Origin of the sequence: Pseudomonas reactans (assembly GCF_013385825.1) — a bacterium.
GTDB lineage: Bacteria > Pseudomonadota > Gammaproteobacteria > Pseudomonadales > Pseudomonadaceae > Aquipseudomonas > Aquipseudomonas reactans.
The window spans coordinates 124,293-168,076 of record NZ_JACAPG010000011.1 but is presented as its reverse complement, the minus strand read 5'-3'; the positions used below and the strand labels follow the sequence as shown (position 1 = coordinate 168,076).

28 protein-coding genes, 2 tRNA genes and 1 pseudogene (1 of these 31 only partly in view) are annotated in these 43,784 nt (G+C 59.7%); 13 read left to right on the top strand and 18 right to left on the bottom strand.

Translation table 11 applies throughout. The annotated features are described in order from the left end of the window. Positions 1 to 360: 360 nt before the first annotated feature. Positions 361 to 1,155, bottom strand: a complete 795-nt coding sequence (locus tag HX868_RS12160; RefSeq protein WP_177003021.1) for a DNA/RNA non-specific endonuclease — start codon at positions 1,153 to 1,155, stop codon at positions 361 to 363. 94 nt (positions 1,156 to 1,249) lie between these two features. Then, positions 1,250 to 2,461 (bottom strand): MFS transporter, encoded by a 1,212-nt coding sequence (locus HX868_RS12155; protein WP_177003020.1) that lies wholly within the window; start codon positions 2,459 to 2,461, stop codon positions 1,250 to 1,252. Between the two features lie 121 nt (positions 2,462 to 2,582). Between HX868_RS12155 and HX868_RS12150 the strand changes: the two genes are divergently transcribed. After that, the gene (locus HX868_RS12150) at positions 2,583 to 3,287 is read left to right on the top strand and encodes a TetR/AcrR family transcriptional regulator (protein ID WP_177003019.1); all 705 of its coding nucleotides are present in this window, start codon (positions 2,583 to 2,585) and stop codon (positions 3,285 to 3,287) included. Here HX868_RS12150 and HX868_RS12145 read toward each other — a convergent pair. The 3 genes from HX868_RS12145 to HX868_RS12135 form a co-directional block, all read right to left on the bottom strand. Next, positions 3,190 to 4,113, bottom strand: a complete 924-nt coding sequence (locus tag HX868_RS12145; RefSeq protein ID WP_177003018.1) for a LysR family transcriptional regulator — start codon at positions 4,111 to 4,113, stop codon at positions 3,190 to 3,192. The genes HX868_RS12150 and HX868_RS12145 overlap by 98 nt on opposite strands. A gap of 66 nt (positions 4,114 to 4,179) precedes the next feature. Next, positions 4,180 to 5,505, bottom strand: coding sequence for an MFS transporter (locus HX868_RS12140; protein ID WP_177003017.1), 1,326 nt, complete (start codon positions 5,503 to 5,505; stop codon positions 4,180 to 4,182). A 187-nt stretch (positions 5,506 to 5,692) separates the two neighbouring features. After that, a complete protein-coding gene (locus tag HX868_RS12135) occupies positions 5,693 to 6,346 on the bottom strand; it encodes a GntR family transcriptional regulator (RefSeq protein WP_038844318.1) in 654 nt (217 codons plus the stop codon). 172 nt (positions 6,347 to 6,518) lie between these two features. On the opposite strand from HX868_RS12135, the gene HX868_RS12130 reads away from it, so the two are divergent. From HX868_RS12130 to HX868_RS12120, 3 genes are all read left to right on the top strand, one after another. Further along, entirely contained in the window at positions 6,519 to 7,388 is an 870-nt protein-coding gene (locus HX868_RS12130; RefSeq protein WP_177003016.1) for an NAD(P)-dependent oxidoreductase, read from the top strand. A gap of 28 nt (positions 7,389 to 7,416) precedes the next feature. Beyond that, positions 7,417 to 8,058: a 4-carboxy-4-hydroxy-2-oxoadipate aldolase/oxaloacetate decarboxylase gene (locus HX868_RS12125; protein WP_177003015.1), complete on the top strand. Its 642-nt coding sequence runs from the start codon at positions 7,417 to 7,419 to the stop codon at positions 8,056 to 8,058. 186 nt (positions 8,059 to 8,244) lie between these two features. Further along, a complete protein-coding gene (locus HX868_RS12120) occupies positions 8,245 to 9,063 on the top strand; it encodes a DUF3800 domain-containing protein (protein ID WP_246355521.1) in 819 nt (272 codons plus the stop codon). On the opposite strand, the gene cuyB is transcribed toward HX868_RS12120, so the two are convergent. Together cuyB and HX868_RS12110 are read right to left on the bottom strand one after the other, a co-directional pair. Then, positions 9,064 to 10,536 (bottom strand): cysteate racemase, encoded by a 1,473-nt coding sequence (gene cuyB / locus HX868_RS12115; RefSeq protein WP_177003014.1) that lies wholly within the window; start codon positions 10,534 to 10,536, stop codon positions 9,064 to 9,066. Then, positions 10,533 to 11,795: a cation:dicarboxylate symporter family transporter gene (locus HX868_RS12110; RefSeq protein ID WP_177003013.1), complete on the bottom strand. Its 1,263-nt coding sequence runs from the start codon at positions 11,793 to 11,795 to the stop codon at positions 10,533 to 10,535. The genes cuyB and HX868_RS12110 overlap by 4 nt, the downstream gene beginning before the upstream one ends. Positions 11,796 to 11,968: 173 nt before the next feature. Between HX868_RS12110 and HX868_RS12105 the strand changes: the two genes are divergently transcribed. The 4 genes from HX868_RS12105 (at position 11,969) to HX868_RS12090 (ending at position 14,586) form a co-directional block, all read left to right on the top strand. Then, entirely contained in the window at positions 11,969 to 12,880 is a 912-nt protein-coding gene (locus tag HX868_RS12105) for a LysR substrate-binding domain-containing protein (protein ID WP_177003012.1), read from the top strand. 65 nt (positions 12,881 to 12,945) lie between these two features. Next, positions 12,946 to 13,248: an ArsR/SmtB family transcription factor gene (locus HX868_RS12100; RefSeq protein WP_016976414.1), complete on the top strand. Its 303-nt coding sequence runs from the start codon at positions 12,946 to 12,948 to the stop codon at positions 13,246 to 13,248. Between the two features lie 61 nt (positions 13,249 to 13,309). Continuing rightward, complete coding sequence (locus HX868_RS12095; protein WP_095016978.1) at positions 13,310 to 14,290, top strand: zinc-dependent alcohol dehydrogenase family protein; 981 nt, start codon at positions 13,310 to 13,312, stop codon at positions 14,288 to 14,290. Beyond that, on the top strand, positions 14,287 to 14,586 hold the full coding sequence (locus tag HX868_RS12090) for an antibiotic biosynthesis monooxygenase family protein (protein ID WP_095016979.1): 300 nt from the start codon (positions 14,287 to 14,289) through the stop codon (positions 14,584 to 14,586). Before HX868_RS12095 ends, HX868_RS12090 begins: the two co-directional genes overlap by 4 nt. A 57-nt stretch (positions 14,587 to 14,643) precedes the next feature. Here the strand turns inward: HX868_RS12090 and HX868_RS12085 are convergent. The 8 genes and pseudogenes from HX868_RS12085 to HX868_RS12050 all read right to left on the bottom strand — a co-directional run bounded on the left by HX868_RS12085 (position 14,644) and on the right by HX868_RS12050 (position 34,252). After that, positions 14,644 to 14,716: transfer RNA gene (locus HX868_RS12085), tRNA-Asn, on the bottom strand. Between the two features lie 122 nt (positions 14,717 to 14,838). Continuing rightward, entirely contained in the window at positions 14,839 to 15,390 is a 552-nt protein-coding gene (locus HX868_RS12080; protein ID WP_218168647.1) for a hypothetical protein, read from the bottom strand. Between the two features lie 203 nt (positions 15,391 to 15,593). Then, positions 15,594 to 16,184: pseudogene (locus tag HX868_RS12075) on the bottom strand (transposase); the annotation flags it as partial. Positions 16,185 to 16,216: 32 nt separating this feature from the next. Beyond that, positions 16,217 to 16,771, bottom strand: coding sequence for a hypothetical protein (locus HX868_RS12070; protein WP_177003010.1), 555 nt, complete (start codon positions 16,769 to 16,771; stop codon positions 16,217 to 16,219). A 2-nt stretch (positions 16,772 to 16,773) separates the two neighbouring features. Continuing rightward, on the bottom strand, positions 16,774 to 31,221 hold the full coding sequence (locus tag HX868_RS12065; protein WP_177003009.1) for a two-partner secretion domain-containing protein: 14,448 nt from the start codon (positions 31,219 to 31,221) through the stop codon (positions 16,774 to 16,776). Between the two features lie 33 nt (positions 31,222 to 31,254). Then, positions 31,255 to 32,976 carry a ShlB/FhaC/HecB family hemolysin secretion/activation protein gene (locus HX868_RS12060; protein WP_246355520.1) on the bottom strand — a complete coding sequence of 574 codons (1,722 nt, stop codon included), beginning with the start codon at positions 32,974 to 32,976 and terminating at the stop codon, positions 31,255 to 31,257. A gap of 243 nt (positions 32,977 to 33,219) precedes the next feature. Beyond that, positions 33,220 to 33,295 (bottom strand) — tRNA-Asn (locus HX868_RS12055). A 33-nt stretch (positions 33,296 to 33,328) separates the two neighbouring features. Then, on the bottom strand, positions 33,329 to 34,252 hold the full coding sequence (locus HX868_RS12050) for a LysR family transcriptional regulator (RefSeq protein WP_177003008.1): 924 nt from the start codon (positions 34,250 to 34,252) through the stop codon (positions 33,329 to 33,331). Positions 34,253 to 34,354: 102 nt separating this feature from the next. Between HX868_RS12050 and lldD the strand changes: the two genes are divergently transcribed. Next, on the top strand, positions 34,355 to 35,485 hold the full coding sequence (gene lldD / locus HX868_RS12045) for an FMN-dependent L-lactate dehydrogenase LldD (RefSeq protein WP_177003007.1): 1,131 nt from the start codon (positions 34,355 to 34,357) through the stop codon (positions 35,483 to 35,485). Here lldD and HX868_RS12040 read toward each other — a convergent pair. The 3 genes from HX868_RS12040 to HX868_RS12030 are packed head-to-tail and all read right to left on the bottom strand — an operon-like array spanning position 35,482 to position 39,058. Continuing rightward, positions 35,482 to 36,714 (bottom strand): CaiB/BaiF CoA transferase family protein, encoded by a 1,233-nt coding sequence (locus HX868_RS12040; RefSeq protein WP_095017032.1) that lies wholly within the window; start codon positions 36,712 to 36,714, stop codon positions 35,482 to 35,484. The genes lldD and HX868_RS12040 overlap by 4 nt on opposite strands. 26 nt (positions 36,715 to 36,740) lie before the next feature. Beyond that, positions 36,741 to 38,270 (bottom strand): 3-hydroxyacyl-CoA dehydrogenase, encoded by a 1,530-nt coding sequence (locus tag HX868_RS12035; protein ID WP_177003006.1) that lies wholly within the window; start codon positions 38,268 to 38,270, stop codon positions 36,741 to 36,743. 2 nt (positions 38,271 to 38,272) lie between these two features. Further along, positions 38,273 to 39,058 carry an enoyl-CoA hydratase-related protein gene (locus HX868_RS12030; RefSeq protein ID WP_177003005.1) on the bottom strand — a complete coding sequence of 262 codons (786 nt, stop codon included), beginning with the start codon at positions 39,056 to 39,058 and terminating at the stop codon, positions 38,273 to 38,275. Between the two features lie 262 nt (positions 39,059 to 39,320). Between HX868_RS12030 and HX868_RS12025 the strand changes: the two genes are divergently transcribed. The 4 genes from HX868_RS12025 to HX868_RS12010 form a co-directional block, all read left to right on the top strand. Beyond that, positions 39,321 to 40,166, top strand: coding sequence for an IclR family transcriptional regulator (locus tag HX868_RS12025; protein ID WP_156487837.1), 846 nt, complete (start codon positions 39,321 to 39,323; stop codon positions 40,164 to 40,166). Positions 40,167 to 40,235: 69 nt separating this feature from the next. Next, positions 40,236 to 41,390, top strand: coding sequence for an acyl-CoA dehydrogenase family protein (locus HX868_RS12020; RefSeq protein ID WP_177003004.1), 1,155 nt, complete (start codon positions 40,236 to 40,238; stop codon positions 41,388 to 41,390). A 54-nt stretch (positions 41,391 to 41,444) separates the two neighbouring features. Beyond that, entirely contained in the window at positions 41,445 to 42,719 is a 1,275-nt protein-coding gene (locus tag HX868_RS12015; protein WP_033900945.1) for an MFS transporter, read from the top strand. A gap of 307 nt (positions 42,720 to 43,026) precedes the next feature. After that, positions 43,027 to 43,784 carry the 5' portion of a GGDEF domain-containing protein gene (locus HX868_RS12010; RefSeq protein ID WP_016976404.1) on the top strand. It continues 169 nt past the right edge of the window, so 758 of the gene's 927 nt are visible here — the first part of the coding sequence; its start codon is at positions 43,027 to 43,029; its stop codon lies beyond the right edge, outside the window.

Here is a 43,784-nt window from a genome sequence, read left to right as displayed (position 1 = left end):
CAGGGATGCCGGTTTAGCCGCCGTAAGGGCCAGCCCTTTCATGGTCTTTAAAAAACCGGCGATATCTGGCTGATACCATCCCATTAAGGACGAACACTGCAACTGTGGCGAGCGGGCTTGTCCCGCGTTGGGTTGCGAAGCGACCCTAGAAGGATGAATGCGGCGAGTCAGGCACTCTTCGGCCGCTGGTCCTGGGGCTGCTTCGCAGCCCAACGCGGGACAAGCCCGCTCGCCACAGGGTACTTATCACCATCTCTACCTAAAGACCTTGAAAGGGCTGGCCGTAAGGGCGGAACCCATATCAGCCGTTACCCAAATAACGGATATGTACTCGGTCCACCCCAACATCCACGTCGGCTGTCAGGTCCGCCCCACCGACCCCGACACCGGAAGATCCCCCAACAACCTGAGCCCGGTGCTCTTCACAAACGTCTCATAATCCATCGGTTTTTGAATGCGCGTCTCGGCATTGGGCAGCACATACGCCCAGGCACGTTTGCTGGAGGCGTCGTACACCAGCTTGAACAAGCGCGTCGGCACCCAGACCTTGTTCTCCCCGATGGTGCCGTAGCCAGCATCAAACAGTGGGCCGGTGAACACGTACACATCGCCGCCAGCACGCTTGGCGAACTTGCGCACGTCGGCCTCGACCTTGCTCCAGATCTTGCGGTTGTTGGTAGGGTCCTGGGGCACCATGTTCGACAGCGCGAACGACTGCGCCATGGCGTTGGCATTCGGGGCGTCGGCGGCTGGGGATTGGTGGCCACGGTCCACGGCGGGATGCTGGGCGCGGTAGTCGCTCAACTCTGCACGGCCACCTTTGGGAATGCGCGGATCGGCGTAGAACTGGTTGGTGCGCTCCTCGCCCTTGGCGTCTTTCAGGAGTGCGGCATTCAGCCGTTCTACCACCACCAGGGGCGTCTTGCTGGTTTGCGAATAGAGCACTGCAAAATGGTCGGAGCACAGGGCCAGGGGTTTCATCGCGGCCGGCACGGTGGCGGTCTTGATCGGTGCGGCGGGGAACAGGTCGGCGCAACTGTCGAAGCTGAGCTGTTTTTCCTGTTTGGAATAGAGGTCCGGCAAGCTTCGGGCGTTGGCCCCAGAGGAAAGCAAAACAAGGGCGGTCAGCCCAACGGCAATTTTGCGTAGGTACATGCATTAAATCTTCGAAAGGAAGTGAAGCGGCTGGCTCCGCCGAGCGGAGCCAAGTGGATGATATTGCGAGGATTATTGACTAACGAATGTCAGATTAGTGCCCGACGACTGTAGGTTTTCCCACATCCCGCGCACCCGGCTTGAAGCCATGGGCACTGGCTCCCCAGGCGATCACCAGCGAGACGCCGATCAACACCAGCATGGCCCACGGAAACGACGCCACGCCCCAGGTGTCCAGCAACACCCCGCCGACCACACCGCTGCCGGCAATCGCGCTGTTCCATGCCACCACATTCAGCGACAGCGCGACGTCAGCGCCATCCCCCGCCGCATCGGCCAGGGCGGTTTGCAGCAAGGTCGCGGCGCCGCCGAAACTCAGGCCCCACACCGCTACGCCGACGTAGATCACCTCAGGTACATTCCCCAGGAAGCCGAACACCAGGCTTATCGCCGCAAAGGTCGCCAGGCTCACCAGCACGGTCTGGCGCAGCAGCGGCTCGACCAACTTGGCCGTGAGCCAGATCCCCGCCAGCGCGGCCACCCCGAACACCAACAGCACCAGGTCAACCCGCTCCGCCAAGCCAGCCGGCGCCACGAAAGGCGCGATGTAGGTGTAGAGAATGTTGTGCGCCAGCATCCAACTAATCACCACCGCCAACACCGGCCGCACGCCCGGCGTGGTCAACACCTTGCCCAAGGACAGGCGCTGATGCGCAGGTTGAGGCGCGTAGTCCGGGACTTTCACCAGCACCCACGCAATCAGCACCAGGCTCACCGCCGACATCAGGCCAAAGGTCGTGCGCCAGCCCACCAGCCCACCCAGCCACGTACCCAACGGCACACCCAACGACAACGCAATCGGCGTTCCCACCATCGCCAGTGCCTTCCCCTGTTGATGCGGCGCTACCATGCGCCGGGCGTAACCGGCCAGCAGGCTCCAGGCCAACCCGGCCGCCACACCGGCAAAGAACCGCGCCACCAGGGTCACGCCGTAGTGAGACGACAACGCGGTGATCGAGTTGAACAGCAGAAAGCCGACGATGGTCAGCAGCAACACATTACGTCGCCGCCAGCCACGGGTGGCGATGGTCATGGGGATCACTGCCAGCACCGAACCCAAGGCATAGGCGGTGACCATCTGCCCGGCCATCGACGGCGAAATCGCCAAGCCCTCGCTGATCAACGGTAACAGGCCCGCCGGTAGCGTTTCGGTGACGATGCAGATGAAGCCGGTCATGGCCAGGGCAAGCAAAGCACCGATGGGCAAACGGTCGGATGACACCGGTAATGTAAGTGAGGGGGTCACGGGAAACTCCTTGAGCGGGACTTAGATACTGATCGATATAAATGTTGCAGGCGCACACATCACATTGTCAATGACTTATGTATCGACTAGTATTTATCTCGCTATCCACCGGAGACCAGACATGGCACAGATGGGCCGCCCCCGCACTTTCGACCGCGAACACGCCGTAGACCAGGCGCTGCACCTGTTCTGGCAACACGGCTACGACGCCACCTCCCTCGCCCAGCTCAAGGCCGGCCTGGGTGGCGGCATCTCCGCACCGAGTTTTTACGCGGCCTTCGGCTCCAAAGAGGCGCTGTTCGACGAATGCGTGCAGCGCTACCTGGCGACCTACGCCCAAGTCACCGAGTGCCTGTGGGACGAAAGCCTGTTACCGCGTCAGGCAGTTGAAACGGCGCTGCGCCAGTCGGCACGCATGCAGTGCGAAGACGGCCACCCCAAGGGCTGCATGGTGGCGCTGGGGGTGATGAGCGCGCCGAGCCCGGAGAATGCGCGGGTGGCAGATGGGTTGACGCAGTCGCGGCGGCGCACAAGCGCGGGGCTTATGGCGTGTGTGGAGCGGGCGATGCGCCTGGGTCAGTTGCCACAAACGCTCAACCCAGACGTGATGGCGACGGTGTTTGACAGCTTTCTGCAGGGCATTTCGATCCTGGCGCGGGACAATGTGCCCCATGCAACTATCGACGCAGCGATCAGCCAACTGCTGTTGACCTGGGATATCGCCGCCTCTACGGCGCCGCCCATTCGTCCCGACACTGCATCAGGAAATCCACAAACGCCCGCACCCGATGCGGCACATAGCGCCCATGGGGATACAACAAGGTAAACGGCCGCGAGCGCCCGCCAAACGGTTGCAACACCTCCACCAGGCTGCCGTTGGCCAACTCCTGCTCGACAATGAACTTGTAGGTCTGGAACAACCCCGCGCCATGCTTGGCCAGGGTCACACCGCCGAGTACATCGTCGGAGCAGCTGTACCCCGCCTCCCCCGCATATTCCTGCGCCTTGCCGTCCACCTGGAATAACCATGAGATGCGCCGGCCATTGCTCGGCAATTCATACTGGATGCATTCATGGGCAGGCAAATCTTCCAACGTCTGCGGGATGCCTGCGCGCTTCAGGTAGGAAGGAGATGCCACTACCACCAGTTCGCCATCTTCCAGCAGGCGGGCAATCAGCGACGAATCCGGCTGGGCGCGCACGCGTATGGCCAGGTCGTACCCTTCGGCGACAAAGTCGATATTGCGGTTGCTGATGTGGATATCCACCGTGACTTGCGGGTACAGCGCGCGAAACCTGGGCAGCAGCGGCAACAAGCGGTGATGGGCGTAGGTGGTAGGAATGCTGATGCGCAGCAGGCCCGACGGCACGGCCTGTGCGCCCATCACTTCCTGTTGGGCTTCCACCAGTTGGGTCAGGGCTTGGCGGCATTGCTCGAAGAACGTTCGGCCGCTGTCGGTGAGACGAATGCTGCGGGTGGTGCGCACAAACAGGCGTGAACCCAGGCGTTCTTCCAGGCGCGAGATGCTGCGGCTCACGGCCGCCGGGGTGACACCCGCCACCTGCGCGGCGGCGGTGAAGCTGCTGGCTTCGGCGGCAAGGCAAAACAACTCGATACTGCCTAGCTGCAAATCTTCGAAATGGCGCTTCATAGGGGGATACCGGGGATTTCGCTCAAGGCTGCCACGCTAGCGTCACCGGCCCTGAGCACGCAAGCGCTAGCGTAAAACCGGCACCGGCTCGGCAATGGTCAGCAGCACCAGGAAACTGGCAAAGGAGCCGATCGCCATGAACAGGAACACCTGGGACCAGCCGTAACTGTCGAGCAGCAACCCCACCAGAAACGGCGCCGCCGCGCCACCCAACTGCCCGCCCATGTTGACGATGGAACTGGCAATCGGAAAGGTCTTCTTGGTGGCCAGGCCCATCGGGTAAACCATGTAGGACGAGTAACCGATGCTGATCAAGGTGCCGGTGAGGAACAGCAGCGCGGCGTACAACGTCGGGTCATTCGGTGAGTTGATCAGCGCGTACATGGTGCCGACCGTGGCCAGCGCCGAGAGCATCATGCCGGGCTTGCGCCGCTTGCCCAGCACGCGGTCGGACAGGATACCGCCGAGCAGGTTACCGCAGATCGCCCCCACCCACGGCGCCGCCGAGACAAAGCCCATGTTCATGATCGAGAACTGTTTGACCGTCATCAGGTAGGTGGGAATCCACGACAACAGCACCATGGTGATGCCCACCTGGAAGCTGTAGCTCAGCGCACAGCCGACCACGTTCCAGGACCGAAACAACCCGCGACTGGTCGCGATAGGCTCCACCGGTTTGACGCGAATTAAAGCGTCCAGGCGCTTGAAGTGCCGTTGCGCGCCTTCGCTCTTCTGGGTGATGACGTTGTTGGTTTCATCGGTGATGTGCGCCAGCTCGCCGGCATTCACAAAGCGGCTTTGCGCCGGCTGGTTGGCCACCAGGAAGTACCACGCGATGGACAGCACAATGCCCGGCACGGCAAAGATGTAGAAGATCTCACGCCAGCCCCACATCGCCACGATCGCCACGCACAAGGGTGGCACGATCACCGGGCCGAACTTCACCGCCGCCAGAAAGATTCCGGTGGCGGTGCCCTTCTCTTTGGCCGGAAACCATTGGTTGATGGTCGACGCAATGCCAATCGGCAGCGGGCCTTCGGCAATCCCCAGGGCAAAACGATAGATCTTCAAGGCGAGCACCGAATTGACCGTGCCCATCAAGGCCGTGAACACCGAGGTGGCAATCATCGAAAAAGAGAAGATCTTGCGCACCCCGAAACGGCTGGAGGCAAAACCCGAGGGGATCTGCGCCAGTGCGTAGGCCAGCAGGAACACACTGAGCAACGCACCGGCTTCGGCGTTGGTCATCGGGTATTCCTCGCGGATAAACGGCAAGGCCACGCCCAGGTTGGCGCGGTCGGCCGAGGCCACGGTGTACACGAGAAAAAACAGCCCTGCGACGATCCAACGGAAACGCGACGGTTTTTCAGCGGGGGGGACCTGAGTACTCATACGGGATACCTGGTTTTATTATTGGAATGTGCCGTGTGTGTCGAATCCGGGGTGCAGGCTCCCGCTGAGGCCGGTTCAGCCACCTCAGGTCTGGCGTTTCTTTGGGTCCCTGTGAATGTCAGGCAGGAGTCATTGCCCGGTCTCGTGGCGCCGACTCTAACGCATATTGTTTTAGTTTTGTATTTTTTTATCGACGAACGGGCGACTCACTGCGCCGCGCCATGAAGCGCAGGTAGGCCATGCGGATATGGGTTTGCATGGCGCGCTGGGCCAACTCGCCATCGTTCTGCTCGATGGCATAGGTGATGTCCAGGTGCTGCTGCAGGCTGCGCTCCAGGTCGGCCGGGCGGTAGAGAAAAAACGAACGGGTGATCACCGGCATGTCGATCAAGGTCGCGAGCATCGACTTGAGCCGCTGCGAACGGGCGATCTCCAGTACCTGCGCGTGGAAGGCACGGTTGGCCTCCTGCACGCGCAGGGTCACATCGGGCCCCTTGCTGGCGATGGCATCCGCCATCAGCGCGTTGATACGGTGCAGTTCAGCCACGTCCTGCGGCGTCGCGCGTTGGGCGGCGAGCAGCGCGGCATGGGGTTCGAGCAACTCGCGCAAGCTGAACATTTCTTCCAGGTCCCACTGGGTCCAGCCGGCGACAAACACCCCACGGTTGGCCTCGATCACCGCCAGGCCGTCGTCCACCAGCTTCTTCAGCGACGCGCGCACCGGCGTGCGGCTCAGGCCGAATTCCTTGCCCAGCGGTTCTTCCTTGAGTTGCGTACCAGGCTCGTATTGGCCGGCAATGATGCGGTTTCTCAAGGTCTCGTAGATGAGATCGTTGGCCATGTCTGCCTTCTGTGTCGAGGTGGGTCAGGGCTCTGCCCCGGGGTGCCAGCAGCGGATTCTGAGGCTTGTCGCACGCCAATGACAGTGTACCGTCCGCGCACTTTGTACAAAAATCGTTTGCAATCACCAAAATTGTATTTTAATTGTATTGCAACCTGAATCCGGAGGCGACATGAAAATAACAATCGTAGGGCTCGGCGAAGTCGGCCGTTGCTATGCCCAGGCCTTGGCGTCTAATACCACCGTGGAGCTGCTGTTCTGCGAGCAACGCATCGCACCGGCGGCACAACGATTGGCGGACCAATTGGGGGTGCCGATCCACTCTCGCGTAGGTGACTGGCTGGCCGAATCGGACTGCGTACTGTCCTGTGTGGTGGGGACGCAGTCCCTGGAAGTGACCCGTGAATGCCTGGCGCACCTCAAGCCCGGCGCGCTGTTCGCCGACCTCACCACCGCCGCCCCCGAGCGCAAGCGCCTGGCTGGTGCAGAGGCCGCCCGGCAACGGATCGACTACGTAGACGTCGCGATCATGGGCGCCATCGCTTACCTGCGGGAAAAGACCCCACTGCTGTGCTCCGGCCCAAAGGCAGATGCATTTGTCGAACTGTTGCTCGCCGCAGGGGCTACCGCGCGCGCCCTGCCCGCCAGCCAACCCGGCGATGCAATCACGCTGAAAATCCTGCGCAGCGTCTTCACCAAAGGCATGGAAGCACTCGCGGTGGAAGTATTGCTGGCGGCCGAACGCCAACAACTGCGCCCCGCCCTCTATGAAGTGCTCAAGGACATCGACCAGGCACCTCTGCCCGCCTTCCTGGAAATGCTCGTGTCCACCCACGTGGTGCACGCCACACGGCGCTTGCATGAAGTCGAAGAAGCCGAGCGCCAACTGGCCTCGCTCGGCATTGCCAGCAGCGTACTCAGTGGCGTGCGCCAGCGCTTCAGCCACAGCAGCGAAGGCCTGGCGCTGGAACCGATCACCGAAGAAAAACCGAGCCTAGCCCAAGCATTGGATTGGCTCGGCCGTCATACCCCAGCCGCTTGAACAACCCTTATAAAAACGGAACGCCACCATGCCTGTAACCCAAGACCAACTCGACACCCTCAAACAACTGGGCACCGCCACCATCCACGAAGCCCAGGGCCAGAAAGGCGCCCTGGACAGCGGCCTGCGCCCGGTCGACCCGAGCCTGCGCCTGGCGGGCCCGGCCTTGACCGTCGATTGCCGCCCCGACGACAACCTGGCCATCCACTACGCCCTGACCAAAGCCAAACCCGGCGATGTGCTGGTGGTGGACGCCAAAGGCTTCATGGAAGCTGGCCCCTGGGGCGACCTGCTGACCCTGGCCTCACAGAAGCTCGGGATTGTCGGCCTGGTCATGAACGGCGCGGTGCGCGACGCCAACGCCATCATCGAGATGGCCTTCCCGACCTTTTCCCGCGGCCTGAGCATCAAGGGCACCAACAAATGCCAACCGGGCAAAGTCAACGTGCCCATTGTGATAGGCGGCGTGAACATCAACCCGGGCGACATCATCGTCGGCGACCGCGATGGGCTGGTGGTGGTGGAGCAGGATCGCGTTGAAGAAGTGATCCGGTTGAGCCGTAGTCGGGAAGATAAGGAGGATGGGATTCGGGCGGGGCTGGAGGCTGGGAAAAGTACGGTTGACCTGCTGGGGTTGGCGCCGACGCTGGAGAAATTTGGGATGCGCTGATGCAAGCAGGGCAATTCCCTGACGACGTGTAGGATCTGCCTGATTCTCATGAAACGACTGGAGCCCGCGCCACTTTTTCGCTAGATTCCTTCTCAACGCATATGGGTAACCATGTGCCCACCTTCCGAGGCCCGTTGCGAGAAATCGCACGGGCTTTCGTGTTTCTCATGGATGGGGAAATCGATTTTGACTCAATACATTGCTTATCTGGATGAGTTTGGCCACGTGGGCCAATACGTTTCTCGAAAACATCCGATGTACAAAACCAGCCCTGTATTCGGCCTGGGCGGCATGCTGATTCCCGCCGAAGAAGTTCGCGAATTCGCGATCTACTTCTACAAGCTCAAGTGCCAGTTGCTCGCCTGGGATCTGAAACACAAAAACCCACAACATTTACCGGCGTACCATTGGGAAAAGAAGGGCTCTACGCTGTTTACTGTGGACAATGTAAGCAAATATAGAGAGCTGAGAAGGTCTTCATTTCGCCTCCTGAGTCATATCCGCAAAATTGGCGGACACATTTTCTATACCGGTGAGCACAAACCTACCGAACCCAGCGAACACAACTCGACCGAGACATTCAAGCGAGCGCTGCTCCAGTCCATCCGAAAAATTGATCGCTTTTGCACGTTAAACAATGCCTCGTTCATCGTCCTTCTGGATGAGCAGAAAGCCGGAAATGAATGGCGTGAACGAAACGTTGAAGCTTGTACCTTGGCGATGTTTGAAGACCCTTCGGAAAAATGCCGCACACTCATAGAGCCGCCACTTCAAGGTGAGAGCTATCTATTTCAAACCTTGCAATGCGCTGACTGGCTGTGTGGATTGATTGGCCGACTGACGACTTTTACCGTCGCGCCTGAAGAGTTCGAAGACTGGCAGCTCTTCGACATGTATTTCGCCGCGCGCATCGCAGACGTAGCCCTGCCCGGCAGCGGTCTGGTACAAAAGAAACGGGTTAAACTTGCCGAGCGACTCGCTCAGCTGTCAGCAAATGACTATTAATCATTGGGCACCCAAATGCCGCCTACGAATGTTGCGATCATCTGAAGACAGACCAACGCACCGTCGCGCAAGAATTGTAGTGGGATCCACCAAGGCAACACGATAGTTGCCGACCCGAAACGACTCACTGTGCGCCAACACCAACGGCAACTCCGTACACCCCAGAATCAACACCCTCGCCCCCTGCTCACACAAATGCTCCGCCGCCAGCAGCAATTGCTCGCGGCAGACGCCCTCGGTAAACCCAGCCTTGATACCCCGCTCGCCATAAATTGCTTCCATCACCAGCGCTTGGTAATCGAAACCGGGCGTGATCAGTTGAAACCCTGAACGCCGCGCCGCCTGGTGATAGACCTGGCTTTGCAGGGTGCCGGAAGTCGCCAGCAAACCGACCGCCTGGCCACTGCCGTAGGTGTGCACGATCCACTCCACCGTCTCGCTGAGCATGTTGACGATGGGCACGCGCAAGTGCGCCTGGATGCGTTCGACAAACGCATGGGCGGTGTTGCACGGGATCGCGATGGCTTGGGCGCCAGCGCTTTCCAGGCGTTTGCAGGTGGCGTACAGGGCCAGGGTGGGGTCGGTTTCGTCGCGCAACAGGTTGGCGGTGCGGTCGGGGATCTGTGGGTTCTGCTCCACCACCATCTTGATATGGTCCTGGTCCTTGCCCGCCGGTGTGTGGGCGACCACCTTGCCCATGAAGTCCACGGTGGCCGCAGGGCCGACGCCACCGACGATGCCCAGTTTGAATGGCGGCTGGCGCGTCGGGCCGTCGGCCTGGGTGGCGAACTCGGCATAGATCTGGTTGATGTCGAGCACGCTGATGCCGCGCCGTTGCAGGTCGCCGCACACCAGCGACAGTTCGGTCATGCCCGGCACGATCACCGTGGCGCCCTGCCCTTGCAATGACAGGCACGCCTGGTAGACCGACTCCAGCGGCACGCCGTCGAGGTGGCCGTCCTTGATGCCGTTGACGCCATACATCGCCTCCATCAACGCGACCTGAGCGTGGCCCTCCGGATACACCAGGTTGAAGTGCTGGCCGAGGTGCTTCTCAAACAATCCACAGTGGCGCACGAAGTCCGACGCGACCACGCCCAGGGTGGTGCCCGGTGTGACATTGCGCAGGATGTGCCGGACGAGTGCCTGCATCATGTCCAGCACAGGAATACCCAGCTCCTGCTGGATCTCCTCGCGAAAGGTCTGGCTGGCGAAACACGGCAGCAGTACCGCATCCACCCCGCTGCCTTCAAAGGTCTTGCACACCTGGAACACATAGAATTTGCGCGCAGTCATGCTCGCGTGGCGGTCCAGGGGCAACAACACATCCTTGAACGGGTGCTGCTCAAACAGGAAGTGATAACGACCCTGGTCCTCCAGCACGGCCTTGGATTTGACCAGTTTGTAGAACAGATCACCGCCCGCCAGCGAGCCGAGCCCGCCGACGATGCCCAATCGAGAAGTGGTGGTCATGTGCGCACCATTTGCGGCAGCTCGGCAAGTTCTTCCTCGGTTTCGGATTTCGCGACAACCGCCGTGGCGATACTGTTGCCCACCACGTTGGTGGCAGTGCGCGCCATGTCGAGGAACTGGTCAATACCGATGATCAGCAGTAGCCCGGCTTCGGGCAGGTTGAACATCGGCAATGTCGCCGCTACCACCACGACCGAAGCCCGCGCTACGCCGGCCATGCCTTTGCTGGTGATCATCAGCGTCAGAAGAATCAGCAGTTGCTGGGTGAAACTCAGGTCGATGTTGTAGGCCTGGGCGATAAACATGATCGCGAACGCCTGGTACATCATCGAGCCGTCAAGGTTGAAGGAGTAGCCCAGCGGCAACACGAAACTGGAGACGCGCTTGGGCGCGCCGAATTTCTCCAGGGCCTCCATGGTTTTCGGGTAGGCCGACTCGCTGCTGGCCGTGGAGAACGCCAGCAGGATCGGCTCGCGGATCAGCTTGCCGAGGGTGAACACCGAACGCCCGAGAAACAGGTAGCCGGCGGCGAACAGCAACACCCAGAGCAACGCAATCCCCAGATAAAACTCGGCGATCAACTTGGCGTAATCTGCCAGCAGGCCCAGGCCGTTGGTGGTGATCGCCGAGGCAATCGCGGCAAACACGCCGATCGGCGCGAAGGCCATCACGTAGTCGGTTATCTTGAACATCACCTTGGCCAGCTCATCCACGGTGTCGGTGATACGCGTGTAACCGGCGCGCTTGACGCCGGCCAGGGCGAAGCCGAAGAACAGCGAAAACACCACGATCTGCAGGATCTCGTTGTTGGCCATCGCCTCGGCAATGCTGCGCGGGAACACGTGACTGATAAAGGTCTTGAGACTGAAGTCCCCGGTGTTGACCGGCACCGCCGCCGTGGCGTGCTGCACCACCTGCATGTTCAACCCGGCGCCCGGCTGGAACAGGTTGACCAGCGCCATGCCGAGCATCAGCGAGACCAGCGACGCCGTGACAAACCAGAGCATCGCCCGCATCCCGATACGCCCCACCGAACGTGAACTGCCCATGCTGGCGATGCCGCCCACCAAGGTAGCGAACACCAGCGGTGCAATGATCATCTTGATCATGCGCAGGAAGATGTCGGTGACCATCGAAAAGTACCCGGCCAGCTCCTTGGCGGCCTGCTCACTGCCTGCATAGCGGTGACACGCCCAACCCACCAGCACGCCCAGGGCGATGCCGACTGCAATGCGACGGGGGAGTTTGTTCTTGTTCACAGGTGCGGCCCTCGGATGGCTTTTGTTGTATGCCGAGGATTCTAGGGACAGCCCCCAACCACCATGATGAGTAATCCGGCTAACCCCATGCGCTTTTGGAATAGTTTGCAAAAAGCCAAGCCCCGCCTGGGTGCGGCCGCTTACACTCAAGGTTCATAGCCTGGAGAACCGGCATGCAGATCAAATGGTTGGATGACCTCTTGGCCATCGCCGAGTGGAAGAACTTTTCCCGCGCCGCCGAAGTGCGCTGCGTGACTCAATCGGCCTTGTCGCGGCGCATTCGCTCACTGGAAGACTGGGTGGGTGTCGAGCTGGTCGACCGTGGCACCTACCCGGTGCAACTTACCGCCGCAGGCGTCGCCTTCTGCAGCGAAAGCCGCGACGCCCTGGCCGGCCTGATGCGCCTGCGCGCCAGCCTGCGCGAAGTGGAACGCATGCCGGGGCGCTCGATCCAGGTGACCGCCGGTCACAGCCTGTCGATGACCTTCCTGCCCAAGTGGCTGGCGCAATTCCAACGGCACACCGAACAGTTCAATGCGCGCGTAGTGGCGGCGAATATTCATGATGCGGTGATTGCACTGGAAGAAGGCAGCTGCGACTTGATGATCGTCTACCACCACCCGCTGGCGCCGATCCTGCTGGATGCGGAGCGCTTCGGCAGCCTGGCGTTGGGACATGACGCATTCATCCCGCTGTGCGCCCCGGACAAGCGCGGTCGACCGCTGTATCGCCTACCGGGAACTGCAGGGAAACCCGTCCCGCACCTGGCGTACACCGCCACCACGTTCCTGGGCCGGGTTGCGGAAATCGTGATCAAGAACGGCCCTGCTCCCGCTGTGCTGGAGCGCTGCTACGAAGCCGACATGGCCATGCTGCTGATGCGCATGGCTATCGAAGGTTATGGCGTAGCGTGGCTGCCGCAGAGCGCGGTGGTGGATGAGTTGGAACGTGGGCTGCTGGTGCGTGCAGGGGGAGAGGAATGGAGTACGCGGTTGGAGATTCGCTCGTATTGCGCGATTGAAAACCAGAACCCGACGATGAGGAAGTTGTGGCGCACGCTGGAAGGCTGGCGCGCAGACGTTTGATCCAGCGATCAACACCGGACCTTTTTTCGCATTGACATATCGGTAAATCTCGATATTCTCGTGCCATGGACCTACTCGAAATATTCAAAGCCCTCTCAAACCGGACTCGACTCGAAATCCTGAAAGGTTTGAAGGACCCCGAAAAGAACTTCCCCGCCCAGGATGAGGGGGACGTTCATACCGTGGGCGTCTGCGTCAGCAGTATTCAGGAAGGCGTCGGGCTGTCGCAATCGACCGTGTCTGATTACCTGGCAACGTTGCACCGCGCGGGCCTGATCGAAACCCGGCGCATCGGCCAGTGGACCTACTACAAGCGAAACGAAGCAACCATCCGTGCGCTTGCCGAGATCATCGGCAAGGACCTGTAATTTTTTACCCCAGGATATCGACAATTCCCGATATCCCTTTTTGCCGAAACGAGGTATTACAATGAAAGCGATGAGGCTTAAATCATTTGGTGGCGCGGATGCGTTCGAACTCTGCGAAGTGCCCAAGCCAGCACCACAGACCGGTCAGGTCCTGGTACGGGTTCACGCCACCTCCATCAACCCGCTGGATTATCAGGTACGGCGCGGAGATTACGCCGACCTGGTGCCACTCCCGGCTATCACCGGTCATGACGTCTCCGGCGTTGTCGAAGCCATCGGCCCGGGCGTGACGAACTTCGCGCCAGGCGACGAAGTCTGGTACACCCCGCAGATATTCGATGGCCCTGGCAGTTATGCCGAATACCACGTGGCGGCCGAAAGCATTATCGGGAAAAAACCTCCCACCTTGAGTCACTTGGAGGCAGCCAGCCTGAGCCTGGTCGGGGGGACGGCATGGGAAGCACTGACCGTACGCGCAGCGCTTCGAGTGGGGGAAAGCATCCTGATACACGGCGGCGCTGGCGGCGTTGGCCACATAGCGATCCAACTGGCAAAGGCGATCGGCGCAAGGGTGTTCACGACCGTGCGCGAAGCCAATATTGAGTTCGTTAAAAGCCAGGGTGCCGATGTGATCATCGACTACGAAAAAGAAGACTACGTCGACGCGATCCTGCGGGAAACGGATGGCCGTGGCGTCGATGTGGTGTTCGACACCATTGGCGGCAACACCCTGTCGCGCAGCCCCGACGCCCTCGCACAACTAGGCCGTGTGGTCTCGATCGTGGACATTGCCCAGCCACAGAACCTGGTCCAGGCCTGGGGCAAGAATGCGAGTTATCACTTCGTATTCACCCGGCAAAACCGCGGCAAGTTGGATGAGTTGAGCAGCTTGGTCGCGCAAGGCCAACTGCGCCCTCACGTTGGCGCCGTCTATGCACTGGCCGACATCGGGCTCGCCCATGCGCGACTGGAAAGCCGCAACAACGGCATCCAAGGGAAGATTGCGATTGCTGTCGAGCCAATTGAAGGAGCCACGCCATGATTTACGAGATCGCCCTGCTTCCCGTTCACAAACAACACATGGATGCGTTCCGGCAGGCCTTTGCGCAGGTCGCACCATTGCTCGCCCGCGCGAAAGGCTACCAGGGCCACATGCTCGCGCAAGGGATCGAAACACCTGAGCGATTCAATCTGATCGTGCGCTGGGAATCGCTTGAGGATCACACACCGGGGTTCGAAGCGAGTGAGGATCATCAGGCGTTCATGTTGGGTCTGGAGGCGTTTTTTTCGGAGGAACCGCAGGTGTATCACGTGGAGGGGCCAGGGTTTAGCGTCTAGAGAAATCCAGGACAAAAAAAGCCTGCATCGCTGCAGGCTTCTCTTTATGTCGCTAGCTGGCTCCACGACCTGGACTCGAACCAAGGACCCAATGATTAACAGTCACTTGCTAGCTGTTAGGCGCACTGGGGCCACGACGAAATGTGGCGCAGAAAATAGGTTAGCTGCATAGCGTGGGTCGCATGAATTATGCCTCACTTAACTTCCTGACCAACGTAGCCGCCACAGTAGTTTTTGCCGCTTTTCGCTACTTTAGCGCGGAGCTTTTTCAATGCGGCTAAAGGCATCGATGTAAGCAGCCTTCAACGCAAGACTAACAGCATTTAGTGTTTCGGACTTAAGATAGGCTAGATTCTGACTAACCAACCCTTGGCCTGCCCTCTTTATTTTCACACGCGACTGCCCGGTATATTTAGCCGTCCCGATATACACCGAGAGCCTCGCTTCGCACGCATAATAATCAGGACTGTTCCAAGTTTTGACAAAAATCCGGTCGATCTCGACTCTGGTTTTTATGCTCGCATCTGCGTCAGATCCGATAGACCGTTTGGTAAACTCAGACCAATCGGTGACTGGGATATTAGCGAAACCCTCGTACAGGCCCACCTCATAGTTGGCCGCATGCCACACCACCTTACTACGCTCGGAACAGGGAGCGCAGCGTTCATCGCCAGATACGCTGGTTATCGTTGAGTGAATGGTTTTGTTTTTGATCGCAGACAGTTCTGCGTCTGTGGTGTAGGCCGCGAAGTGCAGTTGATTGGTTACGCAGCCGGACAAAAGAAAAAACAAAACCAACAACATACTAGATCTCACTACAACTCCTCCTTCTCTCGCAAGCACTTATACAATCACGACATTATTTAATCCTGAAACAGGGTTAAACCCATTTCAAACCTAAACAGTAACACATCACCGGAAAAACTAGACAAATTTATTTTCGATTAAAAATCAACACATTCGCGTCAATAAAACCATAAAAAAGGGGACTGAAAAAGTTGACAGATTTATTTTCTATTTTTTTCCACATCCAACCTCGGCCTACCCCGACCTCGATGTTCGATACGAACCCCTGCAATTTTTTCAACCTCATCAACAAAACGACCAGTACCGGTAAGCTGCCCACGCTGCAATGCCTCACGAATGGTTTTTATCTCTTCACTTGAAACGGACTGTTCTACAAATCTTTTATATCCTTCGTGCCGCTCCAGCGTTGTGTCCCCCAACACAGCAAAACACGCATCAATATCTAGCCAATCGCTATCCCGTGCATGCCCCACACGGGCGTTATAACTTGACCATGGATAATCTACTGCATCAGCCACCATGCAGGCACGTACTGGATTCAGTTCAATATACCGACAGCACGCAAGCAAATAATTCTCTGTTTGTACCACACTTGATTTATATCGACTCTCCCATAACGTAACTGTACAACCCTCTAACTTGTTTCGATATCGAGTAGCCCGAGCGGCAAGCGCCTTCATTAACTGCCCTAGTCCCGCCACCGATTTGCCTAGTGCCACTAACAAATGGACATGATTTGTCGTCAAACAATAGGCATATACTTTTATTCCACATGCGTCCTTGAGCTCTCGGGAGGTCGCTCCCATTCAGCGACTAAAGGAAACTAGCTACAATACGAAGACATCAGAGCTTTTGCTGTTTTACCTTCTACTGAGGAACCCGCGGCCAGCTCAGCTAACGTATCCTTCGAAATAAAATTTAAATTCAAATACTCATTAAATTCTTCATTTAGTGCTGAATCCCTTACAGCAATTACACCGAATTCCTCATATGCACTTTCAAAGACGATCCAATCGAATGCGCTATCGCATAGAATAATTGGATAACCAACCGTGCCATCAAAAAAACTTTCAAACCGTTTATTCAACCAAAAAACATCTCTCTCCAAATCACTTCCATCGACAGAAAAACAAGATTTTTCCAATGCTTCACCTCCTGAAAACTTTATAAATACATCTGACTTAAAACTGGAAACACTCTTCAAGATCAACCCGACACACACATCAACATAACACAACAATGGTCTCTCAAAGAACCAAAACGAAAGCCCTCCACTAGTAAATACTTTCATCGGCAGATCTTTATTAAAGTCAATAATACCTGTCAGCCTATCAAGGAAAAAAGTCAATTCTAAATCTTCAATTTTAGAAATAGCCATCACTACTCCTCTGTGAATCTGATTTTCGCGGTGGGTTTTTTCAGCCCTTCTACAGTCAACGAGGCGGAGGGTTGCCCTGTGGACGTCGAAGCTGGATAGAAACGATATGTTTTCTCACCGTTAGTTAACACAGTAACTGAGCCATCCTGGGAAATAGATTTTATATAACCATTAGACTCAAGGGTGTTTATGGCGCTGCCTTGGCTAACATTGGCCTCAATCTGTCCTGCACTATTTCGGGTAGCCTTCGGCAAAAACTCAATCGCCGTTGCTTTTGCACCCCACAATCCCATCTTACCCAAAACTGCCGCAATGCCTACACCTGTCAGCTCTCCGGCCATGAACATGGCCCACGCCTTCACAAACTCATTCGCAGGCTGTGGCCCATCAAAACCTTGACCTTGTGCAAGGGCCAACTGCGCTTGCGCAGCTTCTTCAGCAGAATACCCCTGTTTCTGCATGTATTCGGCGAGGGTAGTTGACGCCTGCCCGTACTGCGCCAATCCTGCCGGAAGATGCTCCCCGAAATTGTATTGCGTAGCATTCTTCGCAACCCAGCCACCCTTCTCGATCGACTTCGCATCAGCATCTTTCTGCGAAGCCGCTGCCAGCACTCCCACAATCTGTGAGCTCATGGACAACAAGGTCTTATCGCCTTTAACCAAAGAGTCCAGATGAACGACTAGAGCTTCGTTGATCCCGGCTGCCAAAGCCCCCGTTCTGAAGTCCCCACCTGTGGCCTTAGAGAGCAAGCCACCCACCATTGCATGAACCACAATTTTAGGAGGGTAGCCTTCCGTCAGTACCCCATGGGTGTAGTCGCCAATGGCATTAAAACTTGCTGCAGCCAATGTATTGAACAATGCGCCTTTGAGTGCATCACCAAAATCTCCACCTTGTCCGAGCGCTTTGCTCAGCAGAGTCGACGTACCGTTCTGCAAGGCTTGGTTCGCCGCAAACTGTCCAACGCCGGTCCAGGTGTTGAGGGCTGGCGAACTGATAACCGCCCCTGTGTTTAGATTGGTCTGCGTGCCTGTCCAACCATCGAAAAGCCCTTTCGTCAGGCCTGCCGTCACGCCCGATATCACGTAGCCCTTCATCGCATCCGATGAGGTGACGTCCTTGAATACTGCCCCCAGATTGCCACGATTATTGACAACGCTGACGCTTGCATTAGTCGCAGCACTTGAAGCAACAGCCCCCACCGCAGCCCCCGTGATACCACCACCCGCCGCAGCCGCAGCCATGGGCCCAACGACCGCAGCCATCACGATCGCGATAATGATCTGCGACGCCGGACCAAGTCCGGAGTTGCTGTATTTGAAGCTGTCGTGGATTTCCTTAACTTGGTGCCAATCCACATCGCCACGCTTTTCTGCTTCCTTTATCCACGCCAATTGCGGGTCAGCTTTGACCATTGCATCAATGGACTGACTAACGGTTTGCTGATTGACCTGCGTTACATCAATTTTCAAACCATCCACCGCTTTGATCGCAATAGCGCCTGCGGCAGCCATTTGCGTTTGACGCACGGTTTCGTCGGTATTGCCTTTGCCTTTGGATGACACCCAAAAAGCATTGTTATTGGACTTCTCGTGGCTTTCCTGATGAAGATCTTTAACACCCTCAAACGTCACGCTACCGCCACTTGCAATGGTCAGGTCATTGCCACTTTCCAACTTGGCTGCCTGGTACTTCTGATCACCCTGGCTCTGAATCGTAAGGTCGCCACCGGTTTTTATTTCACTGCCGATGTTGGTGACTTTAGTCACTTCGTCACGCTGGGTTTTCTTGGTGCCCCAACTCCCCTTCTTCTTCATGTCATACAGCGAATAATCGCTGTCTTCTGCCGACAGCAGCGCCAATTTACCGCCAGCAACCAGGTATGCCTCGTCCCCCGCAGTGATCCGACTGGCAATCATCGCCAGATCCTTACCCGCCCCCAGCGATACATCCCCACCCGCACTCAGCGCGGTCGAAACCTGACTGACATGATCTTCCTGACGCTTCTCCTTTTTGCTTTTGCGGGAGGAATGTTCTTCATCTGCAGCCGAAGCCAGAATCAAATCACCGCCGGCACTCATGTTGATGTCGCGCTTGGCATCGATCTGACTGGCGATCGCCGTGATGTCTCGCCCTGCCTTGACATTCACATCGCGCCCGGCATCCACATCAGAGACGTGTTGTGTGGCGCTGCTGGTTTGCAGGCGCTTGCCCATATCCATCGCATTGCGTTCTTCGGCGGCGACCAAGCTGGCATCGCGCCCAGCGACAATGGTCGTGTCGCGACCGCTTTGCAGACCACCACCGACACTGGCAAAGTCTCGCCCGGCGCTGATGCCCAGATCATTCGCCGCCTCAACCCGCGCAGCGCTATCCACATAATCGCGATGCTGCGAATACCCCGCCCCTTTGTCATCCCAACCGGTCACGCTGCGCTCGTTGATCACATCGCCATTGATGGCGGTCAGCGTCACATCGCGCCCTTTGATGATGCCTCCGGCTTTGTTGACGATGTTGTTGCCCGCCAGCAGGTCCAGGCGGTTGCCTGCTTCGATCAGCCCGCTGTTGGTCACATCATTGGCGGCCTTGGCCGACAGGTTGTTGGTGGCGCGTAGGGTGCCGGCGTTGACCAGGTTTTCACCGGCAATCAGGTTCAGGTCGTTACCAGCGATCAAGGCTCCGGTGGGGGCAAGACGGTTGTTGGCCTGGGCCAGGTACAGCACCGGCACCAGGACTTTTTCACCGTTCACTTCGTGCTCTTCCAGCCACACGATGTCATGCGTCAGGGCCGCGACCTGTTGGGAGGTGAGGCTGACGCCCATCGACAGGTTCAGTTGCTGCTTGCTGCTGATGGCGTTGTCCATCAGGTACTTGAACAGTTTTTCGTCGGTGGTCTGGCCGTCGATAAAGCGTTGGCCGGTGCGCGCTTGCACGGCCTGCTGAACCAGACGTTGTTCGTAGAGGCCATCGCCCAGGCGCTTCCAGCTTGCGTCTGGGTTGTAGCCCAGGCCTTGCAGCAGGTAATCCGAGCTCATGAATTGCTTGAGATCGGTGAGTACCGGGTTGGTTTCGATCAAGTATTTGTGCGGCTGCGAGACGGCACGGCTGTCCGGCAGGCCCTGGACGCGGCTGATGGTTTGGCCGGCCAATGCCGTGGGCTGGCTGACGGCCGGTGGTTGTACGTGACCGCCAGCGAGTACGTCCTGAGCAGCCGGGGTAAGGCCTGGCAGTTGGGTCTGCGGCGCAGCGATCGCCGCAACGTCGGTACTGCGCGTGATGGTCGACAAGCCCGGCACACTCAGATCAGGGAGAGCCCCGTCTGACGACGTATGCACAACCCTATCGCCTGGCGTGACGGCAGGCAGGTCGATGCCCGGCCGCGAACCATCGACCGCAGGCTGGGAAACACCCGCGGGATTGCGTGCGTCAATGCCGTCAACGCGGGTGATGTCAGCACCGTTGGTGCGTCCCGGTAGCCGGGTTTGCACATCGGCGCTGCCTACACCGCCGGTATCGATGGCACTGGCGACCGCATTAAGCAAACCCGCTTCACGAGCAGCCACGGCGACCTGACGCGTGCTGGTAGTGATTTGCGCTGCGCCACCAACTTCAATCACGCGTGCGTGGGTGTCAGGCAACGCTTGTTGACGCTGGGTCGGATCAAGGCTGGCGCTGCTGAGCGTCCAATCCTGATTGCCCACGCCCGCCTGCCCCGTGGTGCCACTTTGGCCACTCAAACGAAACAACCCGTTCTGACCACTGGGCAAGCCGAAGCCCGGCAGGGTCAGGGGGTTGACCTGCTGTTGGGCAAGGTCAGGTGGCAACTGTGCATTGAGCACCACCACCTGGGTTTTATTGGCGCCTACGCCGGTGTCCAGCGTACGCCCACCCACCGCCAGCGAGGTCTTGATCACATTGATGTTGTTGATGCTTTTACTGGCGGTGAGCGCAGCGTTGCCACCGGCCTGAATAATCGCCGGGGCCACCACTTGGGTGCCGCCTTGTACAGCGATGGGCTGGTTGATGCCGGGAAACAGCGACGGACTGAACCGCGCCATCAAGGCCGCAAACGCCGCCTCATCCACTGGCGAGCCCTGCGGGTGCGCACGATTATAGGCCTGCACCGCAGCGACCATCTGGTTGTACTGGCCTTTGGAGATTTTGGTAGTGCCACCGTATTCCTGGCTCTGGGAACCGGAACCACCGGTAGCTGCCTGGTTGAGGATGTTTTCGCCAGTAATCGATAGGTCATTGGCGGCCGACACCACGCTGTAGCGGTTGGTGAAGTTCTGCCCGGTAACCACCATGTTGCGCCCGGCGCTGAGGGTGGCCGAAGGCGAGTCGATTTCAAGCACACTCGACACGGTACGGCTCAAGGTCACCGCAGGGCGTCGGTCACTCCAACCGCCGCTGCAATGCTGGGTGCACCGAATGCCCACGCCCACGGACGTCAGCTGCTGGTTGAGCTTGAATTTCTCGCGCTCGTTGACCACGTCATTGGCCGCGATTCTGAGGTCGCCCATGCTCTCGATGCTGGCCGAAACGTTACGCACGCTCTGCGCCTGGGTTCCACCGGCTACACCCGCTACCGTGAGGTTGCCCAGGCTGTAGATGTCCGAATAGTTGTTGGTCAGGCTGCCCAGGTTGAAGGTCGAGTCCTGGCCGCTGAACAGGAACCCGCGTGCGCCGATACCGCTTGCAGCATGATCGTTGAGCAGGCTCTGAGCCGTCAGCACCACGTTCTGTGAAGCCCCCAACGTGCCGGTGTTCACAACGCTGCCAGCGTTGATGCGCAAGTCGCCGCTGGAGGTCAAACGCCCACGGTTGAGCAGTTGGCCCCCGGTGGTCAGTTGCGACGCGCCACCGCCTGCCACGCTGGCGGTTTCATTCACGGTGATCTGCGCAGCGCTCAGGCCCAGGTTGCCCAGGCTGCTATAGCGCCCGTTACCGCCGTAGCTGCCGGCCAGCGTCAGATTGGCCGTGCCGTCACTGGCGATCAGGCCGTCGTTGTTCCAGTTGCCGCCGTTGCCCGTCAGAGTGTCGGAGGCGAGTAACTGGCCGCTTGCGGTCTGGTTCAGGGTATTGACGTTGACCGTCAAGCGTCCGGCCTGGATCACGCTGCTGTTGGTCCAGCTGTCTGCGGCCAGGGTCAGGCCGCCACGGGTCACCAGGTTGCCGCCGGCATTGATCAGGTTGGCGGTGGCGATATCAAAAGTGCCGGTGCCGCCGTGCAGCAGGCTACCGCCCTGGTTCAGGAAGCCGCCGGCATTCAGGGTCAGGTCAGCGTTGGAGGTTTCCAGTCGACCTTTACGGTTATCGAATGCACCGCCGAGCTGGAAATTGGTTTTGCCGCTGCGGCCCAGCGCGCGCAGTTGCCCGCCTTGGTTGTCGACGCTGCCGCCCGCCATGCTCAGGGTGCTGTCGCTTTCAATCACGCCGCTGCGGTTGATCAGCGCGCCACTGGCGCTCAGCTCAACCGCACGACCTGCAATCTGCCCGGCGCTGTTGTCCAGTTGCACACCACTGACTCGCATCAAGCCGGTGGCATACACCCCGCCATTGGCATTGGCGAAGTAGTTGGCGTTGACCACTGCATCGCCGGTTTGCGCAGCGATGAAGCCGCTCTGGTTGTCGAGGCGGTTGGCATTCAGGTTCAGGCTATGGGCCTGGAGCGTGCCGCCTTGGTTATTGAGGTCGCCGCTGATGTTCAGGCCCAGGCCGGTTTGGCCCTGCACCTTGCCTTTGGCGTTGTTCAATCCCACCGCAGTCAACTGCACATCGGCGTCCTGGCTGTAGATCAGACCGTCGGTGTTGTTCTGCACGATACCGGTGCTGGTGATCGCTACGCGGTCTTTACCCGCGAGTGTGCCGCTGCCGCTGTTGTTCAGGCCACCGGTGAACAGCGTCAACAGACTTTGGCTGATGATTTTGCCCTTGGCGTCGTTGTTGACCTGCATCGCCCGTTGCAGCAGCAACGGGCCGGAACTGGCAATGCTGCCGCCGCTGTTGTTGAGGGTGCCGAGCAGGTTGAGAGTCAGGCGGCCGTTGGTGGCCAGTGTGCCGCCGTTGTTGTTCAGGTCGGTGCCGGTGACGGTCATCGCTTGTTGGGCGTTGATCGTGCCTTGGTTGGTCAGCGTTGCCGCCTGCAGATCCAGCGTGGTGCCGCTTTCGATCAAACCGCCCTCGACGTTGGTCAACGCACCGGCTACGGTGAGCGTTTGCCCGTCGCCACTGGACAGTACGCCTTTGCCACTGTTATCCAGGCTGGCGGCACTGACGCCCAAACGGCCTTGGCTAACCAGCGCGCCTTCGTTGTTGTTCTGTAGCGCGCCACTCAGGCGCACGTCAATTGCACCGCTGCGGCTGGAGAGCGTGCCGTTGTCACGGTTTTCGAGGTTGTCACCCCTGACGTTCAGACCTTGCCAGCCGGACAGCAGGCCTCTTGCGGAGTTGTTCATCGTGGACGCGTTGACCGTCAGCACTTGGCTGCTGATCAGCTTGCCGGCGCTGTTGTCCAGGTTGCGCGCCGTCAGGGCGAAGCTTTGCTGGCTGGAGATTTCGCCGCCCTGGTTATTCAGGTCACGCAGGTTTTTCAGGGTCAGCGGGCCGTTAGTTAGCAGCAGGCCGTTGCGGTTGTCCAAGTCGCTGTTGTTGAGGTCCAGGGTCATCCCCTGCTCGCCCACCACGCGACCGCCCGCCAGTGCCAAAGCGTTGAGGTTCGCGGTCAACGCGCCTTTGGCCGAGACTTCACCCCCATTGCCCGTGTTGAGGCCGGCAGCGTTGAGGTTCAGGGATTGCTTGGCACTGATCAAACCTTGGTCCTGGTTGCTCAGCAGGCCATCGCTGGTCAGTTGCAAGTGGCTGCGGCTATTGAGCGTGCCGCCACGGTTGTCGACGGAGCCTGCGTGAGCGTCGAGGCTGGCGGCGCCGATCAGGCCTTTCAGGTTAGCCAGGGCTTGATTGACGCGCAGGGTCAGGCCTTGGTTACTCAGCAGCTTGCCGTTGCTGTTATCCAGGCTTTGCGCGGCCAAGGTGAAGGCTTGACCGCTGGAGATTTCACCGTCCTGATTATTGACACTGTTGAGGTTGTTGAGCGCCAGCGGGCCAATAGCGTTGATCAATCCGCCTCTGTTGTTCAGATGGCCGTTGTTCAGGTCGAGACTCAAACCCGCATTACTGAACAGCTTGCCGCCTTGCTGATCCAGCCCGGTGACGCTGGCGGTCAGTGCCTTGGCGCTGCCGATGCTGCCGCCATTGTTCAACTGTGCGGTGGCCAGGGCCAGGGTGTCGCCGCTGTTGAGACGGCCGGTTTGGTTGTTCAGTTCGCCCGTGGTGATGGCGACAGGGCCTTTGCCGCTGATGATGCCTTGCTGGTTACCCAGATTGGCGCTTTGCAGTGTCAGGCCGCCGTCGGTAACCAGTTTGCCTTCACTGTTGTTGAGGCTGTCGGTGACGGAGACGCTCAAGCCATTGGCGCTGGACAGGCTGCCTTTGCTGTTGTTCAGGCTACGGGCTTTGACGGCCAGCGCGTCTTCGCTGCTAAGCACGCCCTGGCTGTTATCGAAGTCGCCTGCGAGGTCCAGCTTCAGCGACTCTTGGCTGAGCAGTTTGCCGCCGTTGTTATCCAGCGATGTGCCGGTCAGGATCAAGCGTTGGCCGTTGAGTTCGCCGAGGGTGCGGTTGATGAGTTGATCAACGGCGAGGTTCAACGTACCGCCTGCGAACACCTTGCCCTTGTCGCTGTTGTTGAGTTGTTGGCCGGTGACGCTGACGTCGGCGTTGCTGGTCAATTCACCGGTGCGGTTGTCGACAGTCACCACGTCGAGTTTCAGCGCTTTTGTGGCGCCTACCAGACCGTTGCGGTTATCGAGGTTTGCGCCGCTCAGGTTGAGGGCGTCGGTGCTGATCAGTTTGCCGTTCTGGTTGTCGAGTTTGCTGGCGTTGATCGTCGCAAGCGCCTTGCCGGCGATCTCGCCATTGCGGTTGTCCAGCGTTGCGCTGGTCAGCAACAAGGCACCGTCGGCGATCACGCTGCCGCGTTGGTTATCGAACCATTCGCTGGCGCTGAGGGTGACATCGCCACGCCCACTGAGCAGGCCTTCGGTGTTGTCCAGGCGAGTGCTGCGGGCATCGAGGCTGGCGGCGTTGATATGGCCTTTGAGGTTGGCCAGCAGTTGGTCGACGCGCAGGGTCAGTGCCTGGTTGCTGATCAGTTTACCGTTGCTGTTATCCAGGTTTTTTGCGACCAGGGTGAAGGCGTTTTGGCTGGAGATTTCGCCATGCTGGTTGTTGATAGTGGCGAGGTTGTCGAGTGTCAGCAGGGGGGCGTTGATCACCCCTGCGTTGACCAGTTCGCCGTTGTGCAGGTCAAGGTTGAGTTGCGTGGTGCTGACCAGTTCGGCGCCGCCCCATTGCGTCAGGCCGGTGAGGCTGGCATTCATGGCGCCGACGCTGCCGATATGCCCGCTGTTGTTGAGCTGGGTGGCGCTGAGGTCGAGCTTGTCGGCGCTGATCACGCGGCCGTCGATGCCGTTGGTGAACAGTCCGGTGTTGACCGTGGCCAGACCTTGGCTTTTGAGCAGGCCGTTAGTGTTCTCCAGACTGGCACTGGTCAATGTGAGGTTCTGGCCGCTTTCGACGGTGCCACCTTGGTTGATTAGCGCCGCTGCGCTTGCAAGGGTCAGCGGTCCTGCGCTGGAAATCTTGCCGCGGGTGTTGTCGATGCGCTGGCCTGCCAACTCCATCGAGCCTTCGCTGGTGAGCTTGCCACCTGTGTTGTCCAGGCCTGCCTTCAGTTGAAGTGCCAAAGCACGCTGAGCGCCAACAGTGCCATCGGTGTTATCGACAGCAGTGCCGGTAAGCCGAGCGTCCTGGGCAAAGATCAAACCTTTGGCCTGATTGATCACCTCGGCCATCGCCAATTCCAGCCCAGTACCGGCCAACAACTTGCCGCCGCTGTTATTTAGACGCGTGCCGCTGAACTCGATGTTCTGCTGGCTGGAGATTTCCCCGCTGCGGTTGTCGGTACTGCCGACCTTGAGTTTCAGCACTTTTGTCGCGGCGAGCAGGCCGCCGTTTTGGTTATCCAAAGTGTCAGCGTTAAGGCTCAGATTGCCCTGGGCGACCCACTGACCGCCCTGCTGATTCAGCACACCAACCGTGGCGTCCAGATCATCCTGGCTGGCGATGCGCCCCTTGGCGTTTTCGACGGTATCGAGGGTCAGGCGTACCGGGCCAATCGCGCTGGCCAGGCCGTTCTGGTTGTTCAAGGACTGGCCGGCAATTGTCAGCGCTTGCTTGCTGTTAAGCACGCCTTCGCGGTTGTCGAGCTGGCCGACGCGCAGGTCCAGGCCCTGATTGGCGCGCACCGCGCCGCCACGGTTGTCCAAGCTATTGCTGCGTAGCGTCATAAGGTTCTGTCCGGACAGGCGACCGGCGCGGTTGTCCACACTCCCAGCCTGGATGTCCATCACGCCTTTGGCGAGCACGGCACCTTTGGCTTGGTTATCAAGCAGGCCGTCGACCTTCACCGTCAGGCTGCCATCGGTCGCCAGGCTGCCGGACTGGCTGTTATCCAGGCTGGCCGCGATCACGTTCAAACGCTGGCCGGCGCCCAAGGTGCCGCCTTGGTTGGACAGCGCGCCGGTGGTGGTCAGGTCGAGGCTGATGTCGCCCATCACATGACCGTCGTTGCGGTTGTTCAGGGTCATCGCGTTGACCACTATGGCGCCGCTGCTGGAAACTTCGCCGTCGTCGTTAAGCAGGTCGGCCCCCAACGTTAACGCGAGGTCTTTGGAACTGCTGAATACGCCGCTGGTGTTATCCAGTCGTTCTGCTTGAGCAGTCAGGCCTGCCGCAGCAATGACGCCCTTGAGGTTGATCAGCGCTTGGTCGACTTTGAGGGTCAGCGCCTGATCGCTGAGCACATGGCCGTCGCTGTTATCCAGACTTTGCGCGGCCAGGACGAAGCTACGCTCGCTGGAAATCTCGCCGTGCTGGTTGGCGACCGAGGCGAGGTTTTTCAACAGCAATTGCCCCGGCGCGTGGATCAGGCCACCGGCGTTATTGAGAGCGCCGAGGTTCATGTCCAGGCTTAAATCGCTGGTGCTGTAGAGCTGGCCACCGTTGCGCTGATCCAGGCCGGCGAGGCTGGCGGTCAGCGCCTTGTTACTGGCGATATGGCCGTCAAAACGGTTATCCACCTGCCCTGCCGTCAGGTCCAGGAGATCGGCACTGGTGAGGCGCCCGCCGCTCTGGTTATTCAAGGCACCGGTCGTGATGCGCACCGCGCCGTCGCCGATCATTTTGCCGCCACTGTTGTCGATGCTGGCGCTGCTCACGGTCAACGCCATTGCGCTAAGCAGCTCGCCGCTGCGGTTGCTCAGAACGCCGCTGGCGGTCAAATCCAAAGCCGCGCCGCTGCTGAGGCGGCCGCTGTCGTTGTTCAGTGTGGCGGTTTGCAGGGTCAGGCGCTTGTCACTGCGCACGGTGCCTTGCTGGTTGTTCAGTTGGTCGAGTTCCAGACTCAGTGCGCCGTTCGCTAGCAGGCGACCTTTGTGGCTGTTGTCGAACTGCCTGCCGTTGAATGACAGGTCGGAGAGGCTGGAAACTTCGCCGCCTTGATTGTTCAGGCGATCAACCTTCATCACCAGCGACTGGCGTGCATTGAGTAAGCCACCCTCGCGGTTATCCAGTTGCGTGCCGCTTACCTGCATCGGCCCGGCTGCCGTTACGCTGCCGCCACGGTTATCGAATTGACCTATTGCCAGCTCCGCCTGCTGACCGCTGACAAAACGGCCGCCACGGTTGATCGCGATACCACGGGTGGTGACGTCAAGTAACCGATCCCCTTGCAACAGCCCCTGGCTGTTATCCAGACTCATACTGCTCAAGGTGGTGGTAGCACCGATGATTTCACCGTGGCGATTGTCCAGGGCCGTGTCGACGGACAGCGTCAGATCATCGCGGACTTTGAGCTGGCCTTCGGCGTTAACCAGGCTGTTTGCGTGCAGGTCCAACCCCGTGGCGGCGACCAAGCCTTTGGTGTTGTCCAGCGCGTTGGCAACGCGCACCACAAGCCCTTGCTCGCTGAGCAACTTGCCGCCCCGGTTGTCGAGGCTGCCTGCGGTAAACACCAAGGCCTGGGCACTGGAAATTTCCCCGCCCTGGTTATCGACACTGCTTAAATTACTCAGTAGCAGCGTGCCCGGCGCATGTATCAAACCGCCTTGGTTATTCAGGTGACCGTGGTTCAGGTCCAGGTCTACACCCGCCTGACTGTGGATATTGCCTTTGGCGCTATTGTCCAGGCTTGCCGTGCTCACCCGTAATGGTCCGGTTGCGCTGAACAGACCGGCCTGGTTCAGCAGGTGTGCGCTGAGCAACGCGGTAAGGCGACCGTCGCTGGTCAGCTTCCCGCCACTGTTGTCCAAGCGCGTCGCGGTGATGTCCATCGCCTGCCCGGCGAACAGCGTGCCCTGGCGATTGTCGATCAGGCCCACGCTGTTGAGCGAGAGCATCGCGTCGCCTTGCAGCAGGCCCTCGCGGTTATCCAGCGACGTACTGTTGACCGACGCCGTGCGCGCCAACAGCTTGCCACTGCGATTATCCAATGCTCCGTCGATCTGCGCGATCAAGCCATCGCCGGCGCTGAGCGTGCCGCCTTGGTTAGCCAGGCTGGCGGCGCGCACATCCAGGGTTTTAGCCGAGATCAAGCCTTGCGTGTTATCGAGTGCGTGGGCGATGCGCACGGTCAAACCCTGCTCGCTGAGGAGCTTGGCGTGGTGGTTATTCAGGGCGTCTGCGGCCAGGGTGAACGCCTGGGTGCTGGAAATTTCGCCGCCTTGGTTATCGACGCTGGCGAGGTTGCTCAGCAGTAATTGGCCAGGGGCGTTGATCGTGCCACCCTGGTTATTCAAATGACCGTTATTAAGATTGAGGCTGACATCACCCTGGCCGAAAAACCGCCCATCGGTATGCTGATCAAGACCGTGGAGGCTGGCGTTCAGCGTTTTGCCCGCACTGATACGGCCGCCCTCACTGTTATCCACGTGGCCGGCGTTCAAGTTGAATGCGCCATCACCGCGCAAGGTGCCCTGCTGGTTATTCAGCGGGCCGCTCGATTGCACAGTGAGGTTATGGGCGACGAGAGTGCCCTGTTGGTTATCAAGGTTACCCAGGTTGAGACGTGCATCACCTTTGGCGGCAAACAGACCGGTCTGGTTGAGCAATTGTCCGGTGATCGCCGCGACCAACGCGCCGTCGCTGGTGAGCGTGCCTGCGCTGTTGTCCAGGCGGGATGCATTGAGGGTAGCGGTTGCACCTGCCGCCAATGTCCCGCGCTGGTTGGACACCACACCGCTGTTGAGCATCAGGGCGCGATCACCTTGCAGGCGGCCGCGGTCGTTGTTCAATTCACCCGTGGTGGACGCAAGGTCGGCCGCCAGAAGCTCGCCGCTGCGGTTATCCAGAAGGCCTATGGTGTTTGCTGTCAGACGATTACGCGCACCCAGCTTGCCGCCCTGGTTGTTCAGGCTCGCGGCGTTGATGTCGAGGTTCGACGCCGAAACCAGGCCCAAAGCAGTGTTCATCGCACCGGCGATACGCAGGGTCAGATCTTGGTCGCTGAGCACTTTACCCGCGCCGTTATCGAGGCGGTTGGCGGCCAGGAGGAATGACCGCGTGCTGGAGATTTCCCCTTGGCGGTTATCGACCGTATTGAGGTTATCAAGGGTCAATTGACCGCTGGCGTTGATCTGGCCGTTGCGGTTATCCCAGTGCCCTTGGTTGAGGTTCAGCGTCAGTGAGTCTTGGCTGGTGAGCGAGCCTTTTTGGCTGTTGTCGAGGGCGCCACTATTGATCTGTACTGTCTGACGCCCTGCAATTCGGCCGCCCTGGTTATTGATCAAACCTGATGCGTTGAGGCTCAACGACTGCCCGGCTGACACCAGGCCTGCCACGTTATCCAACGCTACCAATTGCAGGGTGACCTGCGCCTGGCTCGACAGCTCACCGCTGCGGTTGATCAATTGCCCGATACCCGCCGTCAGGTTGCCGGTGCTGGTGACCAATCCGCGTTGGCTGTTAAGCAGTTGATCAGCGTTGATTGCGAGGTTGCCCGCGCTGAGGATGCGGCCTTGGTTTTGGTTATCGAGTTGGGTGGCGGTCAGTTGCGCATCGCGCTGAGCGCTCAGCGTGCCACCCTGGTTGGCCAACTCACCCGTGTTGATGGTCAAGTCACGGCTGGCGATCACCGTCTTGCCGGTGTTGTCGATGCTTTGCGCTTTTAAGCGCACATCGCCTTGGGCATTGCGGGTGTTATCGGCATTGACGCCGGCTTCGATAATTCCGTTGTTGGTCAACCGCCCACCGGCGTCCAGCGTGATACTGCCTTTGGCCGCCAGGGTTTGCTGATTGGTCAGTGCGCCTTGGGTGTTCACCGACAAGTCAGTACCGGCATACACCGCGCCTTTGGCCTCTACGCTGGCCGCTTTGACCACCACTGCCGTACCGGCCGAGGTTTGGCCCATGACCACGTTACCCGCCGCGTCAATCTGGATATCGCCACCGGCAACCATGTCCCCGGACAGCTTTACGCCGACGCCTGCTTCGGTCCCAACCAGCTTCACCGCCCCCACATACATGCCGCCAAGCGCCGACGAGTCAATCGCCAGGTCCGGCGCCGTGCTGCCGTCCGCTGCACGCGCCGTGGCGTTCAAGGTACGCGCATCCACATCGTTGCGCCCCGCCACGATGGTGAGTTTTTTCGCCTGGATCTGCGCGTTAATGGTGGTGGCGCGGGTGATGATTTCGAACTGATCGACATTGCTGGCGTTCAGCCCGGCACCGTCAATGGCGACACTGCCTCCGTCAACCTGGTAGCGGTTGATCTGGCCGTTCTCAATGACTGCTTTACCGGTGGTCAATGTCGCTTGCGGCGTATTGATAAAACCGCAGCCGTTGCAGCTGATGCCGTAGGGGTTGGCCACGATCACATGGGCCGACTGCCCCGCCACTTCGGTGTAGCCACGCAATTGGCTGGGGCTACCACCATTGACCTCATTGAGGATGACGCTGGCGGCGCTGCCATGGAAATTCGGGTTGCCGACGATAATTCCGCCGAGCTGGGTGGACTGGGTCCGGCTGGTCGAGTTATTGAGGATGACCCCGTTGGCACCGACGTTATAGTCATGGAATTGGTTATGCGACAGCCCATTCGCGTTCGGCGCGGCAATATTCACGATCGGTACGCCGTTGCCCGCTTGTCCGAGCGTGGTACCCGGCCCGCTCACTGCAATCCCGTCCGCCTGAGCCAGCAGCGGCTGCCAGAACATGGCGTTGGCCAGTACCAATGCCAACCCGCGCTTGGGCAAGCCCAGGAAGGTGGACCGGTTTTTTACGGCTGCAGAAGGCTGGCGCGCAAGGAAGGCGAACTGGCGAACATCCATGTCATGTCTCGATGCCCAGAGGGCGGTAAAAATTTAAAGGAAGAAATCCATGCGGAAATAGATCGGCGCTTCACGTTCCGTGATCGGGTCCGGTCGTTCCAAAGAGTGTGCAAAGGTCACCGTGGCCACGACGTTCTTGCCGCGTGCAAACAGTTCCAGGGAATTGCTGCTCATGCGCCCATGCTTCTCGGCGTTGTAGCGACCATGGCGGATCACGCCCTGGTCGTAGCCCAGGCTGGTGCCGTATTCGGTCAGCACGGGTTGCAGCCAGGCCCAGGTCACCGGGCGGCTCCAGCGCAGGTCGTTGCGCCAATAGCCGCCGCTGTCGCCGGAGAGCATCTGATCCTTATAACCACGAATCGACGACTGCCCGCCGAGGCTTATGCGCTGGGGGCTGAACAGCACGTCCTCGCTGCGCTGGCCGGTCATCAGGCTGCTGAAGCTCAACGACTCGCCCCACAGCTTGAACGGGTACAGGTAGCTCACGGTCGCGGTGTATTTGCGGTAGCGCGCATCCGCCTGGCCGGGCCGTGGGTTGTGGTTTGCCTGGGCGTCGAAGGCGCCAATGCCGTCCTGCATGCCCAGGTCGATGTTGAGGAATGACCCGCCAATGCGCCGACCGTGATTGATGCCGAACTGCGCTTCGCTGAGACGGTTGCTGCTCAGGGCCAGCTTGCTGTCTTCGATGAAATTGTTGGTACGCAGGTAAGCCACGCCAGTGCTGAGGGAGGTTTTGCTCAGCGCATCACGGTGAATGACTCGCTCCAGGCGCAACTGGTGGCTCTGGCTGTCGCCTGACTGCTTGAAGTTGAAGTTGTTGGCCTGGGCCAGGGAGCGGTATTCGGACTCGCTGTAGCTGTAATTGAGGTTCCACCAGCCAAACGGCAGGTTGTAATTGAGCATCGAGTTGCGCGAGGTTTTCTGGTGGTCACTGACAGCATCATGGCCGCCGCGTAGGGAGAGTTGGTCGGCCAGGCCCAATGGATTGTCCCAGTCCAGACTGACGCCCCATTGCTGTTCACCAGTGCTGCGCTGGCCGCCGTTATGGCGTGACAGTCCAACGCGCCAGGGTTTTTGCGGGGTATTTTTTACCAGTACATCGCTACCCCCAACGGCCTTGCCGGGTGCCAGCTCCATCTGTGCCTGGTTCGACGGCAGCCGGTTCAACTGGTCGACCATCTGCTCGATTTCGCGCAGGTTGAGCAATTCACCCTGTTTACCTGGAAAGCTCATCCCCAGTTGGCGGTCGGTGATGCCGCTGCCCTGCGCACCCTTCAACCCTTCCAGCCGGCCTTCGACTACCTGGATCTTGAGCACGCCGCTGGAGAGGTCTTGTTGTGGCAAGTAGGCGCGGCTGGTGACCAGTCCTTTGGCCAGGTAGCGGTCAGTGATGGCCTTGAGCACCTCATTGAGTTGCGGCACGCCCAGGCACTGGCCGATGTAGGGCTGGATCAGCGCCTGGCGTTCGCTTTCAGAGAGCGCGTCGGCACCGGAAACTTCGATGGTCTTGATGGGAAAGCAACGAGTGTCGACGGGGGCCATTGGCGCAGTGGGCGCGACGGTTTTACCAGGTAGATCCTTGAGCTCTTCGAGGCGACGCTGCTGCTCTTCGAGCAAACGATCCTGACGGTCACGAATCAGATCGGTGATGCCCGGCGTGTTCTGCGGGGTGGCGGCTTGAGCCAATCCGGCTGCGCTCAGGCAAAAAAATGCGGACAGCAGGCCGAGCCTGGTCCGGCGTACAGAACGCCACATTTATAGATCCCTCTACATGGCATAGAGCCATCACTGAGCGGCGATCATATGGTGGCGATATAGTGGCGTCAATTAAATGTACAAATTTGTTTCCCCGTGGATACAGAGTGAATTTCTGCTTGGGCTTGAATCGAGGGTCAGAAACGGCGCCATGCCTGCCACGCTGTTTGCTTAGATCACCTTGGAAAAATCCAAGGCAAAAAAAAGCCTGCATCGCTGCAGGCTTCTCTTTATATCGCTATCTGGCTCCACGACCTGGACTCGAACCAGGGACCCAATGATTAACAGTCATTTGCTCTACCAACTGAGCTATCGCGGAATGCGCCGTATGTTACTGATTAAAAAGGATAAGTCAAGCATCTCCTGGCATTCGTTGCGATTCAACCGGATGACCGGTTGAATCGGCGTGTTCCCTGGCCAACTCCAGCCAAGCCAAAGCGGCCGGCGGCAGGTGGGCGCTGGTGCGCCAGGCCAGGGCGATGTGCCAGTCGGTGTGCGGTTCATCCAACGGGATCAGAGCGATGCCAGCGTGTTGATGCTTGTGCGCCAGCATGCGCGGTACGAAGGCCACACCCAGTCCGGCGGCGACCAGGTCGATGATGAAGTCGATCTGCCCGCTGCGGGCGGTGACTTTCGGGGTGACACCTTTGCGTTCGCAGGCTGCGAGGATCTTGGCGTTGAGGGCGAAGCCGGCTTCGAACAGGATGAACGGCGAATCCGCCAGGTGGGTGAAGTCGATCCTCTTAAGGTGCGCCAGCGGATGGCTGACAGGCAGCACGGCCATCAGCGGCTCATTGCGCACGGGTTGGTAGTCGAAGTCTTCATCCACCGGCAGCAGCAGCGCCGCCAGGTCGACCTCCCCCGCTTCCAGGCATTCGCGCAGCTTTTTGCTGCCGTATTCGGTGAGTTCGATGTCGATGTCCGGGTAGCGGCTGCGGTAGGTCGCAAACATCGTCGCAAACAGCACACCGCAGCCCACCGGCGGCAGGCCGATACGCAGCACGCCACGCTTTAAACCGCGCAGGTCGTTGATCTCGGCCACCAGGTCGTTACGCTCGGCGAGCAGCACCAAAGCGCGGCGGTAGGCGATTTCGCCGGCAGCGGTGAGTTCGTTACGGTGGCCCAGGCGGTTGAGCAACGGCGTGCCCAGTTCCTCTTCCAACGTCTTGACCGCCTTGCTCACCGTGGATTGGGTCAGCGACACCACCTCGGCGGCCTGGGAGAAACCACCCTGGCGCACCACTTCGACAAAGGCACGCAATGTTCTCAGGTTCATCAGTATTCCTTTGCCGACTGACCACCAGCGATAAAAGTTGTTTTTATCATGCCAGACAATTGCCTATCCTGACGCCACCTTGCCTTGTGGAGCCCTCCAATAATGATCATCTCGTCCGCCTCCGACTACCGCGCAGCCGCCAAGCGCAAGCTGCCGCGCTTCCTGTTCGACTACATCGACGGCGGCGCCTACGCCGAACACACGCTGCGTGCGAATAGTTCGGACCTGGCCGAGATCAGCCTGCGCCAGCGCATCCTGCGCAATGTGGACAACCTGAGCCTGAAGACCACACTGTTCGGCCAGGAGTTGGACATGCCGGTGATCCTCAGCCCAGTGGGCCTGACCGGCATGTACGCACGACGTGGCGAAGTGCAGGCGGCCAAGGCAGCGGCGAACAAAGGCATTCCGTTCTGCCTGTCGACGGTGTCGGTGTGCCCGATTGAAGAGGTGGCATCGCAGAGCGCGCAGGCGATCTGGTTCCAGCTGTATGTGCTCAAGGACCGTGGTTTCATGCGCAACGCGCTGGAGCGCGCGCAAGCCGCGGGCGTCACTACACTGGTGTTTACCGTGGATATGCCCACGCCCGGCGCGCGTTATCGCGATGCCCACTCGGGCATGTCCGGACCGTTCGCAGCACAGCGGCGTATGCTGCAGGCCGTCACCAAGCCGCAATGGGCCTTCGATGTGGGGTTGATGGGCCGGCCCCATGACCTGGGCAACATCTCCAAATACCTGGGCAAACCCACGCACCTGGAAGACTACATCGGCTGGCTGGCGAACAATTTCGACGCCTCCATCAGTTGGAAAGACCTGGAATGGATCCGCGACTTCTGGAAAGGCCCGATGATCATCAAAGGTATTCTCGACCCTCAGGACGCCAAGGACGCAGTGAGTTTCGGTGCCGATGGCATCGTGGTCTCCAACCATGGCGGTCGCCAGTTGGACGGCGTGCTGTCCACTGCCAAAGCCCTGCCCCCGATTGCCGATGCGGTGGGCGACGACCTCACGGTGCTGGTGGACTCCGGCATCCGCTCCGGGCTGGACGTGGTACGCATGCTGGCCCTGGGCGCCAAGGCCTGCCTGCTGGGTCGCGCCACGGCCTACGCACTGGCCGCCGACGGCCAGCACGGCGTGGAAAACCTGCTGGACATCTTCGCCAAGGAAATGCGCGTGGCCATGACGCTTACTGGCGTCACCTCCATCGCGCAGATTGACCGCTCTACCCTGGTCTAACCCTGCTGCTCGACGATCCCTCGCGCCTTGAGTTGGGCCAGTTGCTCCGCCGACAAGCCCAACCGCTCACCGAGGATATCGTCGGTGTGCTGCCCCAGCCTCGGCGCCGGCCGCAGGTATTCCACGGGCGTGCCGGACATTTTGATCGGGCTGCCGACCATGGCAAAGTCCGGGTTCTGCGGGTGTGGGATCTTCACCATCAGGTTGCGCGCGATCACCTGGGGTTCTTCCAACGATTGCGCAATCGAGTTGATCGCCCCCACCGGCACCTTCGACGCATGGATGCACGCCACCCACTCATCGGCGCTGCGCCCCAGGAAATGCGCCGAGAGCAACGCGACGATCTCTTCGCGATGGGCCACGCGGTCGGCATTGCGACAAAAGCGCGGGTCCTGCGGCAAGTGCGGCAGGCCGATGCTCTGGCACAGGGCGATGAACTGGCTGTCATTACCGCAGGCGATGATGAAGTCACGGTCGGCGGCGCGGAACACCTGGTAAGGCACGATGTTGGCGTGGGCATTGCCATAACGCTGCGGCACCTTGCCCGACGCGAGGTAGTTCATGCTCTGGTTGGCCAAGGTGGCGACTTGCACGTCCAACAACGCCATATCAATGTATTGGCCAACGCCGGTGCGCTCACGGCTGAGCAATGCAGCCTGGATCGCCACGGTGGAATACAGGCCGGTCATCAAGTCGGAAAACGCCACGCCAACTTTTTGCGGGCCGCCGCCCGGCAAATCATCACGCTCGCCAGTAATACTCATCAAGCCGCCGATGCCCTGGATGATGAAGTCGTAACCCGGCTCTTCGGCACGCGGCCCGGTCTGGCCGAAACCGGTGATGGAGCAATACACCAGGCGTGGATTGATCTCGGCCAGGGTCGCGTAATCCAGGCCATAACGGGCCAGGGAGCCAGCCTTATAGTTCTCGATCAGTACATCCGAGCTGGCCGCCAATGCGCGCACCAATTCCTGGCCCTCGGGCGTGGCCATGTCGATGGCCACGGATAACTTGCCGCGATTGGTCGACTGATAATAAGAAGCTTCGCCGGACGACTCGCCGGTGTCGGTCTTCATCCAGGGCGGCCCCCAGGCACGGGTGTCGTCGCCGCTTTTCGGGCGTTCGATCTTGACCACTTCCGCGCCAAGGTCGGCCAACACTTGCCCACACCAGGGGCCGGCCAACACACGGCTTAAATCCAGTACCCGCAGACCTGTCAATGCACCCATTGTTCTTATCCTGTTAGGTTGGGAAATCAGCCGACTGTCGGCTCTTCATGGCGCAGGGAAACACCCAGCATCGCCCGCCGCCGCAGCCAGGGACTGGGGCGGTAACGTGGGTCGTGGGTGAGTTCGCTCATGCGCTGCAAAATCGTAAGGATCCGCCGAGGCCCAAGGGCATCGCCCCAGGCCAGCGGCCCCTTGGGATAACCAAGGCCCAGTTGCACGGCCTGGTCGATATCCTCGACGCTGGCGATGCGCTGCTGGGCAATGTCACAGGCCAGGTTGACCACCATCGCCAGGGTGCGCTGGGCGACGAAGCCGACGCTGTCGCCGATCACCGTGACGCCCACACCGTCCGACGCCAGCAAAGCGTGAGCCGCATCGCGCATGGTGGGCGAAGTCAGTGGGTTCTGCATCAAGGTGCGATGACGCGACAGGTCGGTCAGCAGGTCGATGCACAGGGTGCGCGCGGGGTCGGTGTCGAAGCGCACGCAGGCGCTGGTGGCGTCGCGGCCATACGGAGCCAGCAGGCATAACGCCTCAGGCGAAGGTTGCGCGGCGTGTTCCAGATGGGCGCCCAGGTTGATCACCAGGGCGCTCAAGCGCTCGTAGTCTTCACTGTTTTCCGTGGCGATCCAAACCGGCGGTTGCGGGTTTACAGTCGGTACGGGTTGAGGCTGAGGGCCATTGATGAGCTGGCCGTTTTCATACTGATAGAACCCATGCCCGGTCTTGCGCCCAAGGCGTCCAGCCACCAACATCTGCCGGGTCAGGGGCGACGGTTTGTAGCGGGGCTCCTGATAGAACTGGTTGTAGATCGACTCCATCACCGGGTGCGACACATCCAGGCCGGTGAGGTCCAGCAACTCCAGCGGCCCCATGCGGAACCCGGCGCCTTCACGCAATATGCGGTCAATATCACCGCGCTCGGCGATGCCCTCATCAAGCATCTTTAAGGCTTCGGTGCCATAGGCACGACCGGCGTGATTGACGATGAAACCCGGCGTGTCCTTGGCGCGCACGCCGCGATGGCCGATGCGTGCAGCCAGGGCCAACAGCGCGTCGCCCACCTTTGGCGCGGTGGCCAGGCCGTCGATCACCTCCACCACACGCATCAGCGGCACCGGGTTGAAGAAGTGCAGCCCGGCCACGCGCTCAGGGTGCCGGCAACCGGTGGCGATGGCCGTGACAGACAGCGAAGAGGTGTTGGTGGCGAGGATACAGGTCGGGCTGACGATGCCTTCCAGCTGTTGCAGCAGGCCGCGCTTGGCGTCGAGGTTTTCCACGATAGCTTCGACGACCAAGTCGCAATCGCCCAGGTCATCAATCGCCTCGGCAACCCGCAGGTTGGCCAGCGCCGCCTCCATCGCGGCCTGGCTGATCTTGCCCTTGCCCACCAACTTGGCAAAAGTGCCGCTGAGATTATCCCGTGCCGATTGCGCAGCCCCTTCACGGGCATCGAAAAGGCGCACCGCCACGCCGGCCTGGGCTGCGATTTGCGCGATACCGGCGCCCATGACGCCAGTGCCCACCAGCCCCATCGTATTCAAGGTGTCGGTCATGCTTATTCCCCCCGATAATGCGGCGTGCGTTTCTCGAAGAACGCCGCGGCGCCCTCCTTCTGGTCCTTGGAATCGAACAGCAATTGGAACGCCTTGCGTTCCAGCACCAAGGCGCTTTCCAGCGGCAGGTCGGCGCCGGCCAGCATCACCTCCTTGATCTGCTCCACCGCCAACGGCGGCAATGCGGCAATCTGCGCGGCCAGTTCCAGGGCGCGGGGCAGTGTCTGGTCGTCGCTGACCATTTCGCTGAGCATGCCAATGGCCAGGGCTTCTTTCGCGCTGACCATGCAGCCCGTGAGCGCAATGCGCATGGCCTGGAATTTACCCACCGCTCGGATCAGGCGTTGGGTGCCGCCCGCACCGGGCATCAAGCCGAGCTTCACTTCCGGCTGGGCAAATCGCGCTGACTCGCCCGCCACGATCAGGTCGCAATGCATCGCCAGTTCGCAGCCACCGCCCAGGGCAAAACCGTTGACGGCGGCAATCACTGGCTTGGGGCAACGGCTGATGGCTTCCCACAGGTATTCAGTGTGGCGGCGATACATATCGATCGCGCCCGCACTGGCGAACTCCTTGATATCCGCGCCGGCCACGAAGAACTGTTCACCACCGGTCAGCACAATGGCGCGTACATCCTGGCGTCGGGACAGCGCGCGGAAGTGCTCGGCAAGGGCTTCACGCACCTGTGCGTTGAGGGCGTTTTTCACTTCAGGGCGGTGGATACGTACCACGGCCACGCCGTTGTCATGGATGTCGAGGGTCACCACGGGTGAGTTGGCGCTGGTCACATTCACTCCTGCTGCACGGTTCTTGTTAGTTGGATTATTACTTGTTTCGCTGTGCGAAATAACATTCCATATTTGTCGATTAGCATAAGTATCGACCCTGCAGGTGTAAATAAAAAAACCCGATCAACGCTCAAATCAACGACTAAACCACTGTTTTAAAGGGATTTATCCTCGGATAAAATCACAGATCAAAAAGTTGATTAGTTTCGCTGTGCGGAATACTATTTTGTTTTGTTGATTTTATAAAAAAATGAGGATTACCATGCGCCGTCGAAACCCCGAGCCGGACAGCACCGAAGTTTCCGCTTTCGAGCATGTGTTGATCGACCCGATGAACAACGATGAGGAGGAAGACAAGGACCGCCAGTTCGTCACCGCCCTGGCCCGAGGCCTGGAACTGCTGCGCTGTTTTACGCCGAGCGAGAGCGTATTGGGCAACCAGGAACTGGCGCGCAAGACCGGGTTGCCGAAACCGACGATCACCCGCATGACCCACACCCTGACCCGCCTGGGTTACCTCAAGCACCTGCCGCAGTCAGGCCGGTACCAGTTGGATGTGGGCGTGATGGCCTTCGGTTACGCGATGTTGTCGAACCTGTCGATCCGCGCCGTAGCGCACCCGTTGATGGAAACCATGGCCAAGTACGCCCAGGCGGCCGTTGCCATGGCCACTCGGGACCGCCTCGACGCGGTGTACCTGGACGTGGTCCAGGGCGAAGCGAACATGACCATGCGCCGCCAGGTCGGCACACGGTTGCCGTTGCACTTGAGTTCAGCAGGCCGCGCCTGCCTGGCAGCAATGCCGGAAAACGAGCGGGAGTTCATTCTCGATCATATCCGCCAGCGCCATCTGGAGGACTGGCCGAATATCCGCAAGGGGCTGGAGCGCGCCTTCCGGGACTACACCGATTTCGGCTATTGCATGTCGATCGGTGAGTGGCACCGCGATGTCAACGCCATCGCCGTGCCGCTGCGACACGCACAACACGGCTTGCTGGCGTTCAACTGTGGCGGACCGAGTTTCCACCTCTCCCGGGAGAAACTCGAAGACGACATCGGCCCACGCCTCAAGCACATGGTGAACAATATCGAGGCCGCCACCCGCTAGCTGGACCGGTGCATGGCCTCGGCAGATCGACGATAACAGGCCCGCCGAACGGGCCGCTGAGGAATGCACATGATCCGAGACGCACAAACGCTTCATATCCTGGTGGACGCCATTGCGCAGTTCGTCGACGAAGCGCTGATCCCGCGGGAAAACGAAGTCGCCGAGACCGATGAAATCCCAGCGGACATCGTCAGCCAGTTCCAGGACATGGGCCTGTTCGGCCTGACCATCCCCGAAGCCTACGGCGGTCTGGGCCTGACCATGGAAGAAGAGGTGACCATCGCCTTTGAACTGGGGCGCACCTCACCGGCCTTCCGCTCCTACTTCGGCACCAACAATGGCATCGGCTCCATCGGCATCCTGCTGGATGGTACCGACGCCCAGAAAGAACACTACCTGCCGCTTTTGGCCAGCGGCGAGCTGCTCAGCTCGTTCTGCCTCACCGAGCCAGACTCGGGCTCCGACGCCGCCTCACTGAAAACCACCGCCGTGCGCGATGGCGACCACTATGTGATCAACGGCACCAAGCGCTTTATCACCAACGCGCCCCACGCCGGGATTTTCACCGTGATGGCGCGCACCGACCCGGCGATCCGTGGTTCGGCCGGTATCAGTGCGTTCATCGTCGAACGTGACACACCCGGCCTGTCCCTGGGCAAACGCGACCACAAGATGGGTCAGCAAGGTGCCCACACCAGCGACGTGATCTTCGACAACGTACGCGTGCCGGCCAGCCAGTTGATCGGTGGCGTGGAAGGCGTGGGCTTCAAGACCGCGATGAAGGTCCTCGACAAAGGCCGCCTGCACATCGCCGCCGTCAGCGTGGGTGCTGCCGAACGCATGTTGAACGACGCGCTGAACTACGCGATCGAGCGCAAGCAATTCGGCCAGCCGATTGCCGAGTTCCAGCTGATCCAGGCCATGCTCGCCGACAGCAAGGCCGAGATCTACGCCGCGCGTTGCATGGTGCTCGACGCCGCCCGCCAGCGCGACGAAGGCCGGGACATCGGCACCGAGGCTTCATGTTCGAAGATGTTCGCCACCGAGATGTGCGGCCGCGTCGCTGACCGTTGTGTGCAGATCCACGGCGGTGCCGGCTATATCAGCGAGTACGCCATCGAACGTTTCTACCGGGATGTGCGCCTGTTCCGCCTGTATGAAGGCACCACGCAGATCCAGCAATTGGTGATTGCCCGCAACATGATTCGCGCGGCGCAACGCTAGGCCTTACCGCACCACCATACCCAATGCCCTAACAACTACAAGCAAGGTATCGCTATGGAAGTCGCCGCATCGGCGGGCGCGTTGTCGCCTGCAAAAAGCAAACTGTGGATCGTCGTTTTCATCTTCTGCTTCCTCGGCCTGTTGATCGATGGCGCGGACCTGATGTTGCTGTCCTACAGCCTCAGCAGCCTCAAGGCCGAGTTCGGCCTGACCAGCGTCGAAGCCGGCAGCCTGGGCAGCTTCACCCTGGCCGGCATGGCCATCGGTGGTATCTACGGCGGCTGGGCCTGTGACCGTTTCGGCCGGGTGAAAACCGTGGTGTGGAGCATCGTGCTGTTTTCCGTGGGCACGGCGATCCTGGGCATGACCCACAGCTATTGGCAATTTGCAGCCACTCGGTTTTTCGCCTCCCTCGGCCTGGGCGCGTTGTATGTGGCGTGCAACACGTTGATGGCCGAATACGTGCCGACCCGCTACCGCACCACCGTGCTGGGTACCCTGCAGGCAGGCTGGTCGGTGGGCTACATCGTCGCCACCTTGCTCGCGGGTTGGATCCTTCCGGAGCACGGCTGGCGCTGGTTGTTCTACGTGGCCATCATCCCGGTGATCCTCGCCGTGCTGATGCAGCGCCTGGTGCCGGAGCCTCAGGCCTGGTTGACCGCACGCGCCGAACGGGCGAAAGACAAAGCCAACGGCAGCCAGCACGCCCTGAAGAAAAAGCCCGATGGCATGTTCAAGCTGATCTTCAGCGACCCGAAGGCCAGCCGCATGTTCCTGCTCTGGGCCCTGACCGCAGGCTTCCTGCAATTCGGTTACTACGGGGTGAACAACTGGATGCCGTCGTACCTGGAAAGCGAGCTGGGGATGAACTTCAAGTCGATGACCAGCTACATGGTCGGCACTTATGCGGCGATGATCTTCGGCAAGATCCTGGCGGGTCTGGCGGCGGACCGCCTTGGACGTCGCGCGGTGTTCGCGTTCGGCGCCCTGGGCACGGCGATCTTCCTGCCGGTGATCGTGCTGTTCCAGAGCCCCGAGAATATTCTGTGGATGCTGGTGGTGTTCGGCTTCCTGTATGGGATTCCCTACGGCGTCAATGCCACCTACATGACCGAAAGCTTCGAAGCGAAGTTTCGCGGTTCGGCGGTGGGCGGTGCGTACAACATCGGTCGTATCGGCGCAGCGGTGGCGCCGGCGGCGATCGGTTTCCTGGCGTCCCATGGCTCCATCGGCATGGGCTTTTTGGTGATGGGCGGCGCGTACTTTATCTGCGGTGTCATACCGGCGTTGTTTATTCGCGATAAACAATTCGATCCGCAGAAACAGTAAGGCCACCGCTTAGTTGCCAATTAACTGGCGTCATCGTTCAGCGACTGTTTTTAACGATAAAAACAGTCGCTTGATTTATAAGGCTTTTTATTAATTTGAAGCAATTTGGCATGAATCTCGCTCTCAGCCTGTTCAAGCAGGTTAAGCGATGACAAGACGTGCGGCAGTGCCCAGGGGTTATAACCCATTGCAAAGCGGTCTAAACTGTTACTCATGTTTTACGGAACTGAAGGAACAGTAAGACGCTTGGCACTCGCCACTCTCATCGAGCCTGTAAGACAGCCAAGTGCTTAGAGGCCGATCGCTTATGAAAACACCTACCCAGACCAACGCAATTGACTTTGACAGTGCCAAATTGCAACGCCTGGGGTTTGGTCAGCCATCCCTCCTCCCCCGCCGCCCTACTACCCTTGCTCAACTTCGCCAGCAACTGGGCCTGCAATTGCAGACCAGCCTGGAGCCGGAGCGCATCCTCGGTGTGTTCTTCCGTGAGATCCAGCGCCTGGTGCCCTTGGACGCTTTGCAATACCGCCACCAAGCCAGCGACTTGCGCCTGGAATTCGGCCATCGCGGCCACCATTCGGTGAGTTACAGCCTGAGCCATGAAGGTGAGCACCTGGGCGAGCTGATCTTTCGCCGCAACCAGCGCCTGGCGGAAGAAGAACTCGGCCAACTCGAATCCCTGCTGGCCACCCTCCTCTACCCGATGCGCAACGCCCTGCTCTACCGCGCCGCCACCCGCAGCGCCTTGCGCGACCCGCTCACCGAGACCGGTAACCGCATCGCCATGGACCAGACCCTGCAACGGGAAATCGACATGGCGCGCCGGCACCTCAATCCGCTGTCCTTGCTGATGCTGGACATCGATCACTTCAAGACCATCAACGACACTTACGGCCACGCCGCTGGCGATAAGGTACTGCGCGCCGTCGCCGGGGCGATCAAGAGCCAGTTGCGTAACGTGGATATGGTGTTTCGGTTTGGCGGGGAAGAGTTTCTGATCCTGCTGTCCAACACCGGCCGGGATGCGGCGGCGATGGTCGGTGAGCGCCTGCGCCAAGCGGC

What these genes read in the sequence shown, in the direction of transcription:
- HX868_RS12160 (WP_177003021.1), bottom strand. Translation starts at nt 1,155, where the DNA reads ATGTACCTACGCAAAATTGCCGTTGGGCTGACCGCCCTTGTTTTGCTT.
- HX868_RS12150 (WP_177003019.1), top strand. Translation starts at nt 2,583, where the DNA reads ATGGCACAGATGGGCCGCCCCCGCACTTTCGACCGCGAACACGCCGTA.
- HX868_RS12145 (WP_177003018.1), bottom strand. Translation starts at nt 4,113, where the DNA reads ATGAAGCGCCATTTCGAAGATTTGCAGCTAGGCAGTATCGAGTTGTTT.
- HX868_RS12140 (WP_177003017.1), bottom strand. Translation starts at nt 5,505, where the DNA reads ATGAGTACTCAGGTCCCCCCCGCTGAAAAACCGTCGCGTTTCCGTTGG.
- HX868_RS12135 (WP_038844318.1), bottom strand. Translation starts at nt 6,346, where the DNA reads ATGGCCAACGATCTCATCTACGAGACCTTGAGAAACCGCATCATTGCC.
- HX868_RS12130 (WP_177003016.1), top strand. Translation starts at nt 6,519, where the DNA reads ATGAAAATAACAATCGTAGGGCTCGGCGAAGTCGGCCGTTGCTATGCC.
- HX868_RS12125 (WP_177003015.1), top strand. Translation starts at nt 7,417, where the DNA reads ATGCCTGTAACCCAAGACCAACTCGACACCCTCAAACAACTGGGCACC.
- cuyB (WP_177003014.1), bottom strand. Translation starts at nt 10,536, where the DNA reads ATGACCACCACTTCTCGATTGGGCATCGTCGGCGGGCTCGGCTCGCTG.
- HX868_RS12105 (WP_177003012.1), top strand. Translation starts at nt 11,969, where the DNA reads ATGCAGATCAAATGGTTGGATGACCTCTTGGCCATCGCCGAGTGGAAG.
- HX868_RS12100 (WP_016976414.1), top strand. Translation starts at nt 12,946, where the DNA reads ATGGACCTACTCGAAATATTCAAAGCCCTCTCAAACCGGACTCGACTC.
- HX868_RS12095 (WP_095016978.1), top strand. Translation starts at nt 13,310, where the DNA reads ATGAAAGCGATGAGGCTTAAATCATTTGGTGGCGCGGATGCGTTCGAA.
- HX868_RS12090 (WP_095016979.1), top strand. Translation starts at nt 14,287, where the DNA reads ATGATTTACGAGATCGCCCTGCTTCCCGTTCACAAACAACACATGGAT.
- HX868_RS12080 (WP_218168647.1), bottom strand. Translation starts at nt 15,390, where the DNA reads ATGTTGTTGGTTTTGTTTTTTCTTTTGTCCGGCTGCGTAACCAATCAA.
- HX868_RS12070 (WP_177003010.1), bottom strand. Translation starts at nt 16,771, where the DNA reads ATGGCTATTTCTAAAATTGAAGATTTAGAATTGACTTTTTTCCTTGAT.
- HX868_RS12065 (WP_177003009.1), bottom strand. Translation starts at nt 31,221, where the DNA reads ATGGATGTTCGCCAGTTCGCCTTCCTTGCGCGCCAGCCTTCTGCAGCC.
- HX868_RS12060 (WP_246355520.1), bottom strand. Translation starts at nt 32,976, where the DNA reads ATGTGGCGTTCTGTACGCCGGACCAGGCTCGGCCTGCTGTCCGCATTT.
- HX868_RS12050 (WP_177003008.1), bottom strand. Translation starts at nt 34,252, where the DNA reads ATGAACCTGAGAACATTGCGTGCCTTTGTCGAAGTGGTGCGCCAGGGT.
- lldD (WP_177003007.1), top strand. Translation starts at nt 34,355, where the DNA reads ATGATCATCTCGTCCGCCTCCGACTACCGCGCAGCCGCCAAGCGCAAG.
- HX868_RS12040 (WP_095017032.1), bottom strand. Translation starts at nt 36,714, where the DNA reads ATGGGTGCATTGACAGGTCTGCGGGTACTGGATTTAAGCCGTGTGTTG.
- HX868_RS12035 (WP_177003006.1), bottom strand. Translation starts at nt 38,270, where the DNA reads ATGACCGACACCTTGAATACGATGGGGCTGGTGGGCACTGGCGTCATG.
- HX868_RS12025 (WP_156487837.1), top strand. Translation starts at nt 39,321, where the DNA reads ATGCGCCGTCGAAACCCCGAGCCGGACAGCACCGAAGTTTCCGCTTTC.
- HX868_RS12020 (WP_177003004.1), top strand. Translation starts at nt 40,236, where the DNA reads ATGATCCGAGACGCACAAACGCTTCATATCCTGGTGGACGCCATTGCG.
- HX868_RS12015 (WP_033900945.1), top strand. Translation starts at nt 41,445, where the DNA reads ATGGAAGTCGCCGCATCGGCGGGCGCGTTGTCGCCTGCAAAAAGCAAA.